Here is a 57,671-nt window from a genome sequence, read left to right as displayed (position 1 = left end):
TCATACGTTGTCTCTATCGATGAGGGGGAGCCACCCGTCATGTAGGAGCGCACCCTGTGCGCGGCAGACGGCAGGAGCATCGGTTTGAACGGCAAGGGCTGCGGTCTACTCACGGCCGCATGGCTTCGCCATGCTTTCGCGCACACGGTGCGCTCCTACAGCAGACGCCAGGTGCGATCGACCGTCATGGTGTTGGGGGCGGATGATGGGTTCGCTTCGGCGAAGCCGAGCGCTTCGAGCTGGTGAAGAAATTCCCGGAGTTGGGCCACCAGACGTCCGATGTCCGGCAGAGACGATGTGGCTGCTGGGGCAGGTGCCACACCGAGATACCAGCGCAAGCGACCGTGAGCCTGTGCCTGGGCGTGCGCCAGTCCCAGCCGCTCCAGCTCTCGCATAAAGCGATAGACCGTACCGACGCTGGTGCCCGCATGGTGTGTGCGGGCACGTTGCAGCAGCGCTACCGCGTCCATGCCGTCCTGTTCCAGCAGGGCGCGAAGCACAGCACGGCGCGGTGTCGTGATCGACAAGCCGCCCGCCTTGCAGCGCGCCTGCCAGGACGCCAGGTCGGCAGGGATCTCATTCACGGCGGGATCCCGTGGCGATCTCGCTGGCGGCCTTTTCGAGAATCGCCGCCACGCGCTGTGTCTCGGCGTTGTTCCATTCGACGCTTCGCATCAGCAGAGCATGCTTGAGCGCATGCATGGCGTGACGCACCGGCATCGGCAGTGACATCTTGGCCGCCATGCGCGCGCTCTGCTCGGTACGGCTCATCACCGCGTTGACCGCCTCGCGGTTTTCGTCGAGGAAAGCGCGGCCCTCGTTGGTGATCGCATAGAGCTTGCGGCCACCCTGTTCGTTTTCGACCTGGGCGTAGCCGAGTTCCTCCAGCATGGTCAGGGTGGGGTAGATCGCACCAGGGCTCGGCGAGTAATTGCCATGGAACATCTCCTCGATGGTGCGGATCAGTTCATAGCCGTGGCGCGGCTGCTGTTCGATCAAGGCCAGCAGCAGCAGCTTGAGGTCGCCGTGGCCGAACATCCGTCCACCGCCGCGCCGTCCACCGCCGCGCAAACCGCTCCACTCGGCGAAGAAATCCCTTCCGCCGTGACCGCCGAAGGGGCCGCGGCCGGCATAGCGCTCGTGGTGGTCGCTTTCATTGGATTCGAACGGATCATCCATCCAGAACGGGTGGAAGTTGTGCTCATGCCAGCCGTGCCGCATGGCGCGAAAGAAGAAGTGGTGCCTGCGCATAGATTGACTCCGATATATCGTAAGAACGAAAATGACGATATATCGTAAGAATATCTTTTGACAAGTGCCCGCTGCGCAACACCCGATAGAGCTCCTTCTTCCCGTGCTCCCTTCGATCGCAACGGATGAGGGTTCGGGCGGAGTGGTCACGATGAAGACTGGCGCGAGCCCCGAACCCCCACCCCAACCCCCTTCCGGGAGGAAGAGGGGCTATATCGTTTGAGCAAGCCCTCATGCCTCCAAGGACCCCACCCCATGCCTCGTGAAAACCGCATGGGCGGCGGCAGCCGCCATCGCCCCGAATCACCGCCCAAACAAAGCCTGCGCGAGCGCTTCGTCGCCATGCGCAACCTGCCGCCGTTCCTGCGCGGCGTTTGGCAGACCAGCCCGTTCCTGAGTGTCTCCACGATCGTGCTGCGGCTGCTGCGCGCGTTGCTGCCTGTGGTCACGCTCTATGTGGGCAAGCTGATCATCGACGAGGTGACCCATCTCATCCGTGCCGGCGTGCTTCATGGCGATCTGTCCGCATGGTGGAACAGCGGCGACCTCAACCGGCTTGGCGGACTGCTGCTGCTGGAGTTCGCACTGGCGGTGGGGGCGGACATCCTCGGCCGCATCGTGGCGCTGATCGATTCACTGCTGTCCGAGCTCTACGCCAACACCACCAGCGTGCAGCTGATGGAGCACGCGGCCTCACTTGACCTGGAGGATTTCGAGGACGCCGATCTGCAGGACCGGCTCGACCGCGCACGCCGCCAGGTGGCCGGCCGCAGCTCACTGCTGTCACAACTATTGGGGCAGGCGCAGGACATTGTCACCATCATCAGTTTCGCCGTGGGTCTGGCGGTGTATGCGCCGTGGCTGATCGTGCTGTTGTTGGTCGCCCTGGTGCCGGTATTCATCGGCGAACTGCATTTCAATGCGCAGAGCTACGCGGTGAATTACCAATGGACGCCGGAGCGCCGCGAGCTCGACTACCTGCGCATGATCGGCGCCAGCGCCACCACCGCCAAGGAAGTGAAGAGCTTCGGCCTCAACCGCTTCCTGATCGATCGCTATCGCGTGCTGTCGCAATCGATCTACCGCGCCAATCGCACCATCGCGCTGCGCCGGGCTGGCTGGGGCGGGCTGTTCACCACCATCGGGACGATCGGCTATTACGCGGCCTACGCGATCATTGCGTTCCGCACGGTGCAAGGGCATTTCAGCATCGGCGATCTCACCTTTCTGTCGGCGTCGTTCCGCCGCCTGCGCACCTTGCTCGAAGGGTTGCTGGTGGGGTTCTCGCAGGTGGCGGGGCAGGCGCTTTATCTGGATGACCTGTTCTCGTTCTTCCTGATCAAGCCGGAGATTTTCACGCCGGAGCATCCGCGCCCGTTCCCGCACCCGATCCGCGAAGGCTTTGTGTTCGAGAACGTGGGTTTCCGCTATCCGGATGCGGAGCGCTGGGCGGTGCGGCATCTGAACTTCCATCTGCGCGCGGGTGAAGTGCTGGCCCTGGTCGGTGAGAACGGCGCCGGCAAGACCACCCTGGTGAAACTGCTATCGCGGCTGTACGACCCCGACGAGGGGCGCATCCTGCTCGACGGCCACCCGCTGGCCGAGTACGACCTGCAGGAATTGCGCGCGAATATCGGCGTGATCTTCCAGGACTTCGTGCGCTATTACCTCAGCGCGGCGGATAATATTGCGGTGGGCCGCATCGAGGCGCGCGAGGATGTGTCGCGCATCGAGGCATCCGCGCGCCGCAGCATGGCGAACGAAGTGATCGATCGCCTGCCCAAGGGCTACCAGCAGATGCTCGGCAAGCTGTTCAAGGGCGGCGTGGATCTGTCGGGCGGCGAGTGGCAGAAGATCGCCATCGCGCGGGCCTACATGCGCGACGCCCAGCTGCTGATTCTCGACGAGCCCACCGCCGCGCTGGATGCGCGCTCGGAGTACGAGGTGTTCCAGCGCTTCAAGGAGCTATCGCACGGCAAGACCGCGGTGATCATTTCGCACCGCTTCTCCACCGTACGCATGGCCGATCGCATCATTGTGCTCAACGAAGGGCGCATCGAGGAGGTCGGCAGCCACGAGGAGCTGATCGAGAAGAGCGGGCATTACGCGGAGTTGTTCGAGCTGCAGGCGGCGGGGTATCGCTGAGGGGCTTGACCCCACCCCAACCCTCCCCTGTGCTGCACGCAGGGGAGGGAGTGAGGTTGTCAGGGCTCTGGGGAGCGGGTGCCCCTCCCCCTGCTTGCGACGCGAAGCTAGTCCCGTGGGACAGGGGGAGGTTGGGAGGGGGTAAACCCTTGCGACACCTTTTCAGTCATCAAGCCTTTTTGCTTTTAACCGGCGCCGCCACTTTCGCCGGCGCCCGCATCTGCTCCAGCACCGTCGTGCAAGTATTCGGCGCCTCCTGGTGACTCATCGCCACCAGCGGCAGCAAAGCCGCCGCCGGTGCGGCGAGCACACCAAGCGCCAATGCACCGCCGCCACGCAGCAGCAACGGACCCGTCTGCACGCCCACGTCCGGATTCTTCAGCGTTCCTTTCACATACAGCGGCGAACGCAGCGAGAACACGCGGAAGCCCTTGGTATGCGGTTTCACGTCGAGATTCATCTGTTCGTTCGCGAAGTTCACGGTGCCGTCGATATTGATCACCGCGTCTTCGGTATCGAACACAAACAGGCGCGTGTTGAAGAGACCGTTATTGGCACCAAGGTCGGCAGCGGCACAGTTGATCTTGACGACCTTGTCGCCGAACAGCTTGCCGATGACGATATTGCCCACGTTGAGGCCGGCGGTTTCGAGCAGGTTCTTGCTGATCGCGCCGTCGTTCATCAGCAGCTTGAGTTCGCCATCGGCACTGCCGAGCAGGGCGGCCACCGAGTTGCCGCGCGCGGCGAGAGATGCGTCGCCGTTGATCTCGCCGAAGCTGGTGTTCATCACGTCAACGGTGGGGAACAGCTGCTTGAGCTTGAGCCGCCGCGCATTGAGCTTGAGCGCGCCACGCATCGCTGCCTGGCTGCCATCCAGCTGGATGGTGCTGTTCACCGTGCCGCCGGCCATGCCGAAATTCAGCGGGTCCAGACGCAATACGCCATTGTCCAGCAGCAGATGCGTATTGAGACTGTCGATGGGCAGATCCTTGCCGCGCACGATGCGTGCACCGGCAAAGCTGACATCGGCATCCATGGTTTTCCAGCGCTCGGTGCGGAATGGTTCCACCGGCAACAACTTGTCCGCAGGTTGCGGTGTGGCGTCGCCGCGCTGTTGTTTTTCGGCATTGCTGTCGGCGCCGATCAGCGGCGCCAGGTCGGCGAATTGCAGCAACTGCGAACGCAACTTGCCGCTGAGCTTGGGGCGGTCGCCGCCGGTGGTGAAATCCAGGCTGCCGGCCAGATCGCTGCCGCCGACGCGGCCGTGGAAATCGCGGTAGCTGAAGTGGCTGCTATTGCGATGCAGCTCCGCCTTCAGGCGGCCCTCGGTGGCATACGGCGGCGTGTCGGGCAAGGTAAGGCCGGTGATCGGATACAGCTTGGCCATGCTGCTGCCGGAGAACCACAGTTTCAGATCCAGCGCACCCAGATGCACCGGATCGGTCAGCGTGCCAGCCAGGGCAATATGGCTGTCGCCGATATGCACATCCGCCTGTACGGGGAAGGGCCGGCTGGCTTCCTGCAAAGCGATGACGCCGCCGATCTTGCCGCTGCCCTTCAGCGGCGTGCCCTGGTAACTGCCGTCGGCTTGCCATGCAAACAGATAGCTGGTGGCCGACGCCGCACTATCGAGTTTGTCTTCTTCTTTTTCCTTGGTGTTCGTGAGTGCTTTCTTCGCAGCGCTGCCCGCACTGCGGCCAGCCTGTTCACGCGCATCGCTGGTCTGCTGCGCCATGATCTGATCGAAGGGGATCGCCTCCTGCAACGGTTCCACCGTCAGCTTGAGCTTGACCCTGCTGGCCGCGTCGTCGACCGTGATCAGCCCACGATCGAAACCGATGGCGCGCAGATCGAGCTGCCATGTGGAAGGCTCGCTGCTCTGCGGCAAGGCGAAGTCCCAGCTCGCGCGCCCTTTGGCGTCGCGCTCGGCATCGACTACGGGATGCTCCAGTTGCAGGCTGGGAATCACGATCCGATGCGCCAGCAAAGGCAGCGGCGCCAGGCGGAAGCGCACGGCATCGAGCTGCGCAAACTGCGGCTGCTTTGCCCAGTCGGGATTGGCCACGCGGATATCGCGCGCCACAAACTCCGGCCACGGCACCAGCGCGCTGAGCCCGCCCTCGGTCGGTTCGCGCCGCCAGGCCACGGAAAGATCACCTTGAATCGCAAAGGGCCGGCCGATGGCCTGGCTCACCTTGTCATTGATGCCTGGCTTGATGCGGTTCCAGTCATAGGTGGCGATCACCACTACGGCGATGACCAGCACCATGAACGGTACGGCGGCGATCCATAACAGTGCCTTGCGGCTGCGCTTCATGCTTTATCTCCCGCGCGCTGCGGAGCGCGTTCTTCCGAATGCGACACATAACCGCAACAACGAAAAATTTGTGTATGCGCGTCTTTTTCTGCTCAGGGGGGATTCACGCTGCCGCAGCGGGCTGATGCAGGTCAGGGCAGTCCGCCACGTGGCGCGGCAGACTGCGCGACCGCATCAAAGGGGCGCTGTCTTGAACGACAATTACGACGACCTGCAGGTGAGCTTTGGCCGCTGCCTGCGCCAGCGCGGCTTTATCGAGCGCTTCTACGAGATTCTGCTGGCCAGCCATCCGGCCATACCGCCGATGTTCGCGCGCACCGATTTTCGCGGACAGCGCCTCGCGCTGCGGCGCGGCATCAGCATGGCTATTTCATGGGCGTCCGGCAGCACGATGGTGCAGCGGCCGATGCAACAGATGATCGACGTGCATTCGCGCGCGGGGCGCGCACCGGTCGAGCCCGCACTCTATGTCTGCTGGATCGAGAGCCTTCTGCAGGCCATCGCCGAGTTCGACACGGCGATTACCCCTGCGCTTGCTGCGCGCTGGCGCGCGGCGATGCAGAAGGTCGTGGATGCTTTCGCGCGGAACTACTGAGGGTCAGGCCGCAACGCGTACCGACCGGCGCCTACGGAAGCGGTAGACCGAGGCCGGCGGCAGATTCAACACCGCACTGCCGATGCGTTCCGCCTCCAGTCCGAGTTGCCGCAGCTCGTCGGGGGGCAGGGGGCAACGCGGGCCATAGGTGAACTGGTGAAACGCACCGTCATTGCGCAGCTGGCGCGAGAAAGCGCCTTCGACGATCGCCAGCGCCTTGTCGCGCGGCATCGACAGCAGCGGCAGGCCGCTCACCACCACGCCAGCCCGTTCCTCGCCGAAGATCGAAGGCGCCGAGCCCAGGTGGGCGGCGTCCATGCTCAGCACCCTGGCGTGTGGAAACCGTTGCAGCAGCTGGCCGGCGAAACCGTGGTCGGCCTCGATCAACGCCAGCCGGTGCGCCTGCACGCCGCGGCTCAGCAACGCCTGGGTGAATACGCCGGTACCCGGCCCCAACTCGATCACCGGCCCGCTATGCGGCCCGATATCCGCTGTGATCAGGCGCGCCAGGGCCGGCCCGGAAGGCGCCACCGCGCCAACCCGCGCCGGGTTGCGCAGCCAGGCCCGAAAGAACAGCAGAGTGTCGGTGAGGTTCATCGTGCGAGCTCCGTGTCCGGCATCGGCTTACTTGGTCGCCAATGAGCTGTATATCTGATGCCGATGAACAAAATGTTCCGAAGCATCGGTTGCGGCAGGGCGGGAGGGGCAAGATGGCTGCCCGGCCGCCATCGGCGCCAGCCACGCATTCTCGGAGGCGGGCTTTAAGCATGTTTTAAAGCGTAGGGCTGACGCGAAACGACCCGCGTGGATACGCCTCGCGCCAGCTCATCCTCAGTGCGTCGCCTTCGCTTCGCGCGCCGGGATATTGATGCTGCACAGGTCGATCTTGCCGGCCGGGTTCCGGTAGAAGTCATCGCGGCGATTGCGTTTGGCCTCGATCATGGCCGCGAACGTAGGGCTATCGGTGCGCAGCACTTCGACCTTGGCGCGCTCGTTCTCCGGCAGCTCCGACGCCAGCCGCACCGACTCGATCGTCACGCGCTGCTCCGGCTTGTCATAGAAACCCAGCGGCCCCGTGCCGCGCGGCAAGGCCGAGAGAAACTCCATGCCCTGCAGCACCCGGCCCGCGATGGCGAGGTTGCGGTCCAGCCCGCGCGGCGCCTGGCCGATCACCGCGTACAGCGAACTGCCGCTACCCGTCTCCGGCCCCACATCGCGGGCCACGCCGACCATGCCATAGCAATGCGTCAGCCACTCCTGTCCCGTGGCCTTGTCGCGCGCCACCGGGAAGCCTTCCGAGAAACCCACTTCCGGCGCATACACATCGCCATCCGGCAGCGCCGTCCACGGCAGCTTGGTATCGATGGCGCGCGTGTATTCCGGCGGCAAGGTCTTCTTTGCCTTGCCGAGCGGACGCAGCTTGTTCTTGTCGCCCTTGTCGTCGTCCTCGGGGTCCGCCCACTGGGTCACGAAGTTGTCCTGCACCCGCACAATCGCCAGCTTGTCGAAGTAATGCTCCTTCACCAGCGTGCGGATGTTCTCCGCATGCAGCGGTGTGAAATCGGGCGCCAGCTCGATCAACACCTTGCCCTGCGGCAACTGCATCTGCAGCAGGTTCCTGGGGTCCGGCTTGCGCCATTCCTCGGGTTTGGATTTCTCCAGCAGTTCCTTGGGCGTAGGCGTCTTGTTCGCCGTGGGCGTGTCGGCCCGCGCGGCCGGCAGCGCCAGGGCGCAAAGCAGGGAGAAACCGAGCAACTTCGGAACAAGTCGGGACATGGCGGACCTTGGCAGTGATGAGTCGCGGATCCGCACGGTAGCAGGGGCGGGGCGATGGCCGCGAGTGAGGAATGCCCTAGGTAGGAGCCCACCCTGTGGGCGACCGCTCTTGTGACGTCGTCAATATCCGGAACCGTCGCGCACAGGGTGCGCTCCTACCTAATGACAGGCGCCGATCCAGTCCGGCGGCTGCGGTGCCAGCTGCCGGGCGACAGGCAGATAGCTGTCGTCCAACTGCGCGGCTAGCCAATACAGCGTGCTGCTGGTCTTCGGATCCCACACGCCGCTGTAGCCTGCTTCGCCCACCTGCGCGCGATCCCGGTCGAATTTCACGCTGGTATGCACGAACTCCTGATGCGTGCGCTGTCCCTCGGCAAAGGGCCGCAGCCAGTCCAGTGCCTTGGCGAGAGAGGCGCCCTCGGGCGTGGTGTAGCGCAGCCAGTCCGCGTTGGCCTCGAATGGCTGCGCCGCCATGGCTGCCACCACCAGCGGCTGCAGGTCGTAGACGACGTAGTGCAGCGCGTCGCGCTCGCGGAAATCGATCACTTCGCCATTGGGCAGGATGTTGTCCGCCACCTGGCGCTGAAACAGCTCGCGCGCCTTCTTCAGCATGCCTGGGTCGCCCAGCGCCGCGGCGGTCATCGCAACCAGCTTGACCCGATGGCTTTGCCAGTTATTGGTCTGCGTGCCGCGCGCGGGTCCATGAAACTGCCCGATGTGTTCGATATAACCCTCGCCCAGCTTGCGCAGCAACGCGCGAGTGGCATCGCGCGTTTCCGCGCTTAAGCCACTCGATGCCAATACGTAGGCGTCGATCAGGCCGTCCAGGTTGGTTTCGTCGATCGGATTGAAGTCTGGCTGGTAGGTGTGTGCCCAGGCGGAAAGATAAGTATCCACCTGCTGCAGATAGCGCCCGTCGGCACTGAGCCGCCACGCCAGCGCGGCCTGCCGCATCAACGGCCAATCCTTCTCCGCCGCGATGCTTTCATCGCGAATGCCCTGATGTGGAAGCGTGCCTTCCGTATGCACGTGGGGCAGGGGATGCGGCTGGTCGCCGAGATGCTTTTCGGCGGCGGCGAGCACATGCGCGGCCGAGGCGTTCTGTTCGCCTGCGCCGGGGGCGACCGGCTGGCACATGCTTACGGCGCGGGGTGGGGTTATGTCCTTGCGCACATACATCGCGGTCGCCATCGACAGCGCGGTGCTCAGGCTCGCGAGCGCACCGAATGCCAGCGCAATCGTCCTTCGGGAAACACGTTGCATGCGGCTTTGGTCCGTTCCGTGTGGGAGTGGGTAGTGTGCCGCGTGGTGGTGGGTATCGTGCTGTGGCAAGTTTCTGCGGTCAGCGAGGAGACATCGGTGAGGAGGTGTTCGGCTCACCGTTTCTACCTCGTCATTCCGGCGTAGGCCGGAATCCAGTAGTGATGCGCTTCGGTTGTAGCGTCTGCGTGCCCTGGCCGCTTATGCAGCGGGCATTCCGCCTCGCTGCCGCGAGTCGGGTCACTTTCTCTTTGCTGGCCCAAAGAGAAAGTAACCAAAGAGAAATGGCCTGAGAGCAGGCGGTGGGCTTTGTAGCTGCGCATCTTCCAGTGCCAGACATCTGGAGGGTTTCTCTGCTTGCTCTCTCCACCCTGGATCTGATGGGCCTCGAGTCAAAGCCACGCGCTTTTCTCCTCCCCCTGCTTGCAGGGGGAGGCCGGGAGGGGGTAAGCCCTTGTCAAAACCTCTCCCGAGGCGCTTTCTCAAGTACTCACCCCTCCCCAACCCTCCCCTGCGAGCAGGGGAGGGGGCACGAGCAAAGGCAAAAACATCCCAACGTCTGACATTGGAAGGAGTGCGGCTACAAAGCACACCGCGCTCTTCCCGACCATTTCTCTTTGGTTACTTTCTCTTTGGGTCAGCAAAGAGAAAGTGACTCGGGCGCCGGCAGGCGTCCGAAATGCCCGCTGCATAAGCGGCCAGTTTGCGACAACCCAACATCAAAGTAGGAAGCCGCAAGCCAAACCCCTCAAGCAGGAATCAACGGCTTCACCGGCGCCAAACCAGGCTCGCCGACACGCTCCTGCAACGCAGGAAACACCACCGTGATACCAAACCCCCGCCCATCGATACCTTCGCCGATCTCGATCGTCGCACCATGCGATTCGGCGATGCGCGCGACCAGCGACAGCCCGATACCGCTGCCGCGCTCGTTACTGCCAGCAACACGAAAGAAGCGATCGAAGATGCGCGCATGATCGTCCCGCGCCACGCCAGGGCCGTCGTCCTGCACTTGCAGCCGAACGACCTGCGCGACGCATACACAACGCACAGCCATGCGCCCGCCGGTGCCGGTATAGCGCACAGCGTTATCGATCAGGTTGCCGATCAGGATGCCGAGATCGTCGACATTGCCTTCGATCTGGCACGGCTCGGTGTCGAGCGTGATCGACTGGCATTTGGTCGCGGCTGCGGTTTCGAATTCATGGGTGATCACCGCGACGATGTCGGCCAGCTCGATCGGGCCGCGCTCGCCGACGTGGCGTTCGACATCGAGCCGCGCCGAATCCAGCAACTGTTGAGAAAGACGCGCGCTGCGTTCCACGCCGCTCACCAATTGCTGCAACGGTGCTTTCGCTTCCTCCAGCGTTCTGGAGCGCTGCGCAACTTGCGCATGGGTCAGCAGAGCGGCAAGTGGCGTGCGCAGTTCGTGCGCGGCTTCGGCCAGAAACTGCCGCTCGTTCTGCATGGCACGGTCGAGGCGACCGAGCAGGCGGTTGAAGGATTCGACCAGTGGGCGCACCTCATCGGGCAAGCCCTCGTTGGGCAGTGGATTGAGGTCGCGCGCATCGCGTGCGGTGATCGCTTCCTGCACCTTGACGACCGGGCGCAGCGACCAGCGGATCACCAGCTTCATCGCGATGCTCAGGATGATCAGCAGCACCGCGGTGGTGCCGAGGCCGAAACGTACCCAGCGACGGGTTTCGGCGACCAGTTCGGAGGTCGGTTTGGCGACCTGCACCTGTACTTCATTCTGCACATCGGAGACGGCATAAACACGCCATTCCTGGCCCTGGATCATGCGTGTCGCATAGCCATCGACAAAGTCCGGCTTCAATGGACCAAGCACGGAGCCCGGTGAGCGCACGACGTTGTCGCGACGCGCTTTTATCCACACCTGAAAACTCAATTTCCCATGCTTGATCCCCCAAGACTGATTGGCTTCGGGCAGATGCAGGTTCGCAGCACCGGACAACTGGCGTATGTCGCTGGGCATGGAAAGCAGAATCTCGCGCCCGATATCGCCCAGTTCGCGATCCCATATGCCGGTGCGCTCGCGGTTGAACTGTATGCCAATGCAACCGATGGTGACGGCCCAGGCCACCACGAAGATGCCAAGCAGCATGATGAACAGACGTGAGCGCAGCGAATGCATCATCGCTCCTCTCCCAGCCGATAGCCGTAGCCGTGCACGGTGGCGATGACATCGTCGCCGAGCTTGCGGCGCAGTTGATGGACATAGACCGCGATGGTGTTGCTTTCGATCGAGCCGGAGCCGCCGTAGATAAGGTCTTCCAGCAGGTCGCGCGCCACGGCCCGGCCTTGCCGTTCCATCAGCGCAAGCAAGGTGCGGTACTCGTGCGTGCCTAGGCGCACGTTGACACCATCGCGCATGACGGTGCGCCGCGCGGGGTCGATGGTGATGCCTTTCCAGCTGAGCACGGGCGTGACGCGACCTTCGCTGCGCCGGATCACCGCGCGCAGCCGGGCGAGCAATTCGTCGATCTGGAACGGCTTGACCAGATAGTCATCGGCGCCGGCGTCGAGGCCACGGATGCGGTCGCCCAGTTGATCGCGCGCGGTGATGATCAGCGCCGGCGTGGTGTCGTAGCGTTCACGCATGGCACGTAGCACGTCGAGGCCGGAACCCTGGGGCAGGCCGAGGTCGAGCAGGGCAGCGGTGTAGGCGTGATCGGTCAGTGCGATGCGGGCCGCAGCGGCGTCGCGCGCGCAATCGACCTGCCAGCCATCCTGCCGCAACGCCGTGGCGATGGCGTCGGCGAGCATGCGGTCGTCTTCGACTAGCAGGATGTTGGGCAAGGCAACCTCGATGGATCGGTACGGCGTGGATGGCGTGCAGCCTACGTTCCGCGCTTAAGGGCCCTCTGATCTATTCCGCGCAGGCGGCATGATATCCATAAAGGGCGCTACCGCTGCCGCGTGGCGAAGCGCCTGACTGGCCGTCAGGTCGAGCCGCGCGGCAGCGGTAGCGCCCTTTATGGATATCACCCTGTTATTAAATTTTATTAAGTGAGGGCCATGGCTGTTTGCGCGCAGCTCACCGCCACGCTGCCTCAACAGACGGCCAGTCTGCCATCGGCAGCGCAACGGCGATCTGCGCGCAAACAGCCATGGTGACGCCTACGCGGAATAGATCAGAGGGCCCTTAAAGAATTCTTAAATTCGGACGGCCAGACTGCCGGATGTCAGGTCCTGCCTGTCATCGCGAAACCCTCCCGTGCCCACCGTATCACCAGGGCGCCGCTGGACCCGGCTCCGCTAGCAGAGGCGAAACCATGAGTGCTCCCACCCACAGCAAGTCCCTTCGTGCGCCGGTTTTATCCGGATATTCCTCATCAGTGGCCCCGGTGCAGGAGGCACAGCCGCGCTACTTTCCAGCGCCTGCCGAGCACCGGCCGCAGGCCATGAGTCTAAGCGTGAATGGCCGCAGCCATGCGATTCATGCGGATCCCGAAACCACGCTGCTGCGTGTGCTGCGCAAGGATCTGCAACTGACCGGCACCAGCTTCGCCTGCACCAACGGTCAGTGCAGCGCCTGCACCGTGCATGTGAACGACCGGCCGACGCGCTCCTGCCGGATCCCGGTGCATGTGGTGTTGGGCACCGAGATCGTCACCATCGAAGGGCTTGCCGCGCGCGAAGGGCTTTCCTCGCGCGAGCTCCACGCCGTGCAGCGCGCCTGGATCGACGAAGGCGTGCCGGATTGCCCCTGCCAGGCCGGCATGATCATGGCCGCCGCCGCCCTGCTGATGGAAAACCCTGATCCGAGCGTGGCTGATATCGAAGCCGCGATCTATCTCGACTGCCGCTGCGGCATCCGTCCGCACGTGCTGCGCGCGATCGCTTCGCTGGCGGAGCGCCTGAAATCGTGGTGATCGATCGTGCGTGATCCACAACGCGTTCCCTGTTGTACGTAGCTACCGCCGCCAAACCCTTTCCTCGCCGTTCTCTCCCTATGGAGTCGCCTTATGCATCTGGCACGTCGCAGCGCACGCATTTCCCTGTTCACCTGTCTCTCCCTCACCAGCGCGGCAGCTTACGCGGAGGACACTTCCACGCAAACGCAGCCAGCGAAGAACTGGACGGATGAAGGTTGGCACGTTGTCGTTGGTGCGGGTGCGGCGGACCTCCCCAGATATCCGGGCAGTTCGTCGCGCCGCAGTGTGGTGGTGCCTGTGCTGAGCGCGACCTACGGCCGTTACTTCCTGGGTGGCGTGCCGGGTTCCGGTTCGCCGGCGGGGCTTGGCTTTTATCTGCACCAGGATAGTGAGTGGCGGGTGGGCATGTCCTTCGCCTACGACTTCGTGCAGCCACGCAAGGAGTCCGATGACGCACGCCTGCGCGGTCTTGGCGACGTCAAGCGCACCGCGCATGCCACGGTGTTCGCCAGCTACACCGCCGGCTGGCTGACGGTGCGCGGCAATGTCGCCTCGGATATCGCAGGCAATCACCAGGGCACCACCGCCTCGCTGGAGCTGGAAGGGAAGTACCGGGTCACTGACAAACTCACCTTGCAGGCCGGCCCCGGCGTGACCTGGGCCAATAGCCAGTACAACCAGGCTTTCTTCGGCGTCGATGCGACGCAGAGCCTCCGCTCGGGCTATGCCGTCTATACGCCCAAATCGGGCATCCAGTTGCTGCGTTTCTCCATTGGTGCGGATTACCGCATCAGCGACCACTGGAGTGCCGGTGTGCGCGCCGCTGCGGCCCAGCTACAGGGCGATGCGGCGGACAGCCCTATCGTGGAAAAGAAGATGCAGAACATCTACAGCGTGTACACGTTCTATCGGTTCTGAGTAGACGGGTGAAGGGACAGCCAGCCTTCACCCGCCATAGCCAATGCTCTCAAAGAGAAAGTGACCCGGACCGCGGTAGCGGTTCGGAAGCCTGCGGCGGGCGAGCCAGGGCACGCAGTCACCACAACCGAGCGGCAATGCCACTGGACCCCTGCCTACGCAGGGGTGACGAATAGGAAGTGGTACCGCAAGAACGGCCCCCCTCATCAGCGGGCCTGTAACGGGCGACAACATCCACCACCTCCCTGCGGAAGCGTATGGACCCCCAACCCCATTAGAATCCCCACCCTGTTCGTGTCATCAGGGATTCTTCGTGATCATCCACCCCAAGGTTCGTGGCTTCATCTGCATCACTGCGCACCCGCTCGGCTGCGAGAAAAACGTCGCCGACCAGATCGCCGTCACCAAGGCTGCTGGTGTGTCGTCCTCGGGACCCAAGCGCGTACTGGTGATCGGCGCCTCCACCGGTTACGGCCTGGCCTCGCGCATTACCGCGGCCTTCGGTTACGGCGCGGCGACGTTGGGCGTGTTCTTCGAGAAGCCTTCCAGCGAAGCCAAGCCCGGCACCGCCGGCTGGTACAACTCCGCCGCGTTCGACAAGCTGGCCAAGCAGGCCGGCTTGTACAGCCGCTCGATCAATGGTGACGCCTTCTCCAACGAAACCCGCGCCCGCGCGATCGAGATGATCAAGCAGGAGATGGGCGGCCCGATCGATCTCGTGGTCTATTCGCTGGCCTCACCGGTGCGCAAGCTGCCGGATACCGGCGAAGTGGTGCGCTCCGCGCTCAAGACCATCGGTGAAACTTTTACCGCCTCCTCGGTCGACACCAACCGTGACATGGTGGTGCAGGCCACGGTGGAGCCGGCGACCGAGCAGGAGATCAAGGACACCGTCACCGTGATGGGTGGCGAGGATTGGGCGCTGTGGATCGACGCGCTGAGCCAGGCCGGCGTGCTCGCCGAGCATGCCAAGACCGTCGCCTACAGCTATGTCGGCACCGAGATCACCTGGCCGATCTACTGGCACGGCACCCTGGGCCAGGCCAAGCAGCACCTCGACAACACCGCGAAGCAGCTGCGCGCGCGTCATCCCGGCCTCGAGGCCTACGTCGGCGTGATGAAGTCGGTAGTGACCCAGGCCAGCGCCGCGATTCCGGTGATCCCGCTCTACGTCTCCATGGTGTTCCGCATCATGAAAGAGAAAGGCATCCACGAAGGCACCATCGAACAGATCAACCGCCTGTTCCACAGCGCTCTCTACCGCGAAGACGGCAAGGCTCCGCAGACCGACGACGACGGCCGCCTGCGCCTGGACGACTGGGAGCTGCGCGAAGACGTACAGAAGGGCTGCAAGGCACTGTGGCCGACCGTCACCACCGAGAACCTGCGCGAACTGACCGACTACGTCGGCTACAAGCACGAGTTCCTTCGCCTGTTCGGCTTCGACCGCCAGGACGTGAACTATGATGCAGACATCAATCCGGACGTCCATTTCGACGTGGTCGAGCCGTAAGCGGGCCAGCGTCGGTTGCGACGGATGAAACGCAAGCCCGGGGCCGCGAGGTCCCGGGCTTTTTCGTTCGGGGATGTCACGTGGCCGACGTAACGAATACTTCTCCATTAGACGTCCAAACCGAGGCCAGGCACTACCTGTTTGGACCCGGCTAGCGCAGACTTCCCGAAAGCGTCGGCTGGTTTGACACGTGCTCGTGTGGATTCCATTCCGGGCCGGTGGCTGTCAGTCATCGGCGTAAAGCGCTCATTTGTGTTTCGTCATCAGGGGCAAGCCGTTGTTTTCGCATGTGCACTCATCCAGCAGTGGGGATTGTCCGCGGGATGCGGATGCCCGCCGGGGCCGGCGCTGGTGGTCTCTGGTCTGTGGTGTGTGGTTGTTGCTGTGCGGCCTGATCGCGCCGATGAAAGGGCTGGCGGCGCAGCTTCCGCTCACGGTGTATGACCAGAGCAGTGGTCTCACCAGTCTGTCGATCGTACGTATCTATCAGGATCGCGCGGGCTTTGTCTGGGCTGGTACGGAGAAAGGGCTGTACCGCTTCGACGGTGTGGCCTTCAGCCAGGTCGGCGCGGAGCAGGGTTTCCAGGTTTCCGAGGTGATCAGTTTCGCGGAGGATGTGAAGGGACGTTTGTGGGTGGGGTCGCGCGCGGGTCTGCAATTGCGCGAGAACGAACGTTTCGGCTGGGTGCGTCCGGAAGGCAAGCCCTTGCTGGCGGATCGGGGGCAGACACTGGCCGCGGACGAAGGCGGCGGCATGTGGCTGGTGAGTGGCAACCGCCTGCTGTTGCTCAGCTCGAACGCGCCGGGCCATTGGCAGGCCAGCTCGCCTTTCAGCAGCGAGCAGTTGCAAGCGTTCCCCGGGCTCAGCCAGGTCAACGCGGTGTTCCATCGCCATGGCACCACCTGGTTCGGTTGCGGCACCGAACTCTGCAGCCTGCGTGACGGGCAGCTACGCCGCTATGGTCCGGATGCCGGTATCCCGGCGGACAAGTGGCTGGGCTTTCTCGGTGCCAGCGATGGCAGTCTGTGGGTGCGCGGCATACACACGGTGCGGGTGCGTTTGGAAGGCAGCGACGCATTCATCGCGCGCGATATGCCTGGGAACAATGCGGATGTGGCCGCTTCCAGTATCGATATCGCGCAGGACCGCGAAGGTCGCGTACTGACGCGCAGTTCGACGGGCCTTGCTCGCTGGAATGGTCAGCAGTGGGAACTATTCGGTACTGACGATGGCTTGCCGAAAGTAGGCGTGTCTTCGCTGATCGCCGATCAGGACGGCACGATCTGGATCGGCACGTATGGCCGCGGCCTGCTGCATTGGAGTGGTCGCGATGCCGTCGAGAACTGGACGTCGTCGCAGGGCTTGAGCGGTTCGTTGATCTGGTCGATCACACGTGCACGTTCGGGCTCGGTATGGGTGGCCGACGACTGGGGCGGCAGCGTGATCGCGCCGTCCAAGGATCGTGCCCGGCCCTGGCCACTCACCGTTGCACTACCGCACCAGACGCGCACGGTGCTGGCCGCGGCGGACGGCTCGGTGTGGTACTTCCTGTTTGATGGTCGTGTGTTGCGCTATGAATCCGCGAGCAACAGTACGCATCTCATGGCGACGCTGCCCTTCCTGGTCAGAGGTGCGTTTCAGGACAGCCATGGACAGTTCTGGGCTTACACGCTGGGCGGCCTGTATCAGGTGGATGCGCAGAGCGGCCGAATGGAGCGCGCCGCGCCGGGTCTGATTCCCACCGCGATGTGTTCGGATCTGGCGGAGGACACCGCCGGCCGCCTGTGGCTGGCCTGCAGCACCGGCTTGTTTCGCTATGCCGCCGGCCGCTGGAGTCAGGTGCGTGTGTTGCCGCAGGAAAGTCTCGGTGGTTTCGAGAATGTGGAAACCACGGCCGATGGGCGCCTCTGGCTGAGTTCGCTGCAACCGGGCGTGCTGGTCGGCAACGTCAGTGACGCGGACAGTGTGAGTCTCGCTCCCGTCGCCGATCCGTTGCTGGCGGATTCCCGTGTCTACTTCCTGCGCTCCGATCGCCGCGGGCGCCTGTGGGTCGGCGGCAACAATGGTGTGGATGTGCTGGATGGCACGCGGTGGACGCGCCTAACGACACGCGATGGTTTGCTGTGGGATGAAACCAACCACGGCGCTTTCTTCGCGGACGAGGATGGATCGGTATGGATCGGCACGCCGGTCGGTCTCTCGCATCTGCTCAAGCCAGAGGAATTGCTGGCGCCGCGCCAGATCCGCCCCTGGCTGGTCTCGGCGCAGTACGGCGAACACGAACTTACTGGCCAGGGCACGCAGGTGGATTTCCACGTCGCCGGCGCGCTCGTGCTTCACTTCGCCGTGCTCGGCAACAGCTCGGGCAGTCCGGTGCGTTTCCGCTATCGCCTGTCGGGTATCGACAGCGATTGGGTGGAAGCCTCGACGCGGGAGTTGCGTTACGCCTTGTTGCCTCCCGGCGGTTACCGCTTCGAACTGCAGACTATCGACGAGAACCAGCGTCGCCGGTCCGCACCGATCAGTCTGACTTTCACACTCACGCCGCCGTGGTGGCGCAGCGGCCCCGCTTACGCCGCTGCCATCGCACTGGTGCTGGCCGCGATCGTGCTGGCGTGGCGTTGGCGTGTGCGTGTGCTGGTGAAGCATGCCCAGCGCCTGGAGCAAGCTGTGGCGGTGCGAACCGGGCAGCTGCAGAACGCCATGCGTGCGCGCAGCATGTTGCTGGCGCGCATCAGCCACGACCTGCGTTCGCCGCTCGCCGGCATCATCGATGGCGTGCGGCAATGGCGTGCGGGTGACCGGCAGCGCGACTATCCGGGCCTGATCGAAGGCAGCGCGCACCAGCAGCTCGACCTGATCGATGAATTGCTGGAATTCTCGCGAGACGAGCTTGCCGAGCTGGAGCTGGTCGAGGGGGCTGGCTATCTGCATGCCTTCTTGCAGGGGCTGGTCGAGCATGCCGCCTTGCTCGCCGAGAAGCGCAGCAATCGGTTTGAATCCCGTTATGCCGAGGATCTGCCTGCGCTGGTCAAGCTGGATTTCCGGCGACTGCGCCAGGTGTTGATGAATCTCATCGGCAATGCCGCCAAATTCACCGACGACGGCTACATCCTGTTCACGGTGACGGCAGCACCGGCACCGCAGGGCAAGGTGTCGCTCCATTTCATGGTCGAGGACAGTGGCATCGGCATCGAGCCGTCCGAACAGGAGCGCCTGTCATTGCCGTTCGCGCGCGGCAGCAATGCGGCCCAGTACAACGGCTATGGCTTGGGGCTGGCGATCGTCACCCAGATCCTGGAGCGCATGGGCAGCCGCCTGAATATCGAGGCGGCTCCCAGTGGCGGCAGCCGCTTTGGTTTTGCGCTGGAAGTGTCGTTGGCGGAAGAGAGCGAACTGGAGCCGGACCTGTTCGATGACGAGGCCGCCGCAGGCGAGATCGATGGCTCGGGTCACACGATCCTTGTAGTCGACGACAACGCGCAAAGTCGCGAGATGCTTTGCGATCTGCTCGATGGTTTCGGCTTCGAAAGCATTTCCGCCGCTGATGGCAAACAGGCACTCGCGTTGTTGCGTGAACAAGCGGTCAGCCTGATCGTGACTGATCAGGCGATGCCGGGCATGGATGGCTGGACGTTATTGAAGGCCGTGCGGCGCGATCATCCGCAGCTGCCCGTGCTGCTCTATTCGGCGTTGCCGCCGCGGCATCCGCAAGGCTTCGAAGCGCTGGCGTTCAACGATGCGTTGCTCAAGCCCGCCGGCGGCAAGCAGCTTCTGGTCCGCATCCATCGTCTGCTGGTGCAGGCAACGGAGCTGAGCACATAGCTGGATGGCATGCCGACTATCCCTTGTCCACCACCACACCGGGCAGTCGGGCCAGCAATAGCTGGTCCCGGACACTGCGAATGACGCTGCGCGTAGTCGCCGTCAGCGCCAACCCGGAGAGGCTGAGCAGATGCAAATGCATCGGGTCCGGCTCGTAGGGCTGGAACAGCGGCTGCAACCGTTGCGCGTCGAGATCGTCGGCGCAGGCATGCAGAGGAAGCTGGGCGACACCGGCACCTTCGCGCGCGGCGACGAGCAGCGTCGACAAGTGGCCAGTGCTGAGCAGGCTCGCGGGTTTGCGCGTGCGTGCGCCGCGGAACATCCAGGGACGCTGTCCGTCCTGGCCCAGATATCCCAGGCAATGCCGTTCGTCGAGTTGATCGGGATGGGTCGGCGAGCCCAGTTGCCGGAACAACTGCGGGCTTGCCACCGTCACTAGGCGCACGTGGCATAACCGGTGCGCCACGATATCGCTGCGATCCGGCAGCTTTTCATCCATGCACAGCGCCAGGTCGACGCGTTGCGCCAATAGCGCCTCGACGCCGCCATTCATGCTCAGCGAGAGCTGCAGATGTTCGTGCTGGCCGGCGGCGGCAACCAGCGCCTGCGACAACAGATGACCCATCAGGTCCGGAATGTCGACGCGCACGCGGCCACCCAGATTCCCGCCGGCATCCTGTACAGCGCGGATGGCCGCCTCGGCGGCTTCGCACATGATCAATGCGTGGCGATAGACCTCGTCGCCGAGCGGCGTCACCGCAAAATGACGTGCGTTGCGAAGCAATAGCTGCGCGCCCAGTCGCTGTTCGAGTCCCACGATGCGCCGGCTGAGCAGCGAACGGGTCATGCCCGTCTGCCGCGCGGCCGCGGCAAACCCGCCCGCTTCGATGACGCGGGTAAGCAGATAGAGGTCGCTGAGGTTTTCGGTCAGATCCATGGAGTAGGCACGGCATGGGGGTGCCGGTGTCGGTAGGGCAGTGGTTCGCGGAGCTTAGGGCGGCCGCTATGGGGTGACTTTTGTCCTAGCGGATGGCGGTTTTGCCCGGGCGGACGGCGACCGAAAGCAGCGCTACAATCCTTCGCTTGCATGCTGGAGTGGCATGCAAGCTGTTGGTAGCGGCGACAGTCGCGACAGGGGGAACGATGCCAGCGAAAGAATCATCGCATGTCCTGGTGATAGATGACTCGCCGGAGGAGCTTCGCGCACTGCAGAGTGTGCTGCGCGGGCACGGTTACCGCGTGACGCTGGCCACCGACGGCAGGCAGGGCTTTCAACGCGCTCTGGCTCTGCAGCCGGATCTGATCCTGCTGGACGTGCGCATGCCGGAGCTGGACGGCTTCGCTACCTGCCGCCTGTTGAAGGAAGCGCCGCGCACGCAGGACATTCCTGTCATCTTCCTCAGTTCGGCCGCTGCGCTGGAAGAGCGTCTGGAAGGCCTCAGCCATGGCGGCGTCGACTACGTACTCAAGCCATGCCATCCCGATGAGGTGCTTGCGCGCGTGCGCATCCATCTGCATCTGGGGCCGCGCTCGAAGGAGCCGGCGGCCAACGAACCGGAAGCGTTCCTGTCCCACGACGAGATCATGTTGAGGGCAGCGGTACGCCTGATCAGCGAGCAACTGGCGTCCTTGCCGTCGCTGGAAGACCTTGCCCGCAAGGTGGGCACGCATGACAAACGGCTATCGGCGATCTTCCGGCAACACCTGGGCACCACGGTGTTCGCCTGGATACGCGAGGAACGTTTGCGCAAGGGCCGCATGCTGTTGATGGAAACCTCGCTGGGCCTGCAGGACATCGCCGAGAGCGTGGGTTTTCGCAGTGCGTGTAATTTCATCACCGCGTTCCGCGAGCGGATGGGTGTGACGCCCAACCAGTTTCGCAAGGCGTCCAGAGCCGATGCGCCCGAGATGGTCGGCTAGCGGATGTGCGGTTTTGAGACGCGCATCGAAGTGTTTGATAACCGCTCGATCAAAACTTCCGTGTGGTCCCTGCAACGCGACCTGACCTCGCATAAATCGCACTAATTCTTTCTCCGATATCTGCGTCCTGTCACGCCAAAGTTTTGGCGTAGTGGCGCAACGTCCTATTTTCTGACACGCAAGTTCCTGTAGCGGCAGCTTCTGCATCGCCTGGAGCACGCTTACCATCCGCCCCGCCAACGACACCTCATCGGCATCGATGGGACATGCCGACAGTGGTTTGACCTCTCTGCGTGATGAATCACGGGAAGGCCAAGCCAAGGGGGGACGGGTGTCGTTGGCATGGCTGCCGTATTGAGGCAGTGGTAGCAGGCGCATGGATCGCCGCCGCCACATCCTTACCCATCTCAAGCCTACAGAAGGGTGCATCCGTCCTGCCTCCGGGCAGCGATGGCGCAGGCGTTTTTGTCGCGTACACGCACCTCCCTGGGAACAGGGAGGCGGGTACGGCTGCGCCCCTTTTCAGGCGATTTCACATCGCCACCGAACCGGGTCGGCCTTGTTGCAAAGGGGCGGACCCTCACCGGTCAGGCCTGCGGGACGCCGGTGCCAGGCAAGCGAGAGTCAGGGATATGTCTGTTTTTCTGGATGGTTGTCTCAAGGGTTTCGGACGCGGAGCAGTGCGCACCCACAGGAAGGTGTTCGCGCTGCTGGCACTGTTGCTGCTGGGGCTGGCTACGCCCGCGGTGGTACAGGCCAATCAATGCCGCATGGCCGACCCGAATTCCAAGGGTGTGCATGTCGACGAAGTCTGCTGGCTGCAGCTCGACGGCGTGACCTTGAACGCGAACGGCTCGACGCCGCTGACGTTCTCGCTGCCCGACGGTTCGAGCATGACGTTCACCGCCGAGGTGAGCAACGTGGGAGCCAGCGCCGGCCTCAAGGGTGTGCAGGCGCCGAGCTGGAGCGGCTCGCAGTTCAGCGGCAGCACCGGCTACTACACCATCTACAAGCCGAATACCGCTGCGCTGTACACCAACGCCGGTTCGGACAACCACACCACGGTCACCCTGAAAGACATCCATCTGTTCGGCCCCAACGGGGTTGAGAGCAGCAATGCCTTCGAGATGGTGATGGCCGACGGCGAGAGCACCAACAGCAATGAGCTGCTCGATTTCGGCGTGGTCTCCGGCGGCAGCACATTGAGCCTGGTGGAGTGGCTCGGCGCATCGTCGGCCAACAACCTCGTCTATGGCGCACCCGGCAGTGCCGGAGTGACCGCAACACCTACCTCGGCTTGCGCCGGCATGGTCGATTGCGTCCGCCTGATAGGCAAGAGCGGCACGGCGAATGCCGCCGTGTTCTCCACCACGCGCACGGGCAGTCCGTTCTCCGTGATGGGGCAGGTGCACACCAACGGCAGCAGTCTGCAGGGCTTTGCCTTTGGCGTGCGCTGGGGCGGCGTACGCCTGCGCAAGGCGTTGCCCGCGGGTCGCATGGACAGCAGCGACCAGTTCACCTATCGCGTGATCAACGTGAAGGGCCAGGAGATCATCAACACCTCCACCACCGGTGCCGCCACGGGCAATTACGCCTATATCAGCGGCCAGGCGACGATGCCGGGCAACGTGCTCACGCTCAAGGAGGAGATGGCCACCGGCAGCAAGTCCAGCCTCCAGCAATACGACAGCACTATCGCGTGCACCAACGGCAACGCGGGTTCCGCCACGGTATTGCCCAACGGCACCTTCAATCCCGCCAGTCTGCCGACGGTTGATCTGCAGCAACTCGGCGACCGCGTGGACTGCACGTTGACCAACGTGCCGCGCATCGTGGATCTGAAAGTGGTGAAGTCTGGCCCCGCGACCGTGCAGGCCGGCCAGCCGTTGAGCTACGCGCTGGCGATCAGCAACAACGGTACCCACACGGCGACAGGCGCGGTGTTTACCGACACGATGCCGGTCGGCGTCACGGGCGTGACCGCGAGTGGCGTGACCTGCGGCAATGCCGTCAATGGCGCGGTGTGTGGTGCGCTTGGTGTGAGCGTCACCGGCAGCGACAGCGCCGGCTACACGCTGACCGGTGCGGTGCAGAGCCTGCCGGCCAACAGCAGTGTCGTCATCACGATCAACGCGACGGCGCCGACCAACACCGTCGGCACCATTACCAATACCGCAACGGTAAAACTCGCCACGTCTGACACTACCGTTGGCGAACCTACCGCCAACACGGCGGACAACACCTCGACCACGCAGACCACCGTGCAGGGCACACCGGCGCTGCAGGTGAACAAGACCGCCACGCTCAACGATGGCAATGCCAACGGCAAGGCCGATGTGGGCGAGACCATCGCCTACGCGATTACGGCGACCAACAGCGGCAATGTCGCCTTGAGCGGATTGACGGTGTCCGATCCCATGGCGGGCGGTACGTCGCTGACCTGCGCGCCCACCACGCTCGACCCTGGCAAGATCGCCAATTGCGGCAGCTTTACGTACACGGTGACCCAGGCCGATGTCGACGCGGGTGTCGCCATCCACAACACCGCGACGGTAAGCGGCACGCCGCCGAGCGGTTCGCCCGTCACGGCGACGGGAACCACCGATACACCGATCGGCGATGTCGCGATCGTCGCCAAGAACGACAGCTACAACGTACCCAACGGCGCCGCGGGCGGCAGCACCGGCAACGTGGTTGCCAACGATCAGTTGGGTGCAGTGACCGGCCCGACCATCGGCACAGGTAAAGGCAACGTCACGTTGACGTGGGGCACCGTCAACACGGTGCCGCCGAGCGGTGGCTTCACCCTCAATGGCGACGGCACGATCACGGTGAAGCCCGGCACGCCGGCTGGCACTTACAAGATTCCCTACACCTTGTGCGATGCCGTCCATCCGACGAACTGCGCTACGGCCGAGGCAACGATCACGGTAGGTGCGGCAGCGATCTCGGCGGCACCCGATACCTACACCGGCATCGATGGCGGCACCGGCCACGCCAATGTCGGCAACGTGCTGGGCAACGATGTCTTGAATGGCAGCCCCGCGACGCCGTCGACGGTCACCCTGACCGTCACCACGCCCGCCAGCAATCCGAATGTCACGCTCGATCCGGCGACCGGTGAAGTGTCGGTCGCCGCCGGTACACCGGCCGGCACGTACACCATCGGTTATCAGATCTGCGAAAAGCTCAACCCGACCAATTGCGCCACGACCACCGCCAGCGTGACAGTCGTCGCCGGCAAGATCGTCGCGACGAACGACAGCTATACCGGCATCAACAGCAGCGTCGGCAATACGCAGGTCGGCAATGTGCTGGACAACGACACGCTCAACGGCGTGAAGCCGACGCCGTCGACGGTCACCGTGACCGTCACCGCGCCCGCCAGCAACCCGAACGTGAAGCTCGATCCGGCCACGGGCGAGCTGTCGGTGGCGCCGGGCACACCGGCCGGCACGTACACCATCGGCTATCAGATCTGCGACAAGCTCAACCCGTCCAACTGCGCGACGGCCACGGCCACGGCGACCGTGGTTGCCGGACCGATTACCGCAGGCAGCGACAGTTACACCGGCGTATCCAGTGCCGGTAATCCGGCCGTCGGCAATGCGCTGGACAACGACACGGTCAACGGCGTGAAGGCCACGCCGTCGACGGTCACCGTCACGGTGACCACGCCGGCCAGCAACCCGAATGTGAAACTCGACCTGGTCACCGGCGTGGTGTCGGTGGCGCCGGGCACGCCAGCCGGCAGCTACACCATCGACTATCAGATCTGCGAAAAGCTCAATCCGACCAACTGCGCTACCGCTCCGATCAACGTGACTGTGGCCGCCGGCCAGATCGTCGCGACCAACGACAGCTATACCGGCATCGATGGCGGCGCAGGCAAAACGCAAGTTGGCAACGTGCTGGACAACGACACGCTCAATGGTGTGAAGGCCACGCCGTCGACGGTCAATGTCACGGTCACCACCCCCGCCAGCAATGCCAACGTGAAACTCGATCCGGCCACGGGTGAGGTATCGGTGGCACCGGGTACGCCGGCCGGTACGTACACCATCGGCTACCAGATCTGCGAGAAGCTCAACCCGACCAACTGCGCCACGGCCACGGTCAGCGTAACGGTCGTCGCCGGCAAGATCGTCGCGACCAACGACAGCTATACCGGTATCGATGGCGGTGCCGGCAATGGGCAAGCCGGCAACGTGCTGGACAACGACACGCTCAACGGCGTGAAGGCCACGCCGTCGACGGTCAACGTCACGGTCACCACGCCTGCCAGCAACCCGAATGTGAAGCTCGACCCCGCTACCGGCAACGTATCGGTGGCGCCAGGTACGCCAGCCGGTACGTACACCGTCGGCTACCAGATCTGCGAAAAGCTCAACCCGACGAACTGCGCCACGGCCACGGCGAGCGTCACGGTGACCGCCGGCAAGATCGTCGCGACCAACGACAGCTACGCCGGCATCGATGGCGGTGCTGGCAACACGCAGGCCGGCAACGTACTGGACAACGACACGCTCAACGGCGTGAAGACCACGCCGTCGACGGTCAATGTGACGGTCACCGCGCCAGCCAGCAACGCCCATGTGAAGCTCGATCCGACCACCGGCGAAGTGTCGGTGGCACCGGGTACGCCGGCCGGTACCTACACCATCGGCTACCAGATCTGCGAGAAGCTCAACCCGACCAACTGCGCTACGGCGGTTGTCACCGTCACCGTGGTATCGCTGCCGCTTCAGGCCGTGGACGACGATTACCGCCAGGTGCCGGTGAACGGCGCTACTGGCGGAACGCCGGGCAAGGTGCTGGGCAACGACACGCAGGGCGGGGTGGTCATCACCGACCCGAGCCGCGTGAGCATCACGCCGGTCAACAAGGGCGGCATCAACGGTGTCACGATCGCTCCCGACGGCAGCATCATCGTGCCGGCGGGAACCCGTAGCGGCAACTACACGCTGACGTATCGCATCTGCGACACGCTGGCACCCAGCAATTGCAGCACGGCGTCGATCACCTTGATGGTCAGCGACGACGCCTTGCTGCATGTCACCAAGCAGGTCACACCGCAGACGGCCAAGGTCGGCGACGTGGTGCGCTACACGGTGACCATCCAGAACCCGGGCAAGGCGGACGTCCATAACGCGGTGCTGGCTGATACGCCACCGGTCGGCTTCAGCCTGGTGGCCAGCTCGCTCAGCGTGAGTCCGGCCAATGGCAACAGCCACCTTGCCGGCAGCAGCCCGATCCGTGTCGAAAATATCGATGTGGCCGCCGGCAAGAGCGCCACTGTGGTTTACATGATGCGCGTCGGGCCCGGCGCATCGGCCCGCGGCGAATACGTCAATACCGCGCAGATGCTGTTGAACGGCATCCTTACCAGCAACGTGGCACAGGTCACCGTGCGGCGCGATGCGGATCCGTTGTTTGAAGACAGCCGCGTGTTCGGCACCGTGTTCGACGACCGCAACGGCGATGGCTGGCAAGCCAGCGCGACCGCCAGTGGCTTGCATGTGCAGGGTGGCTTTGCGCCGGATGCCTATGTCGCCAACTCCACCACGGTGGACCGGGGGCAGGGGCCTAAGCCCGAAGCCGACGCCAGCGCGCCGTTGTTGCACGGGATCGTCCTGGGCGAACTGCGTGGCCGGGATAGCGTGGCGCAGCCGGAGGACACACGTCGCATCGTGATCTCGCAGCGCCTGCGCCGCGCTGACTTCACGGGTGACTTCGTATTGACCAGCGCTGAGGGCACCTCGGTGCGCATGCGTGCCGATGGGCGCGGCGAGACGGTGCTGGCCGGCGATGCCGCCAAGGGGATATCCGCCGAGGCGCTGAGTGTGGAACGCCATGTTTCGCCGGAGACGGATGGCAGCGTGCGCGTCGACTACGTGGTGACCAATCGCGGCATCGACGAGCGGGGCATTCCCGGCGTGCGCATCGGCACGGTGGAAGGCAACGTCATCGAGACCGACGCCTTCGGCCGCTTCCACCTCGAGGGCATCGACGTGCCGAACATGGCACGTGGCCGCAACTTCATCATGAAGGTCGACCCCGCGACGTTGCCGCCCGACAGCACCTTCACCACATCCAATCCGCAGGTGAAGCGCATCACCCAAGGCCTGCCGGCACGTTTCGATTTCGGCGTGAAGCTGCCAGAGCAAGTGATACCGGTGGAGCCGCGTGCGGAAACGGAGAGTACCGCCACCCATGGCGACGAAAAGACGGGGGGACAGCCATGAACGCCCGCCGCTCCCTCTCTCCGACCAAGGCCATCAGCATCATGCGAATCAGGACCCTGGACGCCGCCATTCTCGGCGTTCTCATGATGGGCATCGGGATGCCCGCTTACGCGCAGTCCACGTCGTCGGTGACGGCCGCGCCTCAGTCACAAAGCACCGGAAAGCAGGCCAGGTACAGCGTCAATCTGCCCAATGGCGGCCTGATCTGGGCCACCGAAGATCCGACCCTGACCTCGCCCTTGCTCAACGTGCAAGGCAGCGCGGTTGCCGCGTTCGAGCACGGTCAGGTCACTGAGCCAGTGCATTTCCAGATCTACAGCAACTACGACGCTTTCATCCGCAAGATGCAGGTGAGCATCTATCGCGGTGACGACACTGATCTGGTCACGCCGCTGGCTGTCGTCGATGTGACGCCGGGCGCGGTGGTGCAGGCTACGTGGGATGGCAAGCTGCCGGTGGGCGTGAAATTGCAGCCGGGCCAGCAGCTCAGTTACGTACTGCGCGCCTGGGGCGAAGATGGCAGCGTCGACGAAACCTATCCGCGCACGCTGCAGCTGGTACTGCCGGCGGATCGCCAGCGTTCGCTGGATCAGCTCCATCAGGGTGCCACCAGTGAATTGCGCGCGCTGACCGCCAGCGAGCTGGAGGATCGCGAACTCCTCGACAGCACGTTCGGCAACAACGCATTGCGCCAGCAGAACATCACCATCCGCGGCTCGCGCGTGCGTGTGTTCGGCCAGAACGTGCCCGAGCCGTACGCCGTTACCATCGCCGGCCAGAATGTACCGATCGACCAGCAGCGCAAGTTTGTCGCCGAGTACCTGCTGCCGACAGGGCCGCACACGCTCAACGTCGGCCTGCGCGGCACGGCGGGCAAGCAGGTCGACTACCCGCTGGCCGTCAACGTGCGAGAGAACTATCTGTTCGTCATCGCCATGGCCGATATCACGGCGTCGAAAGGTTCGGTGAGCGGCGATGGCGCCTCCGCACTGACGGTGGATTCACGCTACCGCGAAGGTTTTCTCGACGAAGGGCGTCTGGCGTTCTATCTGAAGGGCAAGCTGGAAGGGCGTTACCTGTTGACCGCACAGGCCGATACTACGGAGCGCACGACCGGCAGTCTGTTCAACGGCTTCTTCAAGGCCGACCCGAAGGATGTGTTCCGCCGTCTCGATCCGAACATGTATTACCCGGTCTATGGCGACGACTCGACGACGTATCGGGACATCGATACCCAGGGCAAGCTCTACGCGCGGCTCGACTGGGACAAGAGCCAGGCCTTGTGGGGCAACTACCAGACCGGCTTCACCGGTACGCAGTACGCACAATACGTGCGCAGCCTCTACGGTGCGGCGGTGGATTGGCGCAGCCGCACCAGCACGCCGCTGGGCGATCCCAACACACTACTGAAGGCCTTTGCTTCGGAAGCGCAGACGGTGCTGGGGCATACCGAATTTCTCGGCACCGGCGGCAGCCTGTACTACCTGCGGAATACCGACATCCTGCCGGGTTCGGACCAAGTGGTGCTGGAGATCCGCGATCCGACCACGGGCACGGTGGTTTCGCGCGTCAACCTGGTGCGCGGTATCGACTACGACATCAACGAGATGCAAGGACGCCTGCTGCTCACCCGTCCGCTGGCGCAGATCGCGCAAGGCAATACCAACACGTTGTTCCGTGACCGTCCGCAGGGTGGCTACGAAAACCACCTGCTCGCCGACTACGAGTACGTGCCCAGTGGCTTCGACAGCAACAACGTGACGGCCGGCCTGCGCGCCAAGCACTGGTTCGGTGAGCATGTGGCGGTGGGCGGCACCTATGTCGATGAGGGGCGCGCCAGCGATGACTACACGCTCAAGGGCGCGGACGTCACCTTGCAGGCGGGACGCGGTACCTATCTGAAGGTGGAGCGCTCGCACAGCGATGCCGCGGTGGCGCCGATCTTCTATTCGGATAACGGTGGCCTTAGCTTCATCCGCACCAACCCCGCAACGCAGGGCGCCCGCAGCGGCAATGCGACGGCGGTGGATGCGCGGGCGAACTTCCGCGAACTGGGCTGGACCGCCAGGGACTGGACCGTCGGTGCATGGTGGCGCGATGTCGATGCCGGCTATTCGGTGGCGCGTGCGGACCAGGGGCTTGCCATCCATGAATACGGTGCGGAGTTCTCCGGGCAACTGCGTGACGATCTGAAACTGTCGGGACGCTACAGCTACGCCGAGCAAGGTCACGACGCGCTGGAACAGGGGCAGGCGCAGCTGGACTGGCAGATCGCCGAGAAGTCCGACCTGATCGCCGAACTGCGGCGCGTGACGGAGCGCTACCAGTTACGTAGTGGCACCGGCACTCTGGGCGCCCTGGGCTATACGCAGCGCATCGGCAGCTCGCTGGATGTCTACACCACCGGTCAGCTCACCCTGGCCGACGACGGCGGCGCGTATCCGAAGAACAACGCCGCCACCGTGGGCGCCAAGTATCAGTTCGGCGATCTGTCGAGCGCGGGCGCGGAACTCACCAAGGGTTCGCGTGGCGATGCGGCGCAGGTCAACGGCGAATATCGGCTCAGCCAGGATCACTCGCTGTACGGTGGCTACACCTATTCGGTCGATTCCACTGCCTTGTACAACGACTCCCGTCTGTTGTCGCAAACGCCGGATGGCCTGACCCTGGGTCAGCGCTGGCGCCTGTCCAACCAGACGAATCTCTATAACGAGAGCCAGTGGCTGAAGTCGGGTCCCGATACGGGCATCGGCCACACCTTCGGTATGGACTTCTATCCGAGCCTGGGGTGGACGCTGGGCTTCACCTTGCAGGACGGCAAGCTCGATGCGGCCAGCGGCGCAGGCCGTGTCGATCGGCATGCGGCCAGCATCAACGGTGGACTGACCACGCCGTCAACGAGCTGGTCGAGCAAGCTGGAGTATCGCCGCGACAGCGGTGCGGAACAGCGCGATCAGTGGGTCACCACCCATCGGCTTAGTTACAAGATCAACGATTCCTGGCAGATCGCCGGCCGTATCAACTGGTCCAGGACGCGCGACCAGGTCGATCCGATCAACAACGCGCGCTTCGCCGAAACCAACCTGGGTTTTGCCTGGCGTCCCTGGAACAGCGTGCGCTGGACCGTGCTGGGCAAATACACCTACCTCTACGACCTCTCTTCACCCGGCCAGACCAGCTCTGACGCTTACTACGATCAGCGTTCGCACGTGTTCTCGTTGGAAGGCGTGTATCGCCTCGACACCGCATGGGAATTCGCGGCGAAGCTGGCCAGCCGTACGGGCGCATCGCGTATGGGACGTGGCAGCGGCGACTGGTACGACAACCGCGCCACGATGATCGCCGGGCAAGCACGCCGCTACGTGATGGGCGGGCTGAGCCTGATGGGTGAATATCGCGTACTGCGCGCGTCGCAAGGCGGTACCCGCAAGGGTTGGCTAGCCAGTGTCGATTACGACGTCAGCAAGCACTTCCGCATGGGCATCGGCTACAACTTCACCGATTTCAACGACGACATGACCAAGCTCGGCTATCGCTACCAGGGCGTGTTCCTCAATGCGGTGGGGTATTACTGAGTGGGATAAGGGTTCGGGTGAAGCGTGAGGGTGATATTCACTACTTCGCCCGAACCCTTGTAGGAGCGCACCCTGTGCGCGAGCTTTTGGCGCTGGCATAGCAGCATCGCGCACAAGATGCGCTCCTACAAAGGAACTGTCTTGTCCGTTGCGCTCGGGAAGTCCCGGTGGAACCGGTACCTTCGCTCCCCCAGTGCCATCAAAAGAGTTTTGGCACGTCGACACTGCGTCCTATTTTTCTGCGCGCAATGTCCTGCATGGCCACCTTTTGCGCCGTCCGGGCCACATCTACCATCCAGATGCGCTAGCGATAGTCATCGACTATTTGCGTCACGCGGTCGACCGGTTTTCCAGGTCAGCGCGCGGTGCGGATTGCGCAAAACCCATAGGGCCGTAATTCCTTGAGCTGATCATGGCGGGCGAGCTTGCGCCAAGCTTTAGGAGGTCGCCGCCAACTGAATAATGGATCGAGTGAAATGTGCATCACTTCACGTTATTCCCGATATCTGCCACTAACGAATTTTTTCTTTCGATGCCATCCTTCCGCCGCGATAAAACGATTTCATCGCACTATCGATACGTCACCCATCGAAGGGTTCACGGTCTAGCGCAACGTTGATAGATCGAGGTATCGCGCAACCCCGGACGAAGCAAACAGGGTCTGTTTTCATCGTTCCGTCCGTTCGCTGAGTCCCAACTTGGAAAGAGGGTCGGCACAGGGGGCAGTCGAGGCAGGGCACATGCTGGTTGAGGTTTGAAACGTTCATGCCAGGGCGTGAGCGCTAGACGTTTTTTGTCCAGCGCTTGAGTCTCGCGGTATGCGCGGCGGGCGGTTGCGTCAAAAAATTGACGGATGCCGACGACATGCCAAGAGAAAGAAATCGAAGCGCTTTACGACCTTTCAAATTTCATAACTTCGAATGGTCGATATCGCAATTCATGCTGTGCGCAACCTTCTGCCCGTGCCCGCGGCATTGACGTAATGAGCATGTCGAGATCAATACGTTTTCATCGGCACGACATCGCAAGTGTGAGCCACGCATCGAGTGAGAGGGCACAGGGGATGGCGGTTTCAGTCGCCTCAACAGATCGCAAATTTCCTTTGCCGGGCATCAGCGTCCTGGGCAAAGTGTTTGATCTGTGCAGGCTAGAAGCCGTTTCTCTGCAGGAGGGCGGCATGAGCGGCATGGTGGGAAGCCATCAGCACGGCGATGCCACGCTATGCAGCTTCGTGGTCGACTTTGCCTTTCATGGGCGCTTTGTGCTGCCGGCGGGCCGCCAGTTGATCTGTCACTTTCATCGGGTGGCGCCAGGAAGCTGGTGCGCCGGCATGCCGCTGCATGCGGATACGGTGCTGATCGTGCTGCCGGAAAGCCCTTGCGAACTGATGCTTGGTCCGGAGTCGAGCGTCAGCATGGTGCTTGCGCCATTGCAGGCGGGCGCGTTGCGGGCCATCGAGAAAAACCGCGACTCGTATGGTCCTCTCGGAAAGCAGTTCTCGCTGTTTCGGCACGAATGCCATGCCGGCACGTTATGGCGCGCGCGCCATGCGGCCATGTTCGAGAGCCTCGCGGGCGATCCGGGGCGCGATGTCGCCGGATTGGTGGGGAACGGTTTTGCGGACATGCTTGCCGATGAAAGCAATCTGCATGACTTGTTTGCGCATGTCGTGCCGCATGTGAGGCACGCCAGTACGCGCCGGCCGCATTACGCCACCTTCCGCAAGGTGGGGCATTTCATGCGAACCCATTTGCAGCGCGACATCTATGTCGAGGAAGTCGCAAAAGCCGTGCAGGTCAGCGATCGCACGTTGCGCCATGTGTTCGATGATTTTCTCGGCATATCGCCAACGCGCTACCTTTCGTTGCTTCGGTTGCACGAAGCAAGCCGCCAGCTCTCGGTGCGCAACGTAGGCAAGCTTTCCATCAAGTCGGTGGCAATGAGTTGCGGCTTGTGGGACTTGTCGCGATTCGCGGCCAGTTACCGTCGAGCGTTCGACGAACTTCCCAGCGATACGCTGATGCGCGCCAGCGGTTGCACCGCATAACCTTTCATTCTTTCTTCACCTTCACGTTTTCGCGCCACCTGTTTTTCCGATTTTGCGCAGAGCTTGCCGAAGACGCTTGGTCCGCTTTCCGAATTTGTGCGTCGCTTGCTGCATATGGTCGCTTCAATGGAAGCGTGGAGCTGTAAGACAAGAGCCTTTGCGGCTTTGTTTCAGGACGACATAGTAGGGGCGGCCAATCATGTTCATCTGTCTTCCATCGCAGGGGCCGACATCCGGCTCTCCGCACCAAGGCCTTTCGCGCACGTGCATGAGAGCGTACGTACCGCCACGAAGATGTAGCTAGTGTCCCCTTGCTGGTGCGAACGATTCCCCGCGTACGCACTACAGCCATCGATCCCTTTGAGAAGTCTTCCCGCATGTCGCAGAGGCGTGTGCCGGTGCGCTTGTGCCTGTAGTTGATGGTTTCCCCCTGGAGCGCTTCGCTTTGACTGTTCTCCTGCAGGGATTTCGTGGCCATCGAGCAATGTTTTTCCTTTCCCGTATTTCGAGCCCGAGCGGTTTTTTTGGAGATCCCCATGAACAGGATTTACAGCAAAGTATGGAGTGCCTCGCTTAACCAGCTGGTGGTCGCTTCGGAGTTCGCTGCGTGTCGTAGCGGCGGCGCGGTCGACCGGCGTGGAGGACGTCATCGGCTATCCCCCGGCCGACTTGCCCTCGGCATTCTGACCGGGCTGATGGCGCTGGGCGGGGCGGGATGGGTTGAGCAAGCGGATGCGCAGGCTGTGGATTGCAGCAATACGCCCTGGAACGTCTACAACGGCACCGCTTCGTGCATGGGTCTTCAGTCTGCTGCCAGTGGTACTGGAGCCACCGCGATAGGATCGCTTGCGCACGCCAACGTATTGGGTGCATTGGCGGTTGGCTACAACTCGCTTTCCACCGGACAGAACGGCGTAGCCCTGGGCTTCCAGGCCTATACCAGCGCCATCAATTCCGTTTATCTGGGTGCACGTACCGCCAACGGTACCGGCGCGCTCGCAGGCGGTGCGATCGGCATTGGCACCGATGTCACGGCTTCCGGCGGCAACGCCATTGCCATCGGAACCACTTCGATCAGTGCCAGCACCAATAGCGTTGCTCTTGCCAACAGCAGTTCGGTGGATGCGAACTCGGTCAACAGCATCGCTATGGGTTATGTGGCCAAGGTCGTCAACTCCAACAATGCCGTGGCTATCGGCTCGGGTTCGATCGTGAGTGGGGGAACTCACGCGACGGCTGTCGGCTGGCAGGCCTATGCGACGGCTCTCAATGCGGTCTACCTAGGCGCGCGCACTGCCGGAGCCGGCGCATCAGCCGAGTCGGCAGTTGCCATAGGCACGGATGTGAGCGCGTCGGGCACCTATGCGATCGCCATGGGCCTGCAGGCGAACGCGAACCAGGCCAATGCGGTGGCCATTGGCCATCAGTCCGCCGCCACTGGCCTGGCTTCTATCGCGATCGGCGGTGATGGCACCGCGAGTGCCGCAGCATCGGGAAACAATTCGATTTCGATCGGCTCGGAGTCGACTGCGTCAGGAAATCGCTCCACTGCCATGGGCTTTCTTGCCCAGGCGAGCAATACGCAGGCCCTTGCACTCGGCGATGGCGCGAACACTTCAGCTACGCAGGGCGTCGCCTTGGGCGCGGGCGCGGTGAGTTCAGGAACGAGCGGTTCGACCGCCGTGGGCGCCAGTAGCACGGCTAGCGGCACCAATAGCGTGGCGGTAGGCGTATTCTCCAGCGCCACCGGTGCTACTTCCGCAGCTTTTGGCCCTGGAGCGAAAGCTGCCGCCAGTCGCGCCTCGGCATTCGGCCCATCGGCCCAGGCCAACGCAGCTTCCACGATGGCTCTCGGCGACACCGTTACGGTCGCTTCAACGGCAGGCACCGGTTCCATCGCCGGTGGCCACAACTCGCAGGTGACCGGCGGTACCGGTGCGATCGCGCTGGGCGAAGGACAGACGGCCAACGGCAACGGCGCGGTGGCGATCGGCGATCCGAACACTGCGCTCGGCACAGGCGCAGTGGCGATGGGTTCCAACAACCTCGCGGCGGGCGACACGGGCGGCACCACGCAGGCGAACGGCGCTGTCGCTATCGGCAATACCAACCAGGCCATCGGCCAGGGTTCGGTGGCGCTCGGCAATGCGAGCAAGGCATTGGCTGCCGGTGCATTGGCTTTTGGCGATACCGCCACGGCGAATAATGCGAAGGATGTGGCGCTGGGCTCCGGCTCGACCACCGCGGTCGCCGTCGGCACACCGAACTACACCATCGCCGGTACCACCTATAACTTCGCCGGCACTACGCCAAACAGCACGGTGAGCGTGGGCGCATTGAACGCCGAGCGCACCATCACCAATGTCGCGGCCGGTCGTATCAGCGGCAGCAGTACGGATGCGATCAACGGGTCGCAGCTGTATGCCGTGACGCAATCGATCCAATCGATCGCGACGGGTGTGATGCCCCATTACATGAGCATCAATGACGGCGGTACGCAGCAGGCCAACTACACCAATGGCGGCGCCACGGCCCCCAACGCGATCGCGATCGGCCCCGGTGCCGGCGCCACAGGTACTTATGCCACCGCCATCGGCATGAATGCCAAGGCCAGTGGTAATTGGGCGACGGCGCTCGGCCAGAACACCAACGCGGCGGTGCAGACGGCAACGGCGCTCGGTGCGGGCAGTGCTGCCGGCGCAAACTTTGCGCTCGCTACCGGTTTCCAGGCCACTGCGAATGGTGCGAACGCCTCAGCGGTTGGCTTTCATGCCAACGCTTCGGCCCAGAACGCTGTGGCGATGGGCAACGGTGCTGCCTCGTCCGCGGTCGACAGCATCGCCATCGGTACGAGCGCTGTTTCCACAGGGCCGTCAGGAGGCGCCATCGCCATTGGTCCCAACGCCAATGCGTCGGGTTCTTTCACCACAGCGATCGGCATCGGTGCAACGTCGAATGGTGACTGGGCAACCAGCCTCGGCCAAGGAGCGAATGCGTCAGTCCAGCAGGCAACAGCGCTTGGCGCGAGCAGCAATGCCACCGCCAATTTTGCGCTCGCGACCGGCTTTCAGGCCTCTGCCACGCAAGTCGCCGCCACGGCGCTTGGCTTCCACGCCAACGCTTCTGGCCAGAACGCTATAGCGATCGGTAATGCGGCCACTTCGTCGGCGACCAATGCGACCGCGATCGGCAATGCCTCGCAGGCACTGGCTGCCTCCACGGTAGCCTTCGGCGATACCAACACGGTTGCGGCAGGCGCCGGCAGCGGCTCCATCGCCGGCGGCCACAACTCGCAGGTAAAGGGAGGTACGGGCGCTGTCGCGCTGGGCGAAGGGCAGACCGTTACCGGCAACGGTGCGGTGGCAATCGGTGATCCGAACACCACCAACGGCAACGGCGCCGTGACGATGGGTGCGAACAACGTTGCGGCCGGCGATACCGCCGGTACCACGGCGGCGGCAGGCGCGGTGGCGATCGGCAATAGCAACCAGGCGATCGGACAAGGCTCGGTCGCGCTGGGCAATACCAGCAAGGCGCTGGCGGCCGGCGGAGTGGCATTCGGTAATGCAGCCACCGCTACCAACGCCAACGACGTCGCGCTGGGTTCGGGTTCGACCACCACCACAGCGGTAGGCACGCCGAGCTATGTCATCGGCGGCACCACGTACAACTTTGCCGGTACCGCGCCCACGAGTACGGTGAGCGTGGGCGCATTGAACACCGAACGCACCATCACCAATGTGGCGGCGGGCCGTATCAGCGGCGGCAGTACGGACGCGATCAACGGTTCGCAGCTCTACGCGGTGACGCAGGCGGTGCAGTCGCTCGCGTCCAATACGCCACTTCACTACTACAGCGTTAATGATGGTGGCACGACGGGAGGCAACTACCTCAATGACGGCGCGACCGGCTCCAATTCGATGGCAGCAGGCATCGCGGCCGCGGCGTCGGGCAGTCAGGCCGTAGCGCAGGGCTATCAGGCGAATGCTTCGGGCGGCGATGCCATTGCGCTCGGCACCCGCGCCAACGCTTCGGCCGTCAGCAGCACCGCGATCGGAGTCAATGCCACCGCATCGGGAGCCAGCGGTTCCACGGCGGTAGGCGCCTTCGCCAATGCCAGCGCCACGAATAGTCTGGCGCTCGGCGAATTCGCCAGCGCGACTGGCGTGGGTGCCTCGGCCGTCGGCCCCGGCGCGAGCGCGGCGGCGGCGAATGCCACGGCGCTCGGCAATCTCTCGCAGGCGCTGGCGGCATCGACGGTGGCACTGGGTGATAGCAATACCGTTGCCGCCGCGGCCGGTACCGGTTCCATCGCCGCCGGCCATAACTCGAAGGTGCTGGGTGGCACCGGCGCGGTGGCGCTGGGCGAGGGGCAGACCGTCAACGGCAACGGTGCGGTGGCGATCGGCGATCCGAATTCGTCGATCGGCAACGGCGCCGTCACGGCGGGTGCGAATAACACGTCCAACGGCGATGGCGCCGTGGCGATCGGTAACGGTAATAACGCGCAGGGCACGGGTTCGGTCGCGCTGGGCAACGCCAGCAGCGCGCTGGCGGCTGGCGCGGTCGCGTTCGGCAACGGCGCCTCCGCCACCAACGCCAGCGATGTGGCACTGGGCTCCGGTTCCGTCACCACCACGGCAGTAGGCACGCCCAGCACTGTCATCGCCGGCACCACCTACAACTTCGCTGGCATCACGCCAAACAGCACGGTGAGCGTGGGCGCGGGCGGTGCAGAGCGCACCATCACCAATGTCGCTGCCGGCCGCATCAATGGCGGCAGCACGGATGCGATCAACGGCTCGCAGTTGTACGCCACCAACCAGGCCGTCGACAGTCTGAGCAACGTCGTTACTGCCAACGCGACGCACTACTACAGCGTCAACGACAACGGCACGCACGGCGGCAACTACACCAACAACGGCGCGACCGGCATCAATGCGCTGGCGGCGGGCGTGGGAGCCGTGGCAACCGCGGACAGCAGTACGTCGCTGGGTCAGAACACAAACGTCTCGATACTGGGTGGTGTGGCACTGGGTTCGGGCGCCGTATCCAACCGCGCGATCGCGCCGAGTTCCGGCTCGATCATCGTGGGCACCAACGTCATCCCGTACAACACGACGGACCGCAACCTGCTCGGCGCCATTTCGGTGGGCAATGCCACCGACTTCCGCCAGATCACCAACGTGGCGGATGGCACGGTGGACCAGGATGCGGTGACCTTGCGTCAGCTCAAGGGCGCGATGAGCTCGTTCTCGGTTACGCCGATCAAGTACTTCCACGCCAACTCCGCCGCCACCGACTCCGCAGCGATTGGTGCGGAATCCGTCGCCATCGGTCCGCAGACCACGGTCAATGGCGACAACGGCATCGGCCTTGGCAACGGTGCGATCGTGCAGCAGACAGCGCCGGGTGGTACCGCGATCGGCCAGAACGCCACGGTGAACCTTGCCGATGGTGTGGCACTCGGCACCAATGCCACATCCAACGGCATCCAGGCGATGGCCTTGGGCGCAGGCACGCAGGCAGCGTTTGCGGGCAGTGTGGCGCTGGGTGCGGGATCGAAGACAGACGCGGCCGTAGGCACGCCCAGCACCGTCATCGCTGGCACGACCTACAACTTTGCGGGCACGACGCCGGGTTCCACCGTGAGCGTAGGCGCGCCAGGTGCGGAGCGCACCATCACCAACGTGGCGGCCGGACGAATCAATGGCGGCAGCACCGATGCCATCAATGGCTCTCAGCTGTTCGCGACCAACCAGGCCGTGGACAACCTGAGCAACGTCGTCACCGCCAACGCGATTCACTACTACAGCGTCAACGACGGTGGCACACAGCAGTCCAACTACGCCAACAACGGCGCGACAGGAGTCAACGCTGTCGCGGCTGGCCCCGGCTCGCTGGCGGCTGGCGCCGGCTCGGTCGCTGTCGGCCACAACTCGCAGGTGCAAAGCGGCATCGGGGCGGTGGCCATCGGTGAAGGCCAGACGGTGAACGGCGATGGCGCCGTCGCCATCGGCGATCCGAACACTGTCACCGGTACGGGTGCGGTAGGCATGGGCGCCAACAACACCGCCAACGGCAATGGTGCGGTCGCGTTGGGTAACGGTAATAACGCGCAGGGCGCGGGCTCGGTGGCGTTGGGCAATACCAGCAGCGCGCTGGCGGCAGGCGCCGTGGCGCTTGGCAACGCGGCGAAGGCTAACAACGCCAACGACGTGGCGCTGGGCTCCGGCTCCACTACCGACACCGCGGTGGGCACGCCCAATGCGGTGATCAACGGCGCCACGTACAACTTCGCCGGTACGACACCGACCAGCACGGTGAGCGTGGGCAGCCTCGGCAACGAGCGCACCATCACCAATGTGGCTGCCGGACGCATCAACGGTGGCAGCACCGATGCGATCAACGGCTCGCAGCTGTTCGCGACCAACCAGGCTATCGGCACGGTGGGCAGCACGGTGACCAACCTGGGGACCACGATCGCCAACAGCTACGGCGGCAATACCACCTATGACCCGACCACCGGCACCTTGAACACCAGCATCACCTATGCCGGCAACACGTACAGCTCGCTACAACAGATCTTCAACCAGATCAGCGGCGTGGTGGACGGTGCCGGCATCAAGTATTTCCACGCCAACTCCACGCTGGCCGACTCGACACCCAATGGCTTGAACAGCGTGGCGATCGGCCCGGTCTCCGCCGCCAATACGCAGGACGCGGTATCGATCGGCAACGGCGCTACCGCCGGGAGCAACGTCGGCGACGTGGCGCTGGGTGCGGGCAGCGTTACCGGCACCGTGGTCAAGACTGCCAGCGGAACCATCGCTGGCAATACGTACAACTACGCTGGCACCACGCCAAACAGTACGGTGAGCGTGGGCGCGACGGGTGCCGAACGCACCATCACCAACGTGGCGGCGGGCCAGGTGAACGGAAACAGCACGGACGCCATCAACGGCTCGCAGCTGTTCGCCACCAACCAGGCTGTGGACAATCTGAGCAACGTCGTTACTGCCAACGCGACGCACTACTACAGCGTGAACGACAACGGCACGCACGGCGGCAACTACACCAACAACGGTGCGACCGGTGTCAATGCGCTGGCGGCAGGCGTGGGTGCCACCGCGACGGCGGACAACAGTACGTCGTTGGGCCAGAACACCGGCGTCTCGGTACTGGGTGGTGTGGCGCTGGGTTCGGGGGCGGTATCCGATCGCGCGATTGCACCGGCCTCGGGTTCGATCCTGGTCGGTACCAATGTGGTCCCGTACAACACCACGGATCGCAACTTGCTGGGTGCCGTATCGGTAGGCAACGCCACCGACTTCCGTCAGATCACCAACGTGGCGGACGGCACGCTGGATCAGGATGCGGTGACGCTGCGTCAGCTCAAGGGCGCGATGAGTTCGTTCTCGGTCACGCCGATCAAGTACTTCCACGCCAACTCCACCGCCTCCGACTCGCTGGCGGCGGGTGCGGAATCGGTGGCGGTCGGTCCCAAGACCACAGTGAACGGCGACAACGGCGTTGGTATCGGCAACGGCGCGATCGTGCAGCAGACGGCACCGGGTGGCACGGCGATCGGCCAGAACGCCACGGTGAATCTTGCCGATGGCGTGGCGATGGGCACCAACGCCACCTCCAACGGCATCCAGGCGATGGCCTTGGGTGCAGGCACGCAGGCGGCGTTTGCAGGCAGTGTGGCGCTGGGTGCGGGATCGAAGACGGATGCGGCGGTGGGTACGGCGAGCACTACGCTCGCCGGCACGACCTACAACTTCGCCGGCACGACGCCGGGTTCGACCGTAAGCGTGGGTAGCGTGGGTGCGGAGCGCACGATCACCAACGTGGCGGCCGGCCGCATCAGCGGGAGCAGCACGGATGCGATCAACGGCTCGCAGCTGTATGCCACCAACCAGTCGCTGGCATCGCTGTACACGCAGTTCAACAACCTCTCCACCGTCGTCAAGAACCTGCCGCCGGGTGGTGGTGGCACGGTGAACAACATCAACACCTACCAGACCAGCCCGGACAACAACTCCAACGCCTCCGCCACCGGCAACAACTCGACCGCGGTCGGCGCCGGCTCGACGGCCAGCGGCGACAACAGCGTAGCGGTCGGCGCGGGTTCGGTGGCTTCACAGGCCAATTCGGTATCGGTGGGCTCGGTGGGCCACGAGCGCACGGTCACCAACGTGGCCGCTGGCACGGCCACTACGGATGCGGCGAATGTGGGCCAGTTGAACGACGCGATCGCAGCCGCCAAGAACTGGTCCAAGGACTACGTGGATCAGCGTTTCCAGACGGTGAACCGCGATCTCAACCGCATCGGCAACCGCGCCAACGCAGGCATCGCTTCGGCGATGGCGATGGCGAGCCTGCCGCAGGCCTACCAGCCGAACCAGAGCTCGGCGGCGGTCGCGGTAGGCAGCTTCCACGGCGAGTCCGGTGTCGCCATCGGCGTATCGACCATCACCGAAAGCGGTCGCTACGTGTTCAAGCTCAACGCTACGACCAATTCGCGCGGCGATACCGGCGCGGGCGTCGGCGCAGGCGTGGTGTGGTGAGCGCGGGCATGTCCATGCACAGCATTCAAGGAGTTCAATTCATGCGTACACATGTCAAAGCCATCATCGCGGCCTCGATGGCGCTCGCGCTGGCTGCTTGCGGCAACGTCAGCCACGACGTGGCAAAGGACGGCCACAACGCCGGCGAACTGGTGTGGCCGGCGCCGGACAGCGTCACCCCCATGCACAAGGGCGGCACCTTCCCCAACCTGAGCAATCTCCGGCAGGTGAGGTCGGGGCTCAACAAGCAGCAACTCTCCGACCTGATCGGCTATCCGCATTTCAGCGAAGGCGTGTGGGGCGTGCGCGAGTGGAACTACGTGTTCAATTTCCGCAAGCCCGGCAGCGACGAAGTAACGGTGTGCCAGTACAAGGTGCTGTTCGACGACAACAAGCTCGCACGCAGCTTCTACTGGAAACCCGAGTCGTGCGCGGCCCTGCTCGCCGAACCGGCACCGGCCGCACCCACAGCCGCGCCCGCGCCGAGCAAGTCGCGGGTTCTTTCCGCCGATGCCTTGTTCGCCTTCGACAAAGCAACGTTGACTCCGGCTGGGCATCGGGCACTGGATGACCTGGCGGCGGAGCTGCACGACCAAGGCGACAAACTGCACAGCGTGCGCATCGCAGGCTACACCGACCGTCTCGGTGGCGAGGCGTACAACCAGAAGTTGTCGCAGCGTCGCGCCGATGCCGTGATGAACTACCTGGTGGAGCAGGGCGTGCCTGCCGGACGTATCCACGCCGAAGGCCATGGCGCTTCCGACCCGGTGAAGGATTGCCCGGATGGTCCGCGCACGCAGCTCATCGCCTGCCTGGCGCCGAACAGGCGTGTGGAAGTGAAGATCGATAGCGGGGATTGAGAAGGTTGTGCTCCCTCCCCTGCGAGCAGGGGAGGGTTGGGGAGGGGTAAGTACTTGAGAATGCGTTCGGGAGAGGTTGTCTCAAGGGCTTACCCCCTCCCAGCCTCCCCCTGCTTGCAGGGGGAGGAGCAGGGCAGGTTCTCGTTCTCCCAGGTCAGTCACTCTCGGTCAGGAGGCCTGCGGCAGGTAACTGGACCTGGCCGCCGTCATTCCCTGTTTCACTTGCAGGGTGATCTCATCGGCCAGCACTTCATCCAGACCCGATTCGAGTCCGTCGAGCGCACGTTTGACGACTGCTTCCGGACTGGACTTCGGGACATCGAATCCGTGCGTAAGGTCGGTATCGACATAGCCCATATGCAGCGCCAGCACCTGCGTCTTCTGCGCTGCCAGTTCGTTGCGCAAGGCATTAGTGAGCGACCAGGCGGCCGACTTGCTCGCCGAGTAGGCGGCCAGCTCACCGCTGTTTAGCCATGACGCGACCGACAACACGTTGAGCAAGGCACCGCCACCGTTGGCCTGGAGAATCGGCGCAAAGGCCTTGCTCATGCGCAACATGGCGAAGAAATTGGTTTCGAAGATGCGCCGCGCGACATCTTCGCTGTCCGCTGCAAGAAAGCCACCTGGTTGTGCGATGCCGGCGTTATTGATCACCAGCGTCACATCCGACGCCAGTTCAGCGGCGGCCGTCACGTCATCTGGTTTGGTGACGTCGAGTTGCAGGGGATGAACACCGGACGGCATGGCCGTCGCAGGATTGCGCACACCGGCGTAGACCTTGCGGGCGCCGCGGGCGAGGAGCGCGCGCGTGAATGCCAAGCCAATGCCGCGATTGGCTCCGGTGACAAGAGCAACAGCGTTCTCAATCTTCATAGGAAACTCCGGGGATGGGGGAGACGGGCTCACTTGATCTTGACGACGACTTTGCCCTTGGCGCGGCCGGCCTCGACGTAGGCCAGGGCCTCGTTGGTGGATTCGAATGGAAAGACGCGATCAATGACAGGGCGGATAGCCCCGGCCTCGATCAGCTGAGTGATCTCGCGCAACTGGTATCCGTTGGCGCGCATGAAGAGGAATGAATATTTCAGATCGCGACGGGTCGCTTTTTTCCTGACCCCGGAACTCAGCAGGCGGGCAATGAGGCCCACGTACCATGGCGCGCCGATGCCTTTTGCGAATGCGGGATCGGGAGGGCCGGAAATTGAAATGAGTGTCCCGCCGTGCTTCAACACGCGCAGAGACTTGTCTAGCGCCGCCGCATCCTGGCTATGCAGGACCACATCGTAGTTTTGCAGCACTTTCTCGAAATCGTCTTTCTTGTAATCGATGACGACGTCCGCGCCGAGGCCCCTCACCAAATCGATGTTGGCACTACTCGTGGTGGTGGCCACCGTGGCTCCGATATGTTTGGCCAACTGAATGGCGAAGCTGCCGACGCCGCCTGATCCCGCCTGGATGAAAACCTTCTGCCCCTTCTTCAGATGGGCTCTTTCGACCAATGCCTGCCAGACCGTCAGGCCGACCAGCGGGACCGATGCCGCTTCTTCCATGGTGATGTTCTTGGGCCTGGGGGCGACATCGTTTTCGTTCACGGCAATGAACTGCGCAAACGTGCCGATGCGGTGATCGGGTGGCCGCGAATAGACTTCGTCGCCTACTTTGAACTGCTGGACCCGCGACCCGACCCGAGTCACGACACCGGCCACGTCATGGCCCAGCACAAGCGGCATGCGGTAGGGCAGGATCAGTTTGAATTCGCCGCTTTTGATCTTGGAATCCAGCAGGTTCATACCCGTGGCGTGGACCTCGATCAACACATCGTCGTCCCGTAGCTCAGGCAGCGGCAGTTCGCCGAGCCGCATCAACTCCTTCTTGCCGTACCGATCGGTGATGAATGCTTTCATGATGTTTTTCCTGGCAGCGCCGCATCGAGCCGCAGATCTCTTCGAATCCCGGCATCCACCAGGCGAGGCGGCGCAAATCGGCGAAGGAGCTGCAGGCCTCGCGCCCGCCCGCCGGCTGTGTATCGGAGCTTCGGGTTGGCTGCGAGAGCGGCTCGCAGCACGGCGTCGGCGACAACATCAGGTTTGTCTCCGGTCTCGACAAGCTCTTTCATCTTTTTCACCAGGGACACACGGATCTCCCGGTACTCCTCGAGCTGAGAGTCGGGCTCCAGGGCGTTCGCGTCGAACTGCGTGCTTGTGTTTGCGGGCTCGATGACCGAGACCCGGATGCCTCTCGTGCGCAGCTCATGGTCGAGGGATTCCGAATAACCTTCGACCGCGTGTTTGGTTGCGACGTAGAGAGCCATATACGGCATGGGCAAGAAACCAAATATGGAGCCAATATTGATGATCCGGCCACCCCCTTGGCGTCGCATATGGGGTACGACCGCACGGGTCATCCGGACCATGCCGAAGAAGTTTGTATTGAAGATTGCTTGCGCCTGTTCGATGGAGCTTTCTTCTGCACCGGCCGGCGCAACGCCGAAGCCAGCGTTATTCACTAGAAGATCGATATGACCTTCCAGTCGAATCACTTCTTTGACTGTGGCGTCGACTGACTCGTCGCGAGTCACATCCAGCGGCAACATGGCGAAGGGTTGCGGGTTGGCCTGCGCTCCACGTCTGCTAGTGCCATAGACCGTGTAGCCCGCGATGGTGAGTCGCTCTGCCGTGGCTTTTCCGATGCCCGAGGATGCCCCCGTGACAAGCGCGATGGATTTCTGGGATTTCATGGGAGAGCTCTTCAGTGAGTGGTCGCGAAACCAGTGGTGGTGATGGCTATGCAGTAGCTGTTGGATCTGACTGGCTGTGTTGCTCGTTGCGTGCCTGTGATATGATGATCATCATATTCTTGGTCGAATAAAAACGCCGTTGCGGGTGTACGCATTCAGGCGCAAGCGGAGGTGAGGTGTTTCAACGCTGCCTTGAGCAGCGCGTCGGAAAGCTTGGGGTCGTCGACAGCGCGCGCCATGACCAATGCGCCAACCATCGTGGCGGCAGTGACCAGCGCGTGCTCATGCGCGCCGGGCTGTCCCCAGTCGGGAGATTGACGGGCAACCACATCGATCATTTCCTTGATGCGTCGCGTCGCCGCTCGCCGCACCTCCGGCGCCTGGCGCGGCATTTCCGAGCCAAGGGCAGCAACCGGGCAGCCGGCTTCCGGGCTATTGCAGTGTTCTTTCGATAAATAGGCACGCAGCAGCGACTGCAGCCCTTGCTCGGGTGGCGCGCTGGCGGCGATGCGCGTCGACGTGGCGACCGCCTCGGCACCGGCGCGATCCGCCGCCTCGGCGAGCATTGCCTCGCGCGAAGGGAAGTGAGCATAGAAACCGCCATGCGTGAGGCCGGCCTCTTTCATGATGTCGGCGACGCTGGTGCCGTCATAGCCACTGCGGCGGATCGCGCGGGCAGCGGTCTCGACGATGCGTTCGTGCGTCGCTTCTTTGGATCGGGCGGGAGGTTTTTGCATATGATAAGCATCATATGGTCTTTGCCGCCGATTGCAAGGGACATGACGGCCTATGCCGGCCTCCCCAGCCTCCCCCTGTTCGCAGGGGGAGGCACAAGGCGCTTCTAGAACGAATACTTCGCCGTCAACAACGTCGTCATCCCCGAATCAACCACATCGGAGATGGCCAGGTTGTTCCTGCCCACATGCGACCAGTAAGAGTAGTTCTTGGTCAGGTTGGAGATGGACAGGTCCACCTGGATGCCATGCGGAAAGGCGTAGCCGGCGTGCAGGTCGACGCGTGCCGTCGGGCGGATCCAAAGATTGTCCCAGGACGCGCCCTTGCCGAAGTAGTCGTAGGTCGCCACGTAAGACCCGGCGTAGTGGTAGCTCAGGTTCACCGAGAAGCCGTTCTTTTCGTAGAACAGTTCCGCGTTGCCCATCAGCTCGGGAGCGTTCTGGATGCGCTCATGGCGGAAGCCATCCATGCCCAGATCCACCGAGGTCCACTGGCGCGTCGCGTTGAGGCCCACGCCGAAGCCGTCGAACGGCGCCGGCATATCCTGGAACTTCTGCCGCACCGCGGCTTCCACACCGTAGACCTTGCCGTCGCCGCCGTTCTGCGGCTTCACCGTCCTGATGAAGCCGGCGTCACTAGTGCCTGCGTTCACCGGGTTGCTGCCCGATTCGTAGATGTAGTTGGAGAGCTGCTTGTAGAAGCCGGCGAGCATGGCGTGGCCGCCGTGCTGGTTGCTCCACTCGCCGGAGAGGTCGATGTTGAGCGACTTGATCGGCTTGAGGTCGGGGTTGCCCTGGGTGATGGTGGTGAGGCCATCGGCCGAGACGCTCACCTGCGATCCGCCGCCCAATTGGACGAATGCCGGCCGGGTGTAGCTGGTCCAGATCGAACCGCGATAGACGGCGCCGTCGCCATCGCGGTAGTTCACGAACACGCTGGGCAGCGGTTCGTCATAGTGCGTGTGGTTCTGGGCGAAATGGCCGGGGATTTCGTTGCCGGTGGCGTCCTGTGGGATCACCCAGAACGTATTGCGGATATCGGTATGCTCGAAGCGCAAGCCCGGAATCACTTCCAGGTTGCCCCATTTGAAGGTAGCCATGGCGTAGGCCGCGGTCACGGCTTCGCGGGCGCGCTGGGTGTTGCAGTTCCAGTTGTTGACGTAGAGATCGCTGCAGGTGTCGAGGTTCGAAGCGGTGACTCTCGACGCGATCAGGCGCTTCAGCGCACCCTGGTCGATCTGCGGCACGGTGTAGTTGTACACGCCCGGAAATACCGAGGCGTAGCTGCCGTCGATCAGGCCGAGTGAACCAAAGCTGCGGCCGTCGTTGAACTTGGACGTGGTCCAGTCGCGATTGGTGAACTCGCGATGGCTGTCGCTGTACTTCAGGCCCATCTGCACGGAAGTCAGCGGACCCTCCTCGAAATCGTAGCGCGCGTCGAACTTGGCGCCACCTTTCTCCTGGCCGCTGTAGGACTTGGTCAGCTGACCGGCGCGACGCGCATACATCGTCGCCACGCTGTTGAGCTGAGCGTTCATGGCCGGCGTCAGCATGGGGTAGGGCAGGTTGTCGGAGCCGTAGCTCATCACGGTGCTCGCGCCGTAGGGGAAGTTGGCCGAGCTGTACTGGTCGTTGCGCGCCGAGATCTCGACGTGGTCCGGACGGTCGTTGTCGCCAAAGCTGTAGAACAGGCTCGGCGACAGGGTCCAGCCGCCGATTGTCTTGTCGCCGCCGACCTGGAAGGTGGCGAGATCGGCCTTCTCCGGGTTGGTCTCGTACCAGAAGCGGGTGGCGATACGGCCGATCACCGGCTGGTAAAGGCCGGTGTTGCCGATCGGCGCGTAGCTGACGTTGGCCGGAATGATCTGCAGATAGGTGGTGTTCTGCGCGGTCTTGGCGTAGCCGTAGGTGGCGCGCGCATAGAGGTTGAGCGTGTTGTCGACCTTCCAGTCCAGCGACACGTTGCCGCCGTAACGGCGGGTGTCGCCCGAGGAGGTGCCGATATTCATGCCGGTGCTGATGAGGTTGCGCGCCGGGTCGTAGCCCGGTGCGCTGGCGCCGGAGGCCGTGGTGCGCGCGAACTGCCACGCGCCGTCGTTCACCGCCGAAGACGCCGCCGCGGCTTCGCTGTTCACGTAGCTGCGCTTGTCGTAGTAGGCGCTGGCGTAGATGCCGAACTGATGGTCCTGGCCGAACTTGGTCTGGAATTCACCGGCCAGGCCGCCGCCCAGACCGTTGTCGCCGTAGTCGCGGGCGCGGCTTTCCAGGCGGCCACTGGCGGTGACGCTGCCGCTGCTTGGCGCGCTGAAGTCGAAGGCCGTGGGCGTGCGGAAATCGATGGTGCCGCCGATCGCATCGCCATCCATGTCGGCGGTGGAGGTCTTGTTGAGCACGATGGTCTGCAGGCCGGACGGCGGCAGCAGGCTCAACTGCACGCCGCGGCTGTAGGCCATACCTTGCGCCACGTTGACGCCGTTGATGAGGTTGACGTTGTACTCCGCATTCAAGCCACGCACCGACGTGAACATGCCTTCGCCGCGCGATGCGCCATCGATGCCGCCGAAGTACGACTGCCCGGTATTGAACACATTGACGCCGGGCAACAGGCCGAGCGCTTCCGCCACGTTATGCACGGCGGTGTACTTCAGATCATCCGCCGACAGCACGTTGACCGTGTTGACCGCGTCCATCTGGATCTGGCTGGCGTCGTAGCGGTTGGCCGCCACGGTGATCTTGGCCAGGGTGGTGGCTGGTTTGCCGGATGCCTGGTCTGCAGGGGCGTTGGTGGTGTCGTCGGCGTGCGCCGCGGGAATCAGAGCAAGGCTGCTGATGGCGGCGGCAATGGCGTACGCCAGCATATGTTTCTTCGTTCGGCACATCTCAACGCACTCCGTGAAAGCTCAATACAGGGACGGGAATCGATCGGCCGCAAATTGGCGGGGCCGAGGAAGCCGGCGAAAGTAGTGAGGCTGCGTGAAGGTTCGATGGCAGTGGTATGAAAATCGAAAAGGATGCGTTCATCGTTTAGACGTCTAAACGATTTCCGTTTGATTCATCGAAACGTCACATAAAACCACTATATAGATCGATTGAAATCGAATTCCATATCCTCCGCCAAGGCACATCTTGGCGCGCATATCCATGCAAAGAGCCAGGCGATGCCAGACAAGTACGCATTGACGAAGCGGTGTGCGCCATTCGTGTGCCATGTTTTGGCGAAGCGCATGTTCATGGTGTGGTTTGCGTTGTTCGCATCGCACGCGATGGCGGCGGAAGTGCCGCCGCTGGGGCTTCATCAGCTGCAGTACATTGGCAGCCACAACAGCTACCACGCAGGCTTGGCCGCCGGTGAAGCGGCTGTATGGAAACGCGTCGATCCCGCCATGTCTGCCATCCTCGATTACGCGCATCCGGCGCTCACGCGGCAGCTGGACGACGGGGTGCGGCAACTCGAGCTGGATATTTATGGCGACGCGAAGGGAGGTCGCTATGCGCATCCGGCCGGTATCGAACTCGTGCGCAAGGCCGGGCTGCCGGCCGATCCGCCGTTCGCCGATCCCACCGTCATGCAGCGACCCGGCTTCAAGGTCATGCATATCCAGGATCTCGACCAGCGCAGCAACTGCCAGCCGCTTACTGCTTGCCTGACCGAAATCCGTTCGTGGTCGCGCAAGCATCCCGGGCATCTGCCGCTATTCATCCTGTTAGAGACAGTGCAGGCGCCGTTGCAGATGCCTTTCACCACCGTCGTGCCGGAGCCTTTCGATGGCAGGGCGCTTGACGCATTGGATGCCGAGATTCGTTCGGTGTTTCCGCGCGGCGAGTACATCAGCCCCGATGACGTGCGCGGCGATGCGGCCACACTCAATGCAGCCATTCTCTCGCGCGGCTGGCCGAGTCTTGCCAGCGCGCGCGGCAAGGTGATCTTTCTGCTCGACCAACGCTCGGTGGGGCCCGCCTACTTGAAGGGCCATCCTTCGCTGCGCGGCCGCGTACTGTTCACCAATGCCGTGCCGGGCGAGGACGACGCGGCGTTTACCGAGCTCAACGATGGTGACGCTGCCCACATCGCCAGTCTTGTTCGAAAGGGTTATCTCGTGCGTACTCGTACGGACGCTGACCTCAAGGAGCCGGCGCGCAACGACACCACACGCCGCGACGCGATGCTGGCCAGCGGCGCGCAGATCCTCAGTACCGACTATCCCGAGCGCGAACCCGCGGCTTCCGGCTATGCGGTCGGTTTCGGTGGCCGGCCGGCGCGCTGCAATCCGCAATTCTCGAAAGCGCCTTGCTCGGTCGCCGATCTCTCGCCGTGATTGCGCTTGGTGCCGTGACGCCCGCACGACGCGGCCGCGCATCTCCCTTGGCCATTGACCAGAACATCCTCATGCGTTTGCGCCGTTGCCTGCCTGTTGTTTCGATCCTGCTCGCCATGGCGGGCATCCCTCTCTGCGCTACGGCCGCACAGGCCACGGAAGGGATGCAATTGGAGCGTGTCGTGTTGCTGTATCGGCACGGTGTGCGTACTCCGCTGCCGGGTGAGATTCAGCTCGACGAAGCGCGCGGTAAGCCATGGCCGACCTGGTCACAGCCACCGAGCGAATTGACGCCGCATGGCACCACCGGCGCCCGTTTGATGGGCGTCTATGACCGGCGTCGCCTTGCCGACTCGGGCCTGTTTCCGGCGCGTGGTTGTCCAGGGAAGGATCAGCTGTGGTTCTGGGCCAATACCGATCAGCGCACGATCGCCAGCGCCGGCGCCCTGGCCGAGGGCTTTGCGCCTGGCTGCGCCATCGCGGTCGGCCATCTTCCGCAGGGCAGCGAGGATCCGCTGTTCCACCCCATCGAAGCTGGCGCCACCGCATGGAATGCGGCAGACGCAGTCGCCTCTATCCAGTCCGCCACTAACGGCCCGGATGCACTCACTGCGCCGCACGCCGATGCGCTGACCACCATGGCCACGGTCATGGGCTGCGGTCGTGACAACGATCCCGACTGGTGTTCGCCCGCCCACTGGCGCGGCAGCTTGTCGCTATCGCCGGATAAGCAGCACATGGTCCTGAGTGGCCCCATTGCTACGACGTCCGGAACCGCCGAGGCGATCCTGATGGCGTATGCGGAAGGGCGCTCGATGCAGGACGTCGGTTGGGGGCGTACCGATGCCTCACGGCGGGAACAACTTTCACAGTTGCACGCACTGCTGTTCGAGATCTACGCGCGTCCCGATTACATGGCCGATCGCGTCGCCTCCGTCATGAGCCGGCGCATCATCGATCTGCTGCAGGACGCCAAGGCGCCACGCCTCAGTGTGATGGTCGGCAGCGACAACAACATCGTCGCGTTAGCCTCCGTGCTCGGGCTGCATTTCAAGATGCCGGGTTACGCCAAGGACGATCCGCCGATCGGTGGCGCCCTCGGTATCGAGGTGTGGCGGGAGCGATCCAGTAACCGACGCCAGGTGCGCGTGTTCTATCAGGCGCAGAGCCTGGATCAACTTCGCCGGCTCCAGGCGAAAGATGGATCGGTCGAACCTTTCACGCTTGATCTGCCGCTCGATGGATGTACCGCCGATCGCCATGGCTGGTGTCCATTGGAGAACGTGGTTTCCCGTTTGCGGCGGGCGTCAGCACGTGCCCGGTAGCCTGCGCGCGCGACGCTGGCGAATGCATATCGCCGCTTCGCCGATCTGATCTTCCAAAAATGATGCACTGCAATGGTGCAATCTTTCTTGCCGCGCACTGCCTTTGGTGCACGAAAGGCGGCTTTGCCAACTGACTTTCCCCGAGAAACCGCGCCACGGAAGGGATTCTGTGGATGGCATGCATGTTGCAAAGCAGCATCATGGGGCGGGCTAAAGGTCGGCGATAAGCGATGCCGTTAGAGCGCTTACCGCTTCGTCATCTTCGCGGGGAGGGGACATGTCGGGCAAAGCGACGCGGATCGAATTGTTTCAGTGGCGCACGCCACCCATGCGCGCGTTCCATCTCAGCTGGCTGGCGTTCTTCGTGTGCTTCTTCGCCTGGTTCGCCGTGGCGCCGCTGATGCCATTGGTGAAAGACGAGTTCCACCTCAGCGCGGATCAGATCGCCAACATCAATATCGCTGCCGTCGCCGTCACTATTTTTGGACGGCTGTTGATCGGCCCGTTATGCGACAGCCTGGGGCCGCGTCGTACCTATACTGGTCTGCTGTTGTTGGGATCGTTGCCGGTGTTCGGCATGTTGCTGGCGCGCGACTACACGTCTTTCCTGCTGGTGCGCATGGCGATCGGTATCGTCGGCGCGGGTTTTGTGGTCACGCAGTACCACACGTCAGTGATGTTCGCGCCCAATGTCGTGGGCACGGCCAATGCGACAACGGCTGGTTGGGGCAATGCCGGTGGCGGCGCGGCGCAAGCGGCCATGCCATGGGTGCTTGCAGGCCTGGTTGCGCTGGGCGTGAGTAGCGGCCTGGGGTGGCGGGTGGCGATGCTTGTTCCGGCCGTGTTGATGGTGGTCGTGGGCGTGCTGTACTGGAAGTACACGCAGGACTGTCCACAAGGCGATTACCGCGAACTGCGCAAGCGCGGTATCGCCGTAAATAGTGGTAAGGGCGGTGGCTGGAGCGCGTTCCGGCTCGCTGCGCGCAACTATCGCGTCTGGATGTTGTTCGTCACTTATGCCGGCTGCTTCGGCATCGAATTGTTCGTGCATGGCGTGGCTGCCGGCTATTACGTGGACCGCTTCGGACTAAACCTTCGTTCGGCGGGACTGGCGGTAGGCTGCTTCGGGCTGCTCGCGTTGTTTGCGCGCGCATTGGGTGGTCTGGCGTCGGATCGCCTCGCGCGCAAACACGGCCTGCCGGCGCGCGCGCGACTGTTATGCATCCTGATGCTGGTGGAGGGCGTGGGTCTGCTGTGGTTCTCGGGAGCGCAGGCAGCCAGCACCGCCGTGGCCGCCATGCTCGCCTTTGGGCTGTGCACGCATATGGCCTGCGGCGCAACTTATGCCTTGGTGCCTTTTATTGATCGCAAAGCGCTCGGTGGCGTTGCCGGCATCGTCGGCGCCGGGGGCAATGTGGGGGCCGTCGCTGCGGGTTTCCTGCAGAAAGCCACCGGTTCGGTGCAACACACCTTTATGTATCTGGGCGGTTTCGTGATCGCTGGTTCGCTGTGCGCGCTCGCCGTGCGCTTCAGCCATGAGCACACGGCCCACGAAGAACGGCTTTACCGGGAATCCTTGCAGCAGGGGCGTGCCGACGCATCGGCGCCTGCTGCGCTGGCAATCGACTGACGGGGCGGGGAGGCCATCGAGATGGCGCTGAAGCTTGTCGTGATCGGCAATGGCATGGTGGGGCACAAGCTGCTGGAAGAATTGGTGGCGCTCCAGCTGCATGACCTGGATATCACCGTGCTGTGCGAGGAAAGCCGCCCGGCCTACGACCGGGTGCACCTGTCGGAATTCTTCGCGGGCAAGAACGCGGACGATCTCTCGCTGGTGACGCCTGGATTCTTCGAGCAGCCGGGCCTGCATCTGCGGCTCGCCATGCGCGCCGTGCAGATTGATCGCGCGTTCAAGCGTGTGACGACGGCCGACGGTGAAGTCATCCCTTACGACAAGTTGGTGCTGGCCACCGGCTCGACACCGTTCGTGCCACCGATTCCCGGCAACGATCGGCCGGGCTGCCTGGTCTATCGCACGCTCGACGATCTGGATGCACTGACCCAGTGGGGCGCGCGTGCCCGGCATGGCGTCGTAGTCGGCGGCGGCCTGCTCGGGCTGGAGTGCGCCAAGGCGCTGCGCGATATGGGGCTTGAGACCCATGTAGTGGAATTCGCGCCGCGCCTGATGGCGGTGCAGGTGGACGACATCGGCGGGCAGATGCTGCGGCGGGCCATCGAGGATCTCGGTCTGACCGTGCATACGGGAAAGAACACACAGGCCATCGTCGACGGCGAAACGGCACGCCATCGCATGACGTTCGCCGACGGCAGCCATCTCGATACCGACCTCATCGTGTTCTCCGCCGGTATTCGCCCGCGCGACGAACTGGCGCGCCAGAGCGAACTGGGCGTGGGCCAGCGCGGCGGCATCATGGTCGATAACTTCTGCCGCACGCGCGACCGCGATGTCTATGCCATCGGCGAGTGTGCGCTATGGGGCGGGAAGATCTTCGGCCTGGTGGCGCCGGGCTACGAAATGGCACGCGTGGTGGCCAACCATTTGCACGCCTTGCTTACGCGTAAACCAGCGCCGAGCCTGCCCGAGTTTGCCGGGGCCGACATGTCCACCAAGCTCAAGCTGATGGGCGTGGATGTCGCCAGCATCGGCGATGCCCACGGCGCGACGCCGGGCAGCCGCAGCTACCAGTTCAGCGACGAGCGTCGGCAGGTCTACAAAAAGCTGGTGGTGTCCGGGGACGGCAAGCGGCTGCTGGGTGGCGTATTGGTAGGCGATGCCGCCGAGTACGGCACGTTGCTGCAGATGATGCTCAACGGCCTGGAACTGCCTGAATCGCCCGAGTTCCTCATCCTTCCTTCGTCCGACGGCAAGGCCAGGCCGGGGCTCGCCATCGACGCGTTGCCGGCTGCCGCGCAAATCTGTTCGTGCAACAACGTGTCCAAGGGGCAGTTGTGCGATGCCGTCATCGCGGGCGCCACGTCGATCGGCGCTCTCAAAGTCGCAACGCGCGCAGGCACGACTTGCGGCGGCTGCGTGCCACTGGTCACCCAGGTGATGAAGGCGGAGATGAAGCGCCAGGGGCTGGCGGTGAACAACCATCTTTGCGAGCACTTCGCCTACTCGCGCCAGGAGCTGTACCACCTGGTCCGCGTGGAGCGCATCCGCCGCTTCGATGAACTGCTCGGGCGCCATGGCCATGGCTTGGGCTGCGATATCTGCAAGCCTACCGTGGCGAGCATCCTGGCCTCTTGCTGGAACGAGTTCGTGCTGCAGAAGGAGCATGCCTCGCTGCAGGACTCCAACGATTACTTCCTCGCCAATATCCAGAAAGACGGCAGCTACTCCGTCGTGCCGCGCATGCCCGGTGGCGAAGTGACGCCCGACGGATTGATCGCTGTAGGCCAGGTGGCCAAGAAGTACGGCCTCTACACCAAGATCACCGGCGGCCAGCGCGTGGACATGTTCGGCGCGCGGCTTGAGCAACTGCCGCTGATCTGGGAGGAGCTGATCGCCGCCGGCTTCGAATCGGGGCACGCCTATGGCAAGTCGTTGCGTACGGTGAAGTCCTGCGTGGGTTCCACCTGGTGCCGCTATGGCGTGCAGGATTCGGTCGGCACCGCGATCGATCTGGAGAACCGCTACAAGGGTTTGCGTTCGCCGCACAAACTGAAATTCGCCGTGTCCGGCTGCACCCGCGAGTGCGCCGAGGCGCAGGGCAAGGACGTGGGCGTGATCGCCACCGAAAAAGGCTGGAACCTTTACGTGTGCGGCAACGGCGGCATGAAGCCGCGCCACGCGGAACTTTTGGCAGGCGACCTGGATACCGCCACTTTGGTGCGTTACATCGACCGTTTCCTGATGTTCTACATCAGCACCGCCGACCGGCTCCAGCGCACCAGTGTGTGGCGCGACAACCTGGAAGGCGGCATGAATTATCTGCGCAGCGTCGTCATCGACGACCGGCTGGGCATCGCCGCTGAGCTGGAGGCGCAGATGAAGCTCGTGGTGGATACCTACGAGTGCGAGTGGAAGCGCGCCGTGAGCGATCCGGAAACGCGTCGCCGTTTCCAGCACTTCGTCAATAGCGAGGCCAGTGACGACCACGTCGTCTTCGTACCGGAACGCGGGCAGATACGCCCGGCAACAGCGGAAGAGAAACGCGGCGGAAAGGCCCGCATACCGGTCACGGTACTGGCGGAGTGATGACGATGAGCCATAGCGAATGGACTGCCGTTTGCGGCATCGACGATATCGTTCCCGATACCGGTGTGTGCGCGTTGGTGGACGGCGAGCAAGTAGCCATCTTCCGCGTCGGCGAGGGCGACTTCTACGCCATCGCCAATATCGATCCGCATTCGCAGGCCGCCGTGTTGTCGCGCGGGCTGGTGGGCAGCCTGGGTGAGCGCATCGTGGTGGCGTCGCCGATCTACAAACAGCACTTCGACCTGCGTAGCGGCGAATGCCTGGAATCAGCGGAACATGCCGTGCGCACTTGGCAGGTACGCTTGCAAGATGACCGCGTGTTGGTCAGGCGCGGTAGTCAATGAGTGGAAAGCGGTCAAGGGCGACGCTGATGAAGTATCGCCATCGTCACCCACCCTGTCTGTTCGCAGGCCGCAGGGCCGTCGGCGAAGGCAGACTGGTGGTCTGTCGAGACGGCGGACCGAAGGCATGCGAACAGACAGGGTGGGCCCCACGTATAAAATTTAAGGATGGGGTGATGCCTGGAAGGCTCGCAGGCCGCGCCGCGCGGCTTGCCAAGACGGCCAGTCTTCTCTGCGCCACGCGGCGCGGCCTGCGAGCCTTCCAGGCATCATGACGATGGCGATACTTCATCAGCGTCGCCCTCGGCTAGTTGTCATCGGCAACGGCATGGCCGGGATCCGCACGGTGGAGGAACTGCTGCAACTCGCGCCGGACCTGTACGACATCAGCGTGTTCGGCGCCGAGCCCTACGGCAACTACAACCGCATCATGCTCTCGCTGCTGCTCAGCGGCGAGAAACATGCGGACGACATCATGCTCAACGTGCCGGAGTGGTATGCCGCGCATGGCATTGCGCTGTACGCCGGTGATCCGGTGGTGGCGATCGACCGGGTGCGTCGACGCGTGCGGTCGCGCGCGGGTGTCGAACTCGCTTATGACCGGCTGCTGATCGCCACCGGCTCGCAGCCGGTGGTATTGCCGGTGGCGGGTAATGACTTGCCGGGCGTGGTCTGCTTTCGCGGCATCGACGATGTGGAGCGCATGGTGGCGGCTTCCGATACCTACCAGCGCGCTGCGGTGATCGGCGGCGGCCTGCTGGGCATCGAGGCGGCCAATGGCTTGTCCCGGCGCGGCATGCAGGTGAGCCTGATTCATCGCAGCCATGTGTTGCTCAACCAGCAGCTCAACGCCGACGCGGCGAAATTGCTCGGCAGCAACCTCCAGGCGCGAGGCCTCACGCTGCGTCTCGATGCGGATACGGTTTCGCTGTACGGCCGGGAGCGCGTGGAAGGCGTGGCGCTGGCCGATGGCAGTCGTATCGATGCCGACCTGGTGGTGATGGCGGTGGGTGTGCGTCCCGATATGGCGCTGGCGCAATCGAGCGGTATCTATTGTGAGCGCGGCATCGTGGTCGACGACACCTTGCAGACCTACGATCCGCTCGTCTACGCGGTAGGCGAGTGCGTGCAGCACCGCAAGGCAACCTTCGGCCTCGTGGCGCCTGCGTGGGAGCAGGCGCGGGTATGCGCCGCGCATCTGGCGCGTTTCGGGCATCGCCGCTATCGCGCGGGGGAAAGCGCAACCCGCCTGAAAGTCACCGGTATCGACCTGTAC

Annotated in this window: 33 protein-coding genes (2 of these 33 only partly in view); 18 read left to right on the top strand and 15 right to left on the bottom strand. The window is 63.6% G+C overall.

All coding sequences use genetic code 11. From position 1 onward, the window contains the following. From ISS97_RS12035 to ISS97_RS12025, 3 genes are all read right to left on the bottom strand, one after another. Positions 1 to 4, bottom strand: the 5' end (the start) of a protein-coding gene (locus ISS97_RS12035; RefSeq protein WP_379986410.1) for a siderophore-interacting protein. It extends 782 nt beyond the left edge of the window; the window shows 4 of its 786 coding nt (coding positions 1–4); the start codon lies at positions 2 to 4; its stop codon lies off the left edge, out of view. 151 nt (positions 5 to 155) lie between these two features. Beyond that, positions 156 to 584, bottom strand: coding sequence for a transcriptional repressor (locus tag ISS97_RS12030; protein WP_379986411.1), 429 nt, complete (start codon positions 582 to 584; stop codon positions 156 to 158). Further along, positions 577 to 1,251, bottom strand: coding sequence for a PadR family transcriptional regulator (locus ISS97_RS12025; RefSeq protein WP_379986412.1), 675 nt, complete (start codon positions 1,249 to 1,251; stop codon positions 577 to 579). The genes ISS97_RS12030 and ISS97_RS12025 overlap by 8 nt, the downstream gene beginning before the upstream one ends. Positions 1,252 to 1,524: 273 nt before the next feature. Here ISS97_RS12025 and ISS97_RS12020 point away from each other — a divergent pair, with 273 nt between their 5' ends. After that, positions 1,525 to 3,396, top strand: coding sequence for an ABC transporter ATP-binding protein (locus ISS97_RS12020; protein WP_379986883.1), 1,872 nt, complete (start codon positions 1,525 to 1,527; stop codon positions 3,394 to 3,396). A 169-nt stretch (positions 3,397 to 3,565) separates the two neighbouring features. Here ISS97_RS12020 and ISS97_RS12015 read toward each other — a convergent pair whose 3' ends face one another. Then, a complete protein-coding gene (locus tag ISS97_RS12015) occupies positions 3,566 to 5,713 on the bottom strand; it encodes an AsmA family protein (protein WP_379986414.1) in 2,148 nt (715 codons plus the stop codon). A gap of 190 nt (positions 5,714 to 5,903) precedes the next feature. Between ISS97_RS12015 and ISS97_RS12010 the strand changes: the two genes are divergently transcribed. Continuing rightward, on the top strand, positions 5,904 to 6,308 hold the full coding sequence (locus ISS97_RS12010) for a globin (RefSeq protein ID WP_379986415.1): 405 nt from the start codon (positions 5,904 to 5,906) through the stop codon (positions 6,306 to 6,308). Between the two features lie 3 nt (positions 6,309 to 6,311). Here the strand turns inward: ISS97_RS12010 and ISS97_RS12005 are convergent, their stop codons facing one another. From ISS97_RS12005 to ISS97_RS11985, 5 genes are all read right to left on the bottom strand, one after another. Next, positions 6,312 to 6,905 (bottom strand): class I SAM-dependent methyltransferase, encoded by a 594-nt coding sequence (locus ISS97_RS12005; RefSeq protein WP_379986417.1) that lies wholly within the window; start codon positions 6,903 to 6,905, stop codon positions 6,312 to 6,314. 234 nt (positions 6,906 to 7,139) lie between these two features. Further along, the gene (locus tag ISS97_RS12000; protein WP_379986419.1) at positions 7,140 to 8,084 is read right to left on the bottom strand and encodes a peptidylprolyl isomerase; all 945 of its coding nucleotides are present in this window, start codon (positions 8,082 to 8,084) and stop codon (positions 7,140 to 7,142) included. Positions 8,085 to 8,243: 159 nt separating this feature from the next. After that, entirely contained in the window at positions 8,244 to 9,347 is a 1,104-nt protein-coding gene (locus ISS97_RS11995; RefSeq protein ID WP_379986420.1) for an alginate lyase family protein, read from the bottom strand. Positions 9,348 to 10,092: 745 nt separating this feature from the next. Next, positions 10,093 to 11,502: an ATP-binding protein gene (locus ISS97_RS11990; RefSeq protein ID WP_379986422.1), complete on the bottom strand. Its 1,410-nt coding sequence runs from the start codon at positions 11,500 to 11,502 to the stop codon at positions 10,093 to 10,095. Next, positions 11,499 to 12,164: a response regulator transcription factor gene (locus ISS97_RS11985; protein ID WP_379986424.1), complete on the bottom strand. Its 666-nt coding sequence runs from the start codon at positions 12,162 to 12,164 to the stop codon at positions 11,499 to 11,501. Before ISS97_RS11985 ends, ISS97_RS11990 begins: the two co-directional genes overlap by 4 nt. Positions 12,165 to 12,781: 617 nt before the next feature. Between ISS97_RS11985 and ISS97_RS11980 the strand changes: the two genes are divergently transcribed. The 4 genes from ISS97_RS11980 to ISS97_RS11965 all read left to right on the top strand — a co-directional run bounded on the left by ISS97_RS11980 (position 12,782) and on the right by ISS97_RS11965 (position 19,500). After that, a complete protein-coding gene (locus tag ISS97_RS11980; RefSeq protein WP_379986425.1) occupies positions 12,782 to 13,240 on the top strand; it encodes a (2Fe-2S)-binding protein in 459 nt (152 codons plus the stop codon). Between the two features lie 93 nt (positions 13,241 to 13,333). Then, the gene (locus ISS97_RS11975) at positions 13,334 to 14,161 is read left to right on the top strand and encodes a MipA/OmpV family protein (RefSeq protein WP_379986426.1); all 828 of its coding nucleotides are present in this window, start codon (positions 13,334 to 13,336) and stop codon (positions 14,159 to 14,161) included. Between the two features lie 313 nt (positions 14,162 to 14,474). Next, the gene (gene fabV, locus ISS97_RS11970) at positions 14,475 to 15,674 is read left to right on the top strand and encodes an enoyl-ACP reductase FabV (protein ID WP_379986428.1); all 1,200 of its coding nucleotides are present in this window, start codon (positions 14,475 to 14,477) and stop codon (positions 15,672 to 15,674) included. 370 nt (positions 15,675 to 16,044) lie between these two features. Further along, the gene (locus ISS97_RS11965; protein ID WP_379986429.1) at positions 16,045 to 19,500 is read left to right on the top strand and encodes a hybrid sensor histidine kinase/response regulator; all 3,456 of its coding nucleotides are present in this window, start codon (positions 16,045 to 16,047) and stop codon (positions 19,498 to 19,500) included. 16 nt (positions 19,501 to 19,516) lie between these two features. On the opposite strand, the gene ISS97_RS11960 is transcribed toward ISS97_RS11965, so the two are convergent. Beyond that, positions 19,517 to 20,437 carry a LysR family transcriptional regulator gene (locus ISS97_RS11960; protein ID WP_379986431.1) on the bottom strand — a complete coding sequence of 307 codons (921 nt, stop codon included), beginning with the start codon at positions 20,435 to 20,437 and terminating at the stop codon, positions 19,517 to 19,519. A 206-nt stretch (positions 20,438 to 20,643) separates the two neighbouring features. Between ISS97_RS11960 and ISS97_RS11955 the strand changes: the two genes are divergently transcribed. From ISS97_RS11955 to ISS97_RS11930, 6 genes are all read left to right on the top strand, one after another. Continuing rightward, positions 20,644 to 21,420 (top strand): response regulator transcription factor, encoded by a 777-nt coding sequence (locus tag ISS97_RS11955; RefSeq protein ID WP_379986433.1) that lies wholly within the window; start codon positions 20,644 to 20,646, stop codon positions 21,418 to 21,420. Between the two features lie 632 nt (positions 21,421 to 22,052). Beyond that, on the top strand, positions 22,053 to 27,665 hold the full coding sequence (locus ISS97_RS11950) for a DUF7507 domain-containing protein (protein ID WP_379986434.1): 5,613 nt from the start codon (positions 22,053 to 22,055) through the stop codon (positions 27,663 to 27,665). A gap of 41 nt (positions 27,666 to 27,706) precedes the next feature. Then, positions 27,707 to 31,240 carry a hypothetical protein gene (locus ISS97_RS11945; protein ID WP_379986435.1) on the top strand — a complete coding sequence of 1,178 codons (3,534 nt, stop codon included), beginning with the start codon at positions 27,707 to 27,709 and terminating at the stop codon, positions 31,238 to 31,240. A gap of 853 nt (positions 31,241 to 32,093) precedes the next feature. Beyond that, positions 32,094 to 33,287 carry a helix-turn-helix transcriptional regulator gene (locus tag ISS97_RS11940; protein WP_379986437.1) on the top strand — a complete coding sequence of 398 codons (1,194 nt, stop codon included), beginning with the start codon at positions 32,094 to 32,096 and terminating at the stop codon, positions 33,285 to 33,287. Between the two features lie 536 nt (positions 33,288 to 33,823). After that, on the top strand, positions 33,824 to 41,860 hold the full coding sequence (locus ISS97_RS11935; RefSeq protein WP_379986439.1) for an ESPR-type extended signal peptide-containing protein: 8,037 nt from the start codon (positions 33,824 to 33,826) through the stop codon (positions 41,858 to 41,860). 41 nt (positions 41,861 to 41,901) lie between these two features. Continuing rightward, the gene (locus ISS97_RS11930; protein ID WP_379986441.1) at positions 41,902 to 42,720 is read left to right on the top strand and encodes an OmpA family protein; all 819 of its coding nucleotides are present in this window, start codon (positions 41,902 to 41,904) and stop codon (positions 42,718 to 42,720) included. 168 nt (positions 42,721 to 42,888) lie between these two features. On the opposite strand, the gene ISS97_RS11925 is transcribed toward ISS97_RS11930, so the two are convergent. From ISS97_RS11925 to ISS97_RS11905, 5 genes are all read right to left on the bottom strand, one after another. Further along, entirely contained in the window at positions 42,889 to 43,593 is a 705-nt protein-coding gene (locus ISS97_RS11925; RefSeq protein WP_379986442.1) for an SDR family oxidoreductase, read from the bottom strand. A 29-nt stretch (positions 43,594 to 43,622) separates the two neighbouring features. Further along, entirely contained in the window at positions 43,623 to 44,624 is a 1,002-nt protein-coding gene (locus tag ISS97_RS11920; RefSeq protein ID WP_379986443.1) for an NADP-dependent oxidoreductase, read from the bottom strand. Continuing rightward, the gene (locus tag ISS97_RS11915) at positions 44,621 to 45,457 is read right to left on the bottom strand and encodes an oxidoreductase (protein WP_379986445.1); all 837 of its coding nucleotides are present in this window, start codon (positions 45,455 to 45,457) and stop codon (positions 44,621 to 44,623) included. Before ISS97_RS11915 ends, ISS97_RS11920 begins: the two co-directional genes overlap by 4 nt. A gap of 155 nt (positions 45,458 to 45,612) precedes the next feature. Continuing rightward, complete coding sequence (locus tag ISS97_RS11910; protein ID WP_379986447.1) at positions 45,613 to 46,194, bottom strand: TetR/AcrR family transcriptional regulator; 582 nt, start codon at positions 46,192 to 46,194, stop codon at positions 45,613 to 45,615. Between the two features lie 104 nt (positions 46,195 to 46,298). Continuing rightward, positions 46,299 to 49,049, bottom strand: a complete 2,751-nt coding sequence (locus ISS97_RS11905; protein ID WP_379986449.1) for a TonB-dependent receptor — start codon at positions 49,047 to 49,049, stop codon at positions 46,299 to 46,301. A gap of 372 nt (positions 49,050 to 49,421) precedes the next feature. On the opposite strand from ISS97_RS11905, the gene ISS97_RS11900 reads away from it, so the two are divergent. The 6 genes from ISS97_RS11900 to ISS97_RS11875 form a co-directional block, all read left to right on the top strand. Further along, on the top strand, positions 49,422 to 50,507 hold the full coding sequence (locus ISS97_RS11900; RefSeq protein ID WP_379986884.1) for a phosphatidylinositol-specific phospholipase C1-like protein: 1,086 nt from the start codon (positions 49,422 to 49,424) through the stop codon (positions 50,505 to 50,507). 71 nt (positions 50,508 to 50,578) lie between these two features. Beyond that, positions 50,579 to 51,832 carry a histidine-type phosphatase gene (locus ISS97_RS11895; protein WP_379986450.1) on the top strand — a complete coding sequence of 418 codons (1,254 nt, stop codon included), beginning with the start codon at positions 50,579 to 50,581 and terminating at the stop codon, positions 51,830 to 51,832. Positions 51,833 to 52,109: 277 nt separating this feature from the next. After that, on the top strand, positions 52,110 to 53,462 hold the full coding sequence (locus ISS97_RS11890; protein ID WP_379986451.1) for an MFS transporter: 1,353 nt from the start codon (positions 52,110 to 52,112) through the stop codon (positions 53,460 to 53,462). Between the two features lie 21 nt (positions 53,463 to 53,483). Further along, on the top strand, positions 53,484 to 56,054 hold the full coding sequence (gene nirB / locus ISS97_RS11885) for a nitrite reductase large subunit NirB (RefSeq protein WP_379986452.1): 2,571 nt from the start codon (positions 53,484 to 53,486) through the stop codon (positions 56,052 to 56,054). A gap of 5 nt (positions 56,055 to 56,059) precedes the next feature. Then, positions 56,060 to 56,398, top strand: a complete 339-nt coding sequence (nirD, locus tag ISS97_RS11880; RefSeq protein ID WP_379986454.1) for a nitrite reductase small subunit NirD — start codon at positions 56,060 to 56,062, stop codon at positions 56,396 to 56,398. Positions 56,399 to 56,672: 274 nt separating this feature from the next. Then, positions 56,673 to 57,671 carry the 5' portion of an NAD(P)/FAD-dependent oxidoreductase gene (locus ISS97_RS11875; RefSeq protein WP_379986456.1) on the top strand. Its footprint extends 258 nt past the window's final position, so only the first 999 of its 1,257 coding nucleotides appear in the window; it begins with the start codon at positions 56,673 to 56,675; its stop codon lies beyond the right edge, outside the window.

The sequence above is a fragment of the Dyella koreensis genome (assembly GCF_044904565.1).
GTDB classification, from domain to species: domain Bacteria; phylum Pseudomonadota; class Gammaproteobacteria; order Xanthomonadales; family Rhodanobacteraceae; genus Dyella_D; species Dyella_D koreensis.
Note: the sequence above shows the minus strand (reverse complement) of the source record. Positions and strands in the feature narration are given on the sequence as shown.

Excerpts from the sequence above, each read along its gene's own strand:
- ISS97_RS12025 (WP_379986412.1), bottom strand. The coding sequence starts at position 1,251 with ATGCGCAGGCACCACTTCTTCTTTCGCGCCATGCGGCACGGCTGGCAT.
- ISS97_RS12020 (WP_379986883.1), top strand. The coding sequence starts at position 1,525 with ATGGGCGGCGGCAGCCGCCATCGCCCCGAATCACCGCCCAAACAAAGC.
- ISS97_RS12015 (WP_379986414.1), bottom strand. The coding sequence starts at position 5,713 with ATGAAGCGCAGCCGCAAGGCACTGTTATGGATCGCCGCCGTACCGTTC.
- ISS97_RS12005 (WP_379986417.1), bottom strand. The coding sequence starts at position 6,905 with ATGAACCTCACCGACACTCTGCTGTTCTTTCGGGCCTGGCTGCGCAAC.
- ISS97_RS12000 (WP_379986419.1), bottom strand. The coding sequence starts at position 8,084 with ATGTCCCGACTTGTTCCGAAGTTGCTCGGTTTCTCCCTGCTTTGCGCC.
- ISS97_RS11995 (WP_379986420.1), bottom strand. The coding sequence starts at position 9,347 with ATGCAACGTGTTTCCCGAAGGACGATTGCGCTGGCATTCGGTGCGCTC.
- ISS97_RS11990 (WP_379986422.1), bottom strand. The coding sequence starts at position 11,502 with ATGATGCATTCGCTGCGCTCACGTCTGTTCATCATGCTGCTTGGCATC.
- ISS97_RS11975 (WP_379986426.1), top strand. The coding sequence starts at position 13,334 with ATGCATCTGGCACGTCGCAGCGCACGCATTTCCCTGTTCACCTGTCTC.
- ISS97_RS11960 (WP_379986431.1), bottom strand. The coding sequence starts at position 20,437 with ATGGATCTGACCGAAAACCTCAGCGACCTCTATCTGCTTACCCGCGTC.
- ISS97_RS11955 (WP_379986433.1), top strand. The coding sequence starts at position 20,644 with ATGCCAGCGAAAGAATCATCGCATGTCCTGGTGATAGATGACTCGCCG.
- ISS97_RS11950 (WP_379986434.1), top strand. The coding sequence starts at position 22,053 with ATGTCTGTTTTTCTGGATGGTTGTCTCAAGGGTTTCGGACGCGGAGCA.
- ISS97_RS11945 (WP_379986435.1), top strand. The coding sequence starts at position 27,707 with ATGCGAATCAGGACCCTGGACGCCGCCATTCTCGGCGTTCTCATGATG.
- ISS97_RS11940 (WP_379986437.1), top strand. The coding sequence starts at position 32,094 with ATGCCGACGACATGCCAAGAGAAAGAAATCGAAGCGCTTTACGACCTT.
- ISS97_RS11935 (WP_379986439.1), top strand. The coding sequence starts at position 33,824 with ATGAACAGGATTTACAGCAAAGTATGGAGTGCCTCGCTTAACCAGCTG.
- ISS97_RS11930 (WP_379986441.1), top strand. The coding sequence starts at position 41,902 with ATGCGTACACATGTCAAAGCCATCATCGCGGCCTCGATGGCGCTCGCG.
- ISS97_RS11925 (WP_379986442.1), bottom strand. The coding sequence starts at position 43,593 with ATGAAGATTGAGAACGCTGTTGCTCTTGTCACCGGAGCCAATCGCGGC.
- ISS97_RS11920 (WP_379986443.1), bottom strand. The coding sequence starts at position 44,624 with ATGAAAGCATTCATCACCGATCGGTACGGCAAGAAGGAGTTGATGCGG.
- ISS97_RS11915 (WP_379986445.1), bottom strand. The coding sequence starts at position 45,457 with ATGAAATCCCAGAAATCCATCGCGCTTGTCACGGGGGCATCCTCGGGC.
- ISS97_RS11910 (WP_379986447.1), bottom strand. The coding sequence starts at position 46,194 with ATGCAAAAACCTCCCGCCCGATCCAAAGAAGCGACGCACGAACGCATC.
- ISS97_RS11905 (WP_379986449.1), bottom strand. The coding sequence starts at position 49,049 with ATGCTGGCGTACGCCATTGCCGCCGCCATCAGCAGCCTTGCTCTGATT.
- ISS97_RS11900 (WP_379986884.1), top strand. The coding sequence starts at position 49,422 with ATGGTGTGGTTTGCGTTGTTCGCATCGCACGCGATGGCGGCGGAAGTG.
- ISS97_RS11895 (WP_379986450.1), top strand. The coding sequence starts at position 50,579 with ATGCGTTTGCGCCGTTGCCTGCCTGTTGTTTCGATCCTGCTCGCCATG.
- ISS97_RS11890 (WP_379986451.1), top strand. The coding sequence starts at position 52,110 with ATGTCGGGCAAAGCGACGCGGATCGAATTGTTTCAGTGGCGCACGCCA.
- nirB (WP_379986452.1), top strand. The coding sequence starts at position 53,484 with ATGGCGCTGAAGCTTGTCGTGATCGGCAATGGCATGGTGGGGCACAAG.
- nirD (WP_379986454.1), top strand. The coding sequence starts at position 56,060 with ATGAGCCATAGCGAATGGACTGCCGTTTGCGGCATCGACGATATCGTT.